This window comes from Streptomyces sp. NPDC101191 (assembly GCF_044767915.1).
Lineage (GTDB): Bacteria > Actinomycetota > Actinomycetes > Streptomycetales > Streptomycetaceae > Streptomyces.
In genome coordinates this window covers 1512647-1568804 of sequence record NZ_JBIWOU010000001.1, presented here as the reverse complement: position 1 = coordinate 1568804, position 56158 = coordinate 1512647, and the positions used below count along the sequence as shown (strand labels likewise).

Annotated in this window: 50 protein-coding genes and 2 pseudogenes (1 of these 52 only partly in view); 25 read left to right on the top strand and 27 right to left on the bottom strand. The window is 73.4% G+C overall.

All coding sequences use genetic code 11. The annotated features are described in order from the left end of the window. Together ACIRQF_RS06905 and ACIRQF_RS06900 are read left to right on the top strand one after the other, a co-directional pair. On the top strand, positions 1–767 hold the 3' portion of the coding sequence (locus ACIRQF_RS06905) for a phytoene desaturase family protein (RefSeq protein WP_389756994.1). The gene continues 658 nt to the left of window position 1, outside the view; only the last 767 of its 1425 coding nucleotides appear in the window; its start codon lies off the left edge, out of view; it ends in the stop codon at positions 765–767. 52 nt (positions 768–819) lie between these two features. After that, on the top strand, positions 820–1347 hold the full coding sequence (locus tag ACIRQF_RS06900; RefSeq protein ID WP_382483225.1) for an O-acetyl-ADP-ribose deacetylase: 528 nt from the start codon (positions 820–822) through the stop codon (positions 1345–1347). A 179-nt stretch (positions 1348–1526) separates the two neighbouring features. Here the strand turns inward: ACIRQF_RS06900 and ACIRQF_RS06895 are convergent, their stop codons facing one another. Then, complete coding sequence (locus ACIRQF_RS06895; protein ID WP_404089445.1) at positions 1527–2231, bottom strand: IclR family transcriptional regulator; 705 nt, start codon at positions 2229–2231, stop codon at positions 1527–1529. A gap of 142 nt (positions 2232–2373) precedes the next feature. On the opposite strand from ACIRQF_RS06895, the gene ACIRQF_RS06890 reads away from it, so the two are divergent. The 3 genes from ACIRQF_RS06890 (at position 2374) to ACIRQF_RS06880 (ending at position 5730) form a co-directional block, all read left to right on the top strand. Further along, entirely contained in the window at positions 2374–3459 is a 1086-nt protein-coding gene (locus ACIRQF_RS06890) for a response regulator transcription factor (protein ID WP_404089443.1), read from the top strand. 286 nt (positions 3460–3745) lie between these two features. After that, complete coding sequence (locus ACIRQF_RS06885) at positions 3746–5221, top strand: AlkA N-terminal domain-containing protein (protein ID WP_404089441.1); 1476 nt, start codon at positions 3746–3748, stop codon at positions 5219–5221. An 11-nt stretch (positions 5222–5232) separates the two neighbouring features. Then, positions 5233–5730 (top strand): methylated-DNA--[protein]-cysteine S-methyltransferase, encoded by a 498-nt coding sequence (locus ACIRQF_RS06880; protein WP_376633392.1) that lies wholly within the window; start codon positions 5233–5235, stop codon positions 5728–5730. A 34-nt stretch (positions 5731–5764) separates the two neighbouring features. On the opposite strand, the gene ACIRQF_RS06875 is transcribed toward ACIRQF_RS06880, so the two are convergent. After that, a complete protein-coding gene (locus ACIRQF_RS06875) occupies positions 5765–6481 on the bottom strand; it encodes an SIR2 family NAD-dependent protein deacylase (protein ID WP_404089439.1) in 717 nt (238 codons plus the stop codon). A 64-nt stretch (positions 6482–6545) separates the two neighbouring features. Here ACIRQF_RS06875 and ACIRQF_RS06870 point away from each other — a divergent pair, with 64 nt between their 5' ends. Beyond that, on the top strand, positions 6546–6749 hold the full coding sequence (locus ACIRQF_RS06870) for a DUF2191 domain-containing protein (RefSeq protein WP_389756974.1): 204 nt from the start codon (positions 6546–6548) through the stop codon (positions 6747–6749). 54 nt (positions 6750–6803) lie between these two features. Here ACIRQF_RS06870 and ACIRQF_RS06865 read toward each other — a convergent pair whose 3' ends face one another. Both ACIRQF_RS06865 and ACIRQF_RS06860 read right to left on the bottom strand, forming a co-directional pair. After that, positions 6804–7877, bottom strand: coding sequence for an ADP-ribosylglycohydrolase family protein (locus ACIRQF_RS06865; RefSeq protein ID WP_404089437.1), 1074 nt, complete (start codon positions 7875–7877; stop codon positions 6804–6806). 92 nt (positions 7878–7969) lie between these two features. Continuing rightward, positions 7970–9647: pseudogene (locus tag ACIRQF_RS06860) on the bottom strand (BCCT family transporter). 112 nt (positions 9648–9759) lie between these two features. On the opposite strand from ACIRQF_RS06860, the gene ACIRQF_RS06855 reads away from it, so the two are divergent. The 3 genes and pseudogenes from ACIRQF_RS06855 to ACIRQF_RS06845 all read left to right on the top strand — a co-directional run bounded on the left by ACIRQF_RS06855 (position 9760) and on the right by ACIRQF_RS06845 (position 12294). After that, positions 9760–10911, top strand: coding sequence for a glycerate kinase (locus ACIRQF_RS06855; RefSeq protein ID WP_404089435.1), 1152 nt, complete (start codon positions 9760–9762; stop codon positions 10909–10911). Between the two features lie 48 nt (positions 10912–10959). Further along, positions 10960–11385: pseudogene (locus tag ACIRQF_RS06850) on the top strand (GNAT family N-acetyltransferase); the annotation flags it as partial. Between the two features lie 405 nt (positions 11386–11790). Continuing rightward, a complete protein-coding gene (locus ACIRQF_RS06845) occupies positions 11791–12294 on the top strand; it encodes a GNAT family N-acetyltransferase (protein ID WP_404089563.1) in 504 nt (167 codons plus the stop codon). Positions 12295–12351: 57 nt separating this feature from the next. On the opposite strand, the gene pssA is transcribed toward ACIRQF_RS06845, so the two are convergent. The 9 genes from pssA to ACIRQF_RS06800 form a co-directional block, all read right to left on the bottom strand. Continuing rightward, positions 12352–13224, bottom strand: coding sequence for a CDP-diacylglycerol--serine O-phosphatidyltransferase (gene pssA / locus ACIRQF_RS06840; protein WP_376633737.1), 873 nt, complete (start codon positions 13222–13224; stop codon positions 12352–12354). Then, positions 13217–13873: a phosphatidylserine decarboxylase gene (locus ACIRQF_RS06835; RefSeq protein WP_376633383.1), complete on the bottom strand. Its 657-nt coding sequence runs from the start codon at positions 13871–13873 to the stop codon at positions 13217–13219. The genes pssA and ACIRQF_RS06835 overlap by 8 nt, the downstream gene beginning before the upstream one ends. A 170-nt stretch (positions 13874–14043) precedes the next feature. Beyond that, positions 14044–15249 carry an acyl-CoA dehydrogenase family protein gene (locus ACIRQF_RS06830; RefSeq protein WP_404089433.1) on the bottom strand — a complete coding sequence of 402 codons (1206 nt, stop codon included), beginning with the start codon at positions 15247–15249 and terminating at the stop codon, positions 14044–14046. Positions 15250–15251: 2 nt separating this feature from the next. Then, positions 15252–15764, bottom strand: coding sequence for a MaoC family dehydratase (locus tag ACIRQF_RS06825; protein WP_376633381.1), 513 nt, complete (start codon positions 15762–15764; stop codon positions 15252–15254). A gap of 5 nt (positions 15765–15769) precedes the next feature. Beyond that, positions 15770–16738 (bottom strand): CoA ester lyase, encoded by a 969-nt coding sequence (locus ACIRQF_RS06820; RefSeq protein WP_365345119.1) that lies wholly within the window; start codon positions 16736–16738, stop codon positions 15770–15772. After that, positions 16735–18762: a protein meaA gene (locus tag ACIRQF_RS06815; protein ID WP_382483235.1), complete on the bottom strand. Its 2028-nt coding sequence runs from the start codon at positions 18760–18762 to the stop codon at positions 16735–16737. Before ACIRQF_RS06815 ends, ACIRQF_RS06820 begins: the two co-directional genes overlap by 4 nt. Before the next feature lie 14 nt (positions 18763–18776). After that, entirely contained in the window at positions 18777–20114 is a 1338-nt protein-coding gene (gene ccrA / locus ACIRQF_RS06810; protein WP_376633375.1) for a crotonyl-CoA carboxylase/reductase, read from the bottom strand. An 816-nt stretch (positions 20115–20930) separates the two neighbouring features. Then, on the bottom strand, positions 20931–21767 hold the full coding sequence (locus tag ACIRQF_RS06805; RefSeq protein WP_404089429.1) for a TetR family transcriptional regulator: 837 nt from the start codon (positions 21765–21767) through the stop codon (positions 20931–20933). 124 nt (positions 21768–21891) lie between these two features. Next, a complete protein-coding gene (locus ACIRQF_RS06800; protein WP_376633372.1) occupies positions 21892–23673 on the bottom strand; it encodes a 3-hydroxyacyl-CoA dehydrogenase family protein in 1782 nt (593 codons plus the stop codon). A gap of 300 nt (positions 23674–23973) precedes the next feature. Here ACIRQF_RS06800 and ACIRQF_RS06795 point away from each other — a divergent pair, with 300 nt between their 5' ends. Further along, the gene (locus ACIRQF_RS06795) at positions 23974–24570 is read left to right on the top strand and encodes a HEAT repeat domain-containing protein (RefSeq protein WP_404089426.1); all 597 of its coding nucleotides are present in this window, start codon (positions 23974–23976) and stop codon (positions 24568–24570) included. Between the two features lie 320 nt (positions 24571–24890). On the opposite strand, the gene ACIRQF_RS06790 is transcribed toward ACIRQF_RS06795, so the two are convergent. From ACIRQF_RS06790 to ACIRQF_RS06780, 3 genes are all read right to left on the bottom strand, one after another. Further along, on the bottom strand, positions 24891–25307 hold the full coding sequence (locus ACIRQF_RS06790) for a RidA family protein (protein ID WP_404089424.1): 417 nt from the start codon (positions 25305–25307) through the stop codon (positions 24891–24893). A gap of 88 nt (positions 25308–25395) precedes the next feature. Further along, complete coding sequence (locus ACIRQF_RS06785) at positions 25396–26991, bottom strand: alpha/beta hydrolase (protein WP_404089422.1); 1596 nt, start codon at positions 26989–26991, stop codon at positions 25396–25398. Positions 26992–27106: 115 nt separating this feature from the next. Next, positions 27107–28159 carry an Rv2578c family radical SAM protein gene (locus ACIRQF_RS06780; RefSeq protein WP_404089420.1) on the bottom strand — a complete coding sequence of 351 codons (1053 nt, stop codon included), beginning with the start codon at positions 28157–28159 and terminating at the stop codon, positions 27107–27109. 149 nt (positions 28160–28308) lie between these two features. Here ACIRQF_RS06780 and ACIRQF_RS06775 point away from each other — a divergent pair, with 149 nt between their 5' ends. Next, positions 28309–28752, top strand: a complete 444-nt coding sequence (locus tag ACIRQF_RS06775) for an SRPBCC family protein (RefSeq protein WP_389756951.1) — start codon at positions 28309–28311, stop codon at positions 28750–28752. A gap of 300 nt (positions 28753–29052) precedes the next feature. Further along, a complete protein-coding gene (locus ACIRQF_RS06770) occupies positions 29053–31521 on the top strand; it encodes an MFS transporter (protein ID WP_404089417.1) in 2469 nt (822 codons plus the stop codon). 436 nt (positions 31522–31957) lie between these two features. Here ACIRQF_RS06770 and ACIRQF_RS06765 read toward each other — a convergent pair whose 3' ends face one another. Further along, positions 31958–33022, bottom strand: a complete 1065-nt coding sequence (locus ACIRQF_RS06765) for a hypothetical protein (RefSeq protein ID WP_404089415.1) — start codon at positions 33020–33022, stop codon at positions 31958–31960. Positions 33023–33181: 159 nt separating this feature from the next. Here ACIRQF_RS06765 and ACIRQF_RS06760 point away from each other — a divergent pair, with 159 nt between their 5' ends. Beyond that, positions 33182–34015, top strand: a complete 834-nt coding sequence (locus ACIRQF_RS06760; RefSeq protein WP_382483245.1) for a M55 family metallopeptidase — start codon at positions 33182–33184, stop codon at positions 34013–34015. Further along, positions 34008–35342: a M20/M25/M40 family metallo-hydrolase gene (locus ACIRQF_RS06755; RefSeq protein WP_382483246.1), complete on the top strand. Its 1335-nt coding sequence runs from the start codon at positions 34008–34010 to the stop codon at positions 35340–35342. Before ACIRQF_RS06760 ends, ACIRQF_RS06755 begins: the two co-directional genes overlap by 8 nt. A gap of 6 nt (positions 35343–35348) precedes the next feature. Here the strand turns inward: ACIRQF_RS06755 and ACIRQF_RS06750 are convergent, their stop codons facing one another. Continuing rightward, entirely contained in the window at positions 35349–35582 is a 234-nt protein-coding gene (locus ACIRQF_RS06750; protein ID WP_404089412.1) for a hypothetical protein, read from the bottom strand. Between ACIRQF_RS06750 and ACIRQF_RS06745 the strand changes: the two genes are divergently transcribed. Together ACIRQF_RS06745 and ACIRQF_RS06740 are read left to right on the top strand one after the other, a co-directional pair. Beyond that, entirely contained in the window at positions 35572–37557 is a 1986-nt protein-coding gene (locus ACIRQF_RS06745) for a prolyl oligopeptidase family serine peptidase (protein WP_404089410.1), read from the top strand. The two genes, ACIRQF_RS06750 and ACIRQF_RS06745, sit on opposite strands and share 11 nt — an antisense overlap. Continuing rightward, positions 37554–38483, top strand: a complete 930-nt coding sequence (locus ACIRQF_RS06740) for an LD-carboxypeptidase (protein ID WP_404089408.1) — start codon at positions 37554–37556, stop codon at positions 38481–38483. The genes ACIRQF_RS06745 and ACIRQF_RS06740 overlap by 4 nt, the downstream gene beginning before the upstream one ends. A 115-nt stretch (positions 38484–38598) precedes the next feature. Here the strand turns inward: ACIRQF_RS06740 and ACIRQF_RS06735 are convergent, their stop codons facing one another. Then, positions 38599–39705 (bottom strand): adenosine deaminase, encoded by a 1107-nt coding sequence (locus tag ACIRQF_RS06735; RefSeq protein WP_404089406.1) that lies wholly within the window; start codon positions 39703–39705, stop codon positions 38599–38601. Between the two features lie 149 nt (positions 39706–39854). Then, positions 39855–40604: a GntR family transcriptional regulator gene (locus tag ACIRQF_RS06730; protein WP_404089404.1), complete on the bottom strand. Its 750-nt coding sequence runs from the start codon at positions 40602–40604 to the stop codon at positions 39855–39857. 174 nt (positions 40605–40778) lie between these two features. Here ACIRQF_RS06730 and ACIRQF_RS06725 point away from each other — a divergent pair, with 174 nt between their 5' ends. The 3 genes from ACIRQF_RS06725 (at position 40779) to ACIRQF_RS06715 (ending at position 42096) form a co-directional block, all read left to right on the top strand. After that, positions 40779–41027: a DUF1049 domain-containing protein gene (locus tag ACIRQF_RS06725; protein ID WP_382483249.1), complete on the top strand. Its 249-nt coding sequence runs from the start codon at positions 40779–40781 to the stop codon at positions 41025–41027. After that, a complete protein-coding gene (locus tag ACIRQF_RS06720) occupies positions 41024–41374 on the top strand; it encodes a hypothetical protein (RefSeq protein ID WP_404089402.1) in 351 nt (116 codons plus the stop codon). The genes ACIRQF_RS06725 and ACIRQF_RS06720 overlap by 4 nt, the downstream gene beginning before the upstream one ends. Positions 41375–41523: 149 nt before the next feature. Next, positions 41524–42096: a GNAT family N-acetyltransferase gene (locus tag ACIRQF_RS06715; protein WP_404089400.1), complete on the top strand. Its 573-nt coding sequence runs from the start codon at positions 41524–41526 to the stop codon at positions 42094–42096. 126 nt (positions 42097–42222) lie between these two features. Here the strand turns inward: ACIRQF_RS06715 and ACIRQF_RS06710 are convergent, their stop codons facing one another. Further along, the gene (locus ACIRQF_RS06710; protein WP_382483254.1) at positions 42223–42555 is read right to left on the bottom strand and encodes a DUF6204 family protein; all 333 of its coding nucleotides are present in this window, start codon (positions 42553–42555) and stop codon (positions 42223–42225) included. Between the two features lie 139 nt (positions 42556–42694). On the opposite strand from ACIRQF_RS06710, the gene ACIRQF_RS06705 reads away from it, so the two are divergent. Next, positions 42695–44779 carry a DUF5107 domain-containing protein gene (locus tag ACIRQF_RS06705; RefSeq protein WP_404089397.1) on the top strand — a complete coding sequence of 695 codons (2085 nt, stop codon included), beginning with the start codon at positions 42695–42697 and terminating at the stop codon, positions 44777–44779. A gap of 713 nt (positions 44780–45492) precedes the next feature. Here ACIRQF_RS06705 and ACIRQF_RS06700 read toward each other — a convergent pair. The 3 genes from ACIRQF_RS06700 to ACIRQF_RS06690 all read right to left on the bottom strand — a co-directional run bounded on the left by ACIRQF_RS06700 (position 45493) and on the right by ACIRQF_RS06690 (position 47620). Then, entirely contained in the window at positions 45493–46305 is an 813-nt protein-coding gene (locus ACIRQF_RS06700) for a class I SAM-dependent methyltransferase (protein WP_404089395.1), read from the bottom strand. 70 nt (positions 46306–46375) lie between these two features. Next, positions 46376–46951 (bottom strand): GNAT family N-acetyltransferase, encoded by a 576-nt coding sequence (locus ACIRQF_RS06695; protein WP_404089392.1) that lies wholly within the window; start codon positions 46949–46951, stop codon positions 46376–46378. A gap of 111 nt (positions 46952–47062) precedes the next feature. Continuing rightward, the gene (locus ACIRQF_RS06690) at positions 47063–47620 is read right to left on the bottom strand and encodes a GNAT family N-acetyltransferase (protein ID WP_404089390.1); all 558 of its coding nucleotides are present in this window, start codon (positions 47618–47620) and stop codon (positions 47063–47065) included. Positions 47621–47774: 154 nt separating this feature from the next. Here ACIRQF_RS06690 and ACIRQF_RS06685 point away from each other — a divergent pair, with 154 nt between their 5' ends. The 3 genes from ACIRQF_RS06685 (at position 47775) to ACIRQF_RS06675 (ending at position 51631) form a co-directional block, all read left to right on the top strand. After that, on the top strand, positions 47775–49049 hold the full coding sequence (locus tag ACIRQF_RS06685; protein WP_404089560.1) for a sulfite oxidase: 1275 nt from the start codon (positions 47775–47777) through the stop codon (positions 49047–49049). 186 nt (positions 49050–49235) lie between these two features. Continuing rightward, positions 49236–50543, top strand: a complete 1308-nt coding sequence (locus ACIRQF_RS06680) for an aminotransferase class I/II-fold pyridoxal phosphate-dependent enzyme (RefSeq protein WP_382483260.1) — start codon at positions 49236–49238, stop codon at positions 50541–50543. A 23-nt stretch (positions 50544–50566) separates the two neighbouring features. Next, positions 50567–51631 (top strand): MBL fold metallo-hydrolase, encoded by a 1065-nt coding sequence (locus ACIRQF_RS06675; RefSeq protein ID WP_404089387.1) that lies wholly within the window; start codon positions 50567–50569, stop codon positions 51629–51631. 113 nt (positions 51632–51744) lie between these two features. Here the strand turns inward: ACIRQF_RS06675 and ACIRQF_RS06670 are convergent, their stop codons facing one another. After that, on the bottom strand, positions 51745–52098 hold the full coding sequence (locus ACIRQF_RS06670; protein ID WP_404089385.1) for a hypothetical protein: 354 nt from the start codon (positions 52096–52098) through the stop codon (positions 51745–51747). Positions 52099–52527: 429 nt separating this feature from the next. On the opposite strand from ACIRQF_RS06670, the gene ACIRQF_RS06665 reads away from it, so the two are divergent. Together ACIRQF_RS06665 and ACIRQF_RS06660 are read left to right on the top strand one after the other, a co-directional pair. Next, the gene (locus ACIRQF_RS06665; protein WP_404089383.1) at positions 52528–53394 is read left to right on the top strand and encodes a GNAT family N-acetyltransferase; all 867 of its coding nucleotides are present in this window, start codon (positions 52528–52530) and stop codon (positions 53392–53394) included. An 86-nt stretch (positions 53395–53480) separates the two neighbouring features. Then, positions 53481–54278: a HEAT repeat domain-containing protein gene (locus ACIRQF_RS06660; protein ID WP_404089381.1), complete on the top strand. Its 798-nt coding sequence runs from the start codon at positions 53481–53483 to the stop codon at positions 54276–54278. A 47-nt stretch (positions 54279–54325) separates the two neighbouring features. On the opposite strand, the gene ACIRQF_RS06655 is transcribed toward ACIRQF_RS06660, so the two are convergent. Both ACIRQF_RS06655 and ACIRQF_RS06650 read right to left on the bottom strand, forming a co-directional pair. Further along, positions 54326–54961 carry a DedA family protein gene (locus ACIRQF_RS06655; protein ID WP_404089379.1) on the bottom strand — a complete coding sequence of 212 codons (636 nt, stop codon included), beginning with the start codon at positions 54959–54961 and terminating at the stop codon, positions 54326–54328. A 274-nt stretch (positions 54962–55235) separates the two neighbouring features. Then, entirely contained in the window at positions 55236–56015 is a 780-nt protein-coding gene (locus ACIRQF_RS06650) for an MBL fold metallo-hydrolase (RefSeq protein ID WP_404089377.1), read from the bottom strand. Between the last annotated feature and the right edge of the window lie 143 nt (positions 56016–56158).

The window sequence follows — 56158 nt, the reverse complement described above, 5'->3', positions numbered from 1 at the left end:
CCCAGTCGATCTCCGACGCCCTCGCCGGGTATCTGAAGGAACTCGGCGGCGCCGTCCACACGGACTTCGAGGTCAAGCGCCTGGACGACCTGCCGCCCGCCCGCGCCTACGTCTTCGACACCTCGCCCACGGCCCTCGCCCGGATCGCCGGCCTCGGCTCCGCCTACGACTCGTACCGCTACGGCGCCGGCGTCTTCAAGATCGACTACGCCCTGTCCGGCCCCGTGCCGTGGACCGCGGAGGCCGCCCGCCGGGCCGGCACCGTGCAGATCGGTCCCACCGCGGGCGACATCGGCACCGCCCTGCGCCAGGCCTCGTCCGGCACCGCCCCCGACCAGCCGTTCCTCATCACGGCCCAGCCCAGCCTGGTCGATCCCGGCCGAGCCCCCGAGGGCAAGCACGTCTTCTGGGCGTACGGCCACGTCCCCAACGGCTGGCGCGGGGACCTCACCGATGCCATGGAGCGCCAGATCGAGCGCTTCGCACCCGGATTCCGTGACCTGATCCTCGCCCGCGCCACCGCGGGCCCGCCCGAACTCGCCGCCCGCAACGCCAACTACGTCGGCGGTGACATCGCCTGCGGCGCCGCCCGCGGGCTCCAGCTGATCCTCCGTCCCAAGCTCTCCCTCTTCCCGTACCGGACGGCGCATCCCGCGGTCTTCCTGTGCTCCTCCGCCACTCCGCCGGGCCCCGGCGTGCACGGCATGTCCGGGCACAACGCCGCGAAGGCCGTCTGGCGCCGGCTGCGCACCCCCGCCGCGGCCTGAGCCCGCGGGGAACCCGGATGTCCGACGCGGTCGACGGCGGGAGGATGGAGACATGAGTACCCGACCCGAGATCGTCCTGGTCCGCGGCGACATCACCGAACAGGACACCGACGTCATCGTCAACGCCGCCAACTCCTCGCTCCTCGGCGGCGGCGGAGTCGACGGCGCCATCCACCGCAAGGGCGGGCCCGCGATCCTCGCCGCCTGCCGCGAGCTGCGCGCCGGCCACTACGGCCGTGGCCTGCCGACCGGCCGGGCCGTCGCCACCACCGCCGGGAACCTCGCCGCGCGCTGGGTCGTCCACACCGTCGGCCCGGTCCACAGCCGCGAGGAGGACCGCTCGGCGCTCCTCGCCTCCTGCTACCGGGAGTCCCTGCGGGTGGCCGACGAACTGGGGGCCCGTACCGTGGCGTTCCCGGCCGTCTCCACAGGCGTCTACGGCTGGCCGATGGACGACGGCGCCCGAATCGCCGTCGAGACGGTCCGCGCGGCCCGCCCCGCCTCGGTGACGGAGGTCCGCTTCGTCCTCTTCGACGAGCAGGCGTACGACACCTTCGCCGAACAGCTCCGCCCCGCCTAGGCCCTGACGTCGAACTCCCGTCTGCCCCGCGACGCCGGGAGTTTGACGACAGGACCTGGCCCGACCGCCCCCCGACGGCCGGACCACGGCGAGCCCTGGGGCGGTCCCGGCGACCGAGACCGGCCCACGGGCCCGCGACCGGGCGCAGGCGACCCGCGACCGGACCGCCGACGGCCACCCTAGTTCGCGAACACCCCCGCGGCCGGGGCCCGTTCGCCTGCGATCGCGCGCGCGAGACCGGCCGCGACGGACGCCGCCGCCGAGGCCGCCGCGCCGACGAGCGGCGCGGCGCTCCCCTCGGCGGGCGTCATCGCGGCGAGCGCGGCCACCACCCGGCGGTCCGGCCCCCGTACCGGCAGCGCCACGCAGACCAGGCCGGCCGCCGGCTCGTCCCGGTCCACGAAGGGCCCCGGGTCCCGGCCCACGAGAGGCCGCCCGGGCGCCGAGGCCGCCGGGAACGCCATGCCGTCGCGTACCGGCAGGAGCGGCTCCGCGCGCCCCGGCACCGAGGCGACGGTCAGCGCGTGATCATCGCGCAGCACCGTGAGCACCACACTGGCCCCCGTCGTCGCCCGCAGCCGGTGCAGGGCCGGCCGGGCCGCCGCGGTCAGGCCCGGATACGGCTGCCACGACTGCCCGAGCCGGAACAGCTGCGGCCCCAACACATACCTCCGGCCGCGCCGTTCGACGGCGCCGACCGGGCCGAGCTGGTCGAGCAGCCGGTGTGCGGTGCCCTTCGGCACCCCGCACGCCGAGGCGAGCTCGCTCAGGCCCGCCTCCCCGCCGCGTCGCCGCAGGGCGTCGAGGAGCGCGAACGCTCCCTCGACCACTCCTCTGCCGGCGGCCGGCCCTTCCTCCGTGGAGTCCGTTGTTCTGTGCGACATGGAGCGAAGTCTGCGCATCCACCGGCCGCGGTGGTATCCCAGGAATCTGGGGGCTGCGGTGCCCCTGCGCACGGGGCTGCCGGTGGACGCGGGCGACCTGCGCGTTTATCAGACATTCAGCGGGTGGGGAGAGCATGTTCACATGGTCCGCACCACCAACTGGCAGAGTATTCACGGCCGCACCGTCCGGGCCGCCCGGCAGGCGCGGGGTTCCGTCGCGGTCCTGGAGGCCGCGGCCACGACGATCGCCCAGGCAGTGCCCTTCGAACTGTGGGCCGGGGTGCTGCTCGACCCCGTGACCCTCCTCAACGTCGGCGGCTGCTACCGCCACGGTGTCAGCGCCGCGTGGCTGCCCCGCATGCTGGACATCGAGTACCGCGAGGGCGACGCCCTCTCGATGCCGGGCCTCGCCCGCCAGGCGCAGCCCGTCGGCACGCTCTCCGCAGCCCTCGGCGGCGAGCTGGAGCGCAGCCTCCGCTACCAGGACATCTACCGCCCGCTCGGCATGGCCGACGAGATGCGGCTGCTGTTGCGCGACGCCGGCCGGGTGTGGGGCGCGCTGGTGCTCACCCGGTCCGCCGACCGCCCGCCGTTCTCGGCCGCCGAGACGGAGTTCGCCGCCCGGTTGTCCGCCCCGCTGGGCCGCGTGCTGCGGGACACCCTGACCGAACGGCCCGCGACGCCCGGCATCGAGACCCGGTCGCTCGTGGTGCTCACCGCGGAGTACGAGATCGTCACCCGGTCCGGGACGGCGGCCGCCTGGTGTGCGGAGCTCGCCGAGACCCCCGACTGCGGCACGGGACTCCCTCCCGCCGCGTACGGGGTCGCCGCGGCGGCGCTGAACAGCGGCTCGGGCGGCAGCCGGGTGTGCGTGCCGACCCGCTCGGGTGGCTGGGCCGCCATCGAGGGCTGGCGCCTGGAGACGGGGGAGCGGCCCCAGGTCGCCCTCTCCATGGGCCCCGCGTCACCGCCGGACCGCATCGCCGCCCTGATGGAGGCCTACGCGCTCACACCCCGCGAGTGCCAGGTCCTGACCGAGGTGGTCAGCGGGGCGCCGACGGCGGAGATCGCCGGCCGGCTCACCCTGTCCCCGTTCACCGTGCAGGACCACCTCAAGTCGGTCTTCGCCAAGACCGGAGTGCGCTCGCGCCGCGAGCTGGTGGGCCAGATCTTCTTCCCCCACTACCTGCCGGCCCTGGCGCAGCAGGAGGCGGGGGCGGGGGCGTGAAGCCGCCGCGTGCAAGATGGGGGCCGGGGCCCGAAGCCCGCCCCACCCGCAAGGTGGGGGCCGGGCCCCTGAAGCCGCCCCCACCGGCAAGATGGGGGCCGTGCCCTGAAGCCGCCCCCACCCGCAAGATGGGGGCCGGGGCACCGGGCGGGGCACCGGCAAGATCGGGGCCCGCCGCCCCGGAGGCGTCACCCCGGAGCCGCCCCCCCCCGCGAGGCCGGCCCCACCCCACGTTGATGTCGTTTTCTCGCCAGCCCGGCCCCTTCCGAGCGGCGATCCTGGAGACATGCACACCGACACCGAGCGCTGCGTGCGGGCCGTCCAGTCGAAGGACGCCCGCTTCGACGGCGTGTTCTTCACCGCCGTACGCACCACCCGGATCTACTGCCGGCCGAGCTGCCCGGCCCGGCCGCCCAAGCCCGAGAACATGGAGTTCCACCCCACGGCCGCGTCCTGCCAGCGGGCCGGTTTCCGGGCCTGCAAACGCTGCCGGCCCGACACCAGCCCCGGCGCCCCCCAGTGGAACGCGCGGGCCGACGCCGTCGCCCGGGCCGTCCGGCTCATCCAGGATGGCGTCGTCGACCGCGAGGGCGTCCCGGGCCTGGCCGTTCGGCTCGGCTACTCCACGCGGCAGATCGAGCGCCAGCTCCTCGCCGAACTGGGTGCCGGACCGCTGGCGCTCGCCCGGGCCCAGCGGGCCCAGACCGCGCGGGTGCTCATCGAGACCACCCCGCTGCCCATGGCCGAGATCGCCTTCGCGTCCGGCTTCGCCTCGATCCGCACCTTCAACGACACCGTCCGCGAGGTCTTCGCCCTCGCTCCGGGCGAACTGCGGGCCCGTGTCAACGGCTCGCGCACCGCCGCCCCCGCGGCGCCCGGGACGATCACCGTGCGGCTGCCGTTCCGCGCCCCCCTCAACCCCTCCAACCTCTTCGGCCATCTCGCCGCCACCGCCGTCCCCGGCGTGGAGGAGTGGCGGGACGGCGCCTACCGGCGCACGCTGAGCCTCCCGTACGGGCACGGCATCGTCGCCCTCGCCCCGCGTCCCGACCACGTGCTGTGCCGGATCTCGCTGACCGACCCGCGCGACCTCACCCACGCCATCAGCCGCTGCCGCCGACTGCTCGACCTGGACGCCGATCCCGTCGCCGTCGACGACCAGCTGCGCACCGATCCGCTGCTCGCGCCGCTCGTCGACGCGGCGCCCGGGCGGCGGGTGCCGCGCACCGTGGACGCCGCCGAGTTCGCCGTACGCGCGGTGCTCGGCCAGCAGGTGTCCACCGCCGCCGCCCGCACCCACGCGGCCCGGCTGGTCACCGCACACGGCGTCCCCGTCGAGGATCCGGAGGGCGGCCTCACCCATCTCTTCCCGACCCCCGACGCGCTCGCCGGACTCGACCCGGAGAGCCTCGCCCTGCCCCGCAGCCGGCGCACCACCCTGCTCACCCTCGTGACCGCGCTCGCCGACGGCGGCCTCGCCCTCGGTCCCGAGAGCGACTGGACCGAGGCCCGGGCGCGGCTGCTCGCCCTGCCCGGCTTCGGCCCCTGGACCACCGAGGTGATCGCCATGCGGGCGCTCGGCGACCCCGACGCCTTCCTCCCCGGCGACCTCGGCGTCCGCCGCGCCGCCCAGGGCCTCGGCCTGCCCGCGACCCCCGCCGCGCTCACCGCCCGCGCCGCGCACTGGCGCCCCTGGCGTGCCTACGCCGTCCAGTACCTGTGGGCCACCGACTCCCACCCGATCAACCACCTCCCCGCGTAAGGAACCCGCTCATGCCCACCGTGCAGCACACGGTCGTGGACAGCCCGTACGACCTGCTGACCCTGGTCGCCGTCGACGGTGTCCTCAGCAGGATGTACATGACCGACCAGCGGCACCGTCCGCCGGAGGAGACCTTCGGCACGCCCGACCCGCGCCCCTTCACGGAGGCCGTGCGCCAGCTCGACGCGTACTTCGCGGGCGAACTCACCGAGTTCGACCTGCCGTTGCACCTCGTCGGCACCGAGTTCCAGCTGCGCGTCTGGGAGCAGCTGCGGCTCATCCCGTACGGCGAGACCCGCACCTACGGCGAACTCGCCGAGGCCCTGGGCAGCCCCGGGGCCTCCCGCGCGGTCGGTCTCGCCAACGGCAAGAACCCGGTCACGATCATCGTCCCCTGCCACCGGGTGATCGGCTCCGGCGGCAGCCTCACCGGCTACGGCGGCGGCCTGGACCGCAAGAAGCGTCTGCTCGCCTTCGAGTCGGGCGCCACCCCCGACGCCCTCTTCTGAAGGCCGGGCCTTCGGACCGGCCCGGGGTCACGGGTCAGCGGAGGCGTTCGAGCAGCGCGGGCAGCGCCGTGCCGATCGGCTCGCGGACGATCTCGTCGGCGATCGGGTCGTACGGGGTGGGCTCGGCGTTGACGATGATCAGCCGGGCCCCGTGCTCCGCCGCGATGCCCGCGAGGGAGGCGGCGGGCTGCACCTGCAGGCTCGTCCCGACCGCGATGAACACCTCGGTGGCCTTCGCGATCGACATGGCCTGCCCCAGCACCTGCGGGTCCAGGTTCTGCCCGAACATCACCGTGGCCGTCTTCAGGATCCCGCCGCACTGCAGACAGGGCGGATCGGCCTCGCCGGCCGCCACCCGTTCCAGGGCCTCGGCCGCCGAGGACCGGGCGTGACAGGCCGTGCACACCACCGCCCGCGCGGAGCCGTGCAGTTCGAGCACCTTGCGCTCCGGCACCCCGGCCGCCTGGTGCAGCCCGTCCACGTTCTGCGTGATCACCCGCAGCGCGTGGCCGCTCTTCTCGAACGCGGCGACGGCGTGGTGCGCCGCGTTCGGCCGGGCGTGCAGCACCGGCCCGTCCAGCCGCATCCGCCACGAGCGGCGGCGGATCTCCGGGTCGGCCATGTACGGCCCGTAGGTGACGAGCCGCTCGGCCTCCGGGTCACGCGTCCACATCCCGTCGGGCCCGCGGTAGTCGGGTATGCCCGAGTCCGTGGAGATGCCGGCACCGCTGAAGATCGCCACCATGGTCATACGGCGAGCGTAGGCGGGCCGGAAGCCCTCCCGCGAGCCGATTAACCGGTGCTAGCTTCCCCCCATGGCCAAGGTCAACGTCTCCCTCGACGCCGAACTCGTCGTCGAAGTCATGGTCCTCGCAGGCATCGGCAGCCCCCAGGACGCCGTCGAGGCCGTCGTGCGCGACTACATCGCCCGCGGACACCGCACCGAGGCCCGCACCGCCGCCCGCGACGAACCCCTGCGCACCGGCGGCCTGGTCCCCCCGGAGCCCGAGCAGGGCTGACCCGAAGCCGCAGCGCCACCGGATCCCGGCGCTGCGCGTACCGCTGACGGCCCGTCAGCCCGCCAGCTCCGCCAACCGCACGGTCCGGTCCGCCAGTTCGCTGATCCGCACCCCGTCGAAGCCGGCCACCGCGCTGCGGACCCGGTCCTCCAGCGGCTCCGACCACTGGGCCGGGATCGCCGCGGCACCGCACAGCACCCCGGCTACCGAACCGGCCGTCGCCCCGTTGGAGTCCGTGTCCAGGCCGCCCCGCACCGTGAGCGCGAGGGTGCGGGTGAAGTCCCCCTCCCCGTACAGGAGTCCGGCGGTCAGCACCGCCGCGTTCGGCACGGTGTGGATCCAGCCGAGCGCACTGGTCTCCTTCGCCAGCTCGGCCAGGGTCTCCGACCACTCCACGCCGGCCTCGTGCAGCGCCATCGTGTGCCGTACGGTCCGGGCGAGCCGGCTGCTCGCCGGGATCCGGTCCAGCGCCGTCGACAGCGCCGATCGCGCGTCGGGGGCGGTGAACGCCGCCGCCACCAGCGCCGCCGCCCACATCGCCCCGTACACCCCGTTCCCCGTGTGCGACAGCGCCGCGTCCCGCCGGGCCAGCGAGGCGGCCCGGCGCGGGTCTCCCGGCGACGTCCAGCCGTAGACGTCCGCCCTGATCAGGGCACCGATCCACTCCTGGTACGGGTTGTCGTAGGTGGCGGTCAGCGGGGGCTTCAGACCGTTCGCCAGATTGCGGTACGCGACCCGCTCGGCCGTGAAGGTCTGGAGGTAGGGGAGGCGCAGCAGCCACTGGTCCCCGACCTGTTCGGTGGTGAACGCGAAGCCGCGGGTCTCCAGCAGGTGCAGCCCGAGGATCGAGTAGTCGATGTCGTCGTCCCGGCAGCTCCCGTGGATCCGGCCGCGCACGCACTGCGGCCACTCCGGCCGCAGCTCGAAGCCGTCCGCGCCGGCCGCGGGCGGCGGGGGCAGATAGTCCGTCAGCGGCAGGGCACCGGTCAGCTCCAGATAGGCGTCGATCCGCTCGGGCGTCCAGTGCTCCCCGCGCTCGACGGGTTTGCCGAGCATGTTCCCGGCGATCCGCCCCGTCCAGCCGCCCAGGATCCGGTCGGCGAGTTCACTGTGCTTGAGCAGGCCCATGCCACCGGTCTACCCAATGCGGTGCCCTGCCGCGCGGCGACGCACCCGCCCGGCTCCGCCGGATCGCTTCCGCGGGCGAACGGAGGCGTCCGCTACCGCTCCTGCTCGTCCTCACCGACGGTCCGCGACCTCGCCGCCCGCCGCAGCCGGTGGTGACGAGGGGCCCGGCCCGGCGGGCGCGTCGCCGACCATCGTCCGTACGACGTCGCCCACCCCGTGCGGCGCGTGGTGCCGCGCCGGCCCGGCCCCCGGGTCGGTCCGCAGCTCCTTGAGCAGTGCCCAGCACAGCGCCAGCATCACCAGCACGAAGGGCAGCGCGACCAGGATCGTGCCCGTCTGGAGCGATGTGAGACCGCCCGCGACCAGCAGCACGGCCGCGACCGCCGCCATGAGCACGCCCCAGGCCACCACCAACCAGGTCCGCGGGTGGAGAGCGCCCCGGCTGGTCAGCGAGCCCATCACCAGCGAGGCCGAGTCCGCGCTGGTCACGAAGTACGTCATCACGAGGAGCATCGCCAGGTACGAGGTCACGGTGCCGATGGGCAGCGCGTCCAGCATCGCGAACAGCGAGGCCTCGGGTCCGCCCTTGACCGCGCCCGCCAGGTCGGCCGCGCCCGTCGAGTCGAGCCGGATCGCGGTGCCGCCCATGACGCAGAACCAGATCACCGTCGCGCCGGAAGGGACGAGCAGCACCCCGATCAGGAACTCGCGGACGGTCCGGCCGTGCGAGATCCGGGCGATGAAGGTGCCGACGAACGGCGCCCAGGACAGCCACCACGCCCAGTAGAAGATCGTCCAGGTGCCCAGCCACGTCCGGTCCGTGAACGCGCCCGTACGGCTCGCCATCGGCAGCAGTTGGTGCAGATAGCCGCCGACCGAGGCCGGGATCGTGTCGAGGACGTACACGGTCGGGCCGAGCAGGAACACGAACAGCATCAGGGCCGCGGCGAGCACGATGTTCAGCGTCGACAGCCACTTCACGCCCTTGTTCAGGCCGGAGAACGCCGACAGCACGAAGGCCGCCGACAGCGACACGATGATGATCAGCTCGGTGGTCGTGGAGTCCTTGACGCCGAGGGTGATGTTCAGGCCCTCCGCCACCTGCAGGGCGCCCAGGCCCAGACTGGTCGCCGTGCCGAAGACCGTGGCGAACACCGCGAGCAGGTCGACCGCCTTGCCCGGCCAGGACCGTGCCCGGCGCTCGCCCATCAGTGGCACGAAGGCGGCGCTGAGGGTGTTGCCGCGCCCCTTGCGGAATCCCGCGTAGGCCAGGGCGAGACCGGCGATCCCGTAGATCGCCCACGGGGTGAGGGTCCAGTGGAAGAACGAGTACTCCATGGCGGTCCGGGCCGCGGCGCCGGACTGCGGCGGGACCCCGGTCGCCGGCGGCGGGGCCAGGTAGTGCTGGAGGGGTTCCCCCACCCCGTAGAACATCAGGCCGATGCCCATTCCGGCGCTGAACATCATCGCGATCCACGCCAGGTTCGTGAACTCGGGTTCCGAGTCGTCGGAACCCAGACGGATGCGCCCGAAGCGGCTCGCCGCGATCACCACGCAGAGCACGAGGAACACATCCGCGGCGGTCACGAAGAGCCAGGCGAAAGTGGACAGCACCCAGCCGAGCGCCGACGAGGTGGCGTCGTCGAACGAGTCCTTCCCGAGGGCCGCCCACCCCACCACCGCGACCACCGCCGCCATTCCGATCCCGATGACCTTTGCGTCGGGGCGGGGGCTTTGTCCGGGGATTTGATCGATCGGTTCCGTGCTCATGTCGCCCCACTATGGAGCGGAATATCGCCTTATCAGGGGGTGGCACGCCGTCTGGCCGTACGGATAGGGTCGGCCCTGGCGCGACTGCCTGTTCGAAAGCAAGGGATGCAAGGTGACGGACGGAGCAGTAACTGAGGTCGCACGCGTGCTCGTCGCGGCCGACAAGTTCAAGGGCTCGCTCACGGCCGTACAGGTCGCGGAGCGGGTCACAGCAGGTCTGCGACGGGTCGTCCCGGAGCTCGACGTGGAGACCCTTCCCGTCGCCGACGGCGGCGACGGCACGGTGGCCGCGGCCGTCGCGGCCGGGTTCGAGCGGCGCGAGGTCACGGTGACCGGCCCGCTAGGCGAGCCCGTCAAGGCGGCGTTCGCGCTGCGCGGGACCACCGCGGTGGTGGAGATGGCGGAGGCCTCCGGCCTCCAGCTCCTGCCGGCCGGGGTCTTCGCCGCCCTCACGGCCACGACGTACGGCTCCGGCGAGCTGCTGCGCGCGGCTCTCGACGCGGGCGCCACCTCGATCGTCTTCGGCGTCGGCGGCAGCGCCACCACCGACGGCGGTGCCGGCATGCTCGCCGCGCTCGGTGCCCGTTTCCTCGACGCCGACGGTGAGCCCGTCGGTCCCGGCGGCGCGGCCCTCGCGGGGCTCGCCTCCGCCGACCTCTCGGGTGTCGACCCCCGCTTCTTCGATGTCGACCTCGTCCTCGCCAGCGACGTGGACAACCCGCTGACCGGTCCCAAGGGCTGCGCGGCGGTGTACGGCCCGCAGAAGGGCGCGAGCCCCGAGGACGTCGAGACCCTCGACTCGGCCCTCGCGCACTACGCGCGGGTCCTGGAGAAGGCGATCGGCTCCCGGGCCGCCGAGCTCGCCGCCTCGCCCGGCGCGGGCGGCGCGGGCGGCATCGGCTACGGCGCCCTGCTGATCGGCGCGAGCTTCCGGCCCGGCATCGAGCTCATGCTGGAGGTCCTGGGCTTCGCCCCGGCCCTGGAGCGCGCCACCCTCGTCATCACCGGCGAGGGCTCCCTCGACGAGCAGACCCTGCACGGCAAGGCCCCGGCGGGCGTCGCCGCGGCGGCCCGCGCGGCCGGCAAGGAGGTCGTCGCGGTCTGCGGCCGGCTCGCCCTCGCCCCCGAGGCCCTCGGCGCTGCCGGGATCCGCCGCGCCTACCCGCTCACCGAGCTGGAGCCCGAGCCGGCGAAGTCCATGGCGAACGCGGGCCCGCTCCTGGAGCAGGTCGCGGCGAACATCGCACGGGACTTCCTGGCGTAGGCGGACGTGGACACACCGCCGTAACGCGACGGTGTGAGGCTCGGGCGCATGAACGTACGCATCGAAGCGTCCCGCACGCACCCGGGCCTCGCCGGACTCCTCACCGCCTACCACCTCGCCACCGAGGCCGAGAAGGGCCGGCCCGTCGCCGCCCCCGACGCGCTGCCCGCCCGTTACCGGGCCGAGACGCGGGACCCGGCCGCCGCCTTCGCCGCCGACACGGTGCTGCTGGCCCTCGGGCCGGAGGCGCCGGTGGGCTGCGTCGTGCTCACCGCGGGCGGCGAGCTCAAGCGCCTGTGGGTGACGCCCGGGGACCGGGGACGCGGGACCGCCGCCGCCCTGGTGCACGAGGCCCTGCGCCGGGCGGATCAGGCGGGGCTGCTCTCCGTGCACCTCACGGTGTGGGAGTGGCGGAAGCGGGCCGTGATGCTCTACCGGCGGCTCGGCTTCGTGCCCTGCCCGCCCCGGGACGGAAGGGCCGGCCTGCTCTCCCTGGAGAAGCGGCTGAGCGCGGGGGAGATCCGTACGGGGGAGACGCGCCGGGAGGGGACCGGCGTCGGCGGGATCCGCGCGGACGGGATCCGCCCGGTCGGGATTCGCGCAGAGGAGATCCACCCGGACGGGATCGGCGCGGAGGAGATCTGCCCGTACGGGATCGGCGCGGAGGAGATTGGCGCGGACGGGCTCCGCGCGGACGGGCTCCGCGCGGACGGGCTCCGCGCGGACGGGCTCCGCGCGGACGGGCTCCGCGCGGACGGGCCCCGCGCGGACGGGCCCCGCGGGGACGGGCTCCGCGCGGATGAGATCCGGACAGGTGGCCTCCAGACGCAGGAGATCCGGACGGGTGGCCTCCGGACGCAGGAGGCCCGCACGGAGGAGATCCGGCACCTGACGCCCCAGGAGGTCCGTGAGCAAGCCTCCGGCGGTCTTGCCGGCCTCCTCGTGGACGCGGTCGACGGCGGTGCCTCCGTCGGCTTCCTGGCGCCTCTGGACCCGGCGGAGGCCGCCGAGTGGTGGACCCGGGCCGCGGGGGACCGGGAGGTCTGGGCGGCGTACGGCTCCGGGGGTGAGATCGTCGGGGCGGTCACGCTCGTCCGCGACACGAAGGCGAACGGACGCCACCGCGGCGAGATCGCCAGGCTGGTGGTCCACCGCGAGGCCCGTGGGCGCGGCCTCGGCGCCCGCCTGCTGGCGACGGCCGAGGCCCACGCCGCGGCCGTCGGCCTCGGCCTGCTGGTCCTGGACACGGAGACCGACAGTCCCGCCGAACGCCTCTACCGCGCGGCGGGCTGGACCGCCGCGGGGGTGATCCCGGACTTCGCCGCCGACCCGTGGGGCACCCTGCGGCCCACCACGCTGTACTACAAGCGCCCGGGCCGCTGACGGCACGCGAAAGGGCCCCGGACGCGATCCGCGTCCGGGGCCCTTCCATCCGTCTGACTACGGCAGCTGTGCTGCCTCCGCCTGCCGCGCCTCCCGGCTCTCACGCCGGTTGTCGCGGAAGGTGTTCACTCGCCGGGCCGTCGCGAAGAGGGGGATCACGGCGCCCAGCACCACCTGGAGCGCGCAGCCGGTCTGGAGCAGGAACGCCCCGCCCGGTGCGTCGAACGCCCACGCCGCCAGCATCGCCATGGCGCCGACGATCCAGCTGAGCATCGCCACCGCGAGGACACCGCGGGGCTTCGGGTACTCGACCCGGCTCACCATCAGCCAGGCGACACCGATGATCGCGAGGAGCGTCGGGATGAACGGCAGCTCCAGCAGGATGATCGACACGACGGTCAGCGCGCCGAAGGGGCTCGGCATGCCCTGGAACATGCCGTCCTTCATCGTCACGCAGGAGAACCGCGCGAGTCTCAGCACCACCGCGAGCAGCACCACGATCGCGGCCACGGCCGAGACCTTCTGCTGCGCGTCGTCCGCGACCATTCCGTACACGAGTACGAAGTAGGCGGGGGCGAGACCGAAGCTGATCAGGTCCGACAGGTTGTCGAGCTCGGCACCCATCGGCGAGCTGCGGAGCTTGCGCGCCACGATGCCGTCGAAGAGGTCGAAGATCGCCGCGGCCAGCATGAGGATCACGGCGGTGGCGGCGCTGTTGCGCGCCATGCCGGTCTCGCTGCTGCCGGTGAGGTGCGGGATGAGGATGCCCGTGGTGGTGAAGTACACCGCCATGAAACCGCACGTGGCGTTACCGAGCGTGAGGGCGTCCGCTATGGACAGCCTCAGCGACAGCGGCATCTCCTCGGCCTCGTCGGCGTCCGCCTCGGCCTCGGCGACCCAGTCGGCCGCACGGGTGTCGGGATCAATCACGGTCAATGCGAGTCACCCCCGCGGTCGTGGGCTGGCCCACCTCGACGGCGACCTCGACACCCTCCGGGAGGTAGATGTCGACCCGCGAACCGAAGCGGATCAGGCCGATCCGGTCACCCTGCTCGACCTTCGTCCCCTGGGGGATGTACGGCACGATCCGCCGGGCGACGGCACCCGCGATCTGGACCATCTCGATGTCGCCGAGCTCGGTGTCGAAGTGCCAGACAACGCGCTCGTTGTTCTCGCTCTCCTTGTTGAACGCCGGCACGAAGCCACCGGGGACGTGCTCCACGGACGTCACCGTGCCGGCCAGCGGCGCGCGGTTGACGTGGACGTTCAGGGGGCTCATGAAGATGGCGACGCGGGTGCGTCCGTCCTTCCACGGCATGATGCTCTGCACCACGCCGTCGGCGGGCGAGATGACCCGCCCCTGCGCGATCTCGCGCTCGGGGTCGCGGAAGAACCACAGCATGCCGGCCGCGAGAGCGGTGACCGGCACGGCGACGGCCGCGGCGCGCTTCGACTTACGGGAGCGCGCGAGGCTGAGCGCCGCGGTGGCGACGGTCGGCAGAAGCCACGGCGATGCTCCGCGTGCGATGCGTGCGCCCTTGAGGCTGTCGCGGTGTGCAGAGGTTTGGCTGTGGGGCATGGATGACCTTCGTAGCGGATGATGCCGCACTGGCAACGGGGGACGGCGGCTTTCCGGCCGATGCTATCGGTTGCGAGCCGCAACTGGGCAAGGCAGAAGCCGAGTCGACGGCCGGAAGACGAACACAGGGTGTGATCTTCTTCGCGGCCGAACCGACCCAAACGCGACAATCAACCCTGGAATCGGTACTCCTCGAGCAGCCGACGACCAATGATCATTTTCTGGATCTCGGCGGTACCTTCGCCGATGAGCAGCATCGGAGCCTCACGGTAGAGACGCTCGATCTCGTACTCCTTGGAGAAGCCGTACCCACCGTGGATGCGGAAGGCATCCTCGACGACCTCCTTGCAGTATTCGGACGCGAGGTACTTCGCCATCCCCGCTTCGAGGTCGTTTCGTTCCCCAGAGTCCTTTTTGCGTGCTGCGTTCACCATCATCGCATGCGCGGCCTCGACCTTGGTAGCCATCTCGGCCAGCTTGAACTGAATCGCCTGGTGCTGGGCGATCGGCTTTCCGAAAGTGTGACGCTGCTGGGCATACTGGACACCCAGTTCGAAAGCACGCTGCGCGACACCGCAACCACGGGCCGCCACGTTCACGCGGCCGACCTCGACGCCGTCCATCATTTGGTAAAACCCTCGGCCGGTGACCCCGCCCAGGACCCGATTGGCCGGAATGCGCAGTCCGTCCATGATGAGCTCGGTGGTGTCGACACCCTTGTAGCCCATCTTGTCGATCTTGCCGGGAATGGTGAGGCCGGGGCGGACCTCGCCGAAGCCGGGCTCCTTCTCGACGAGGAAGGTCGTCATCGACTTGTGGGGGGCCGTGCCCTCGGGGTGTCCTTCGTCACTTCGGACGAGCACCGCGACCAGCGTCGACGTGCCGCCGTTGGTCAGCCACATCTTCTGGCCGTTCAGGACGTACTCGTCGCCGTCCTTGACCGCCTTCGACGTGATGGCCGACACGTCCGAGCCGAGAGCCGGCTCCGACATCGAGAACGCGCCGCGCGTCTCGCCGGCCGCCATCCGCGGAAGGAAGTAGTCCTTCTGCTCCTGCGTGCCGTGCTGCTTCAGCATGTACGCCACGATGAAGTGGGTGTTGATGATGCCGGAGACCGACATCCAGCCGCGCGCGATCTCCTCCACGCACAGCGCGTAGGTGAGCAGCGACTCACCCAGGCCCCCGTACTCCTCGGGGATCATCAGACCGAAGACGCCAAGCTCCTTGAGCCCGTCCACGATCTGCTGCGGGTACTCGTCCCGGTGCTCCAGCTCCGTCGCGACCGGGATGATCTCCTTGTCGACGAAGTCCCGGACCGTGGCGAGGATCTCCTGCTGGACGTCGGTCAGACCGTGGGTCTGGGCGAGTCGCGCCATGACTACTTCCCCTGTTCCTTCAGCTCCGGGCGGCCGGGCTGCTCGCCGCCGCGCGCTTCGATGTACTCGGCGGTCGGGACCATCACCTTGCGGCGGAAGACGCACACCAGGGTGCCGTCCTGCTTGTAGCCCTTGGTCTCGACGTAGACGATGCCGCGGTCGCTCTTGGACTTCGACGGCGTCTTGTCGAGGACGGTGGTCTCGCCGTAGATGGTGTCGCCGTGGAAGGTCGGCGCCACGTGCCGCAGCGACTCGATCTCCAGGTTGGCGATGGCCTTGCCGGAGACGTCCGGCACGGACATGCCGAGCAGCAGCGAGTAGATGTAGTTGCCGACGACGACGTTCCTCTTGAAGTCCGTCGTGTTCTCGGCGTAATTCACATCCATGTGCAGCGGGTGGTGGTTCATCGTCAGCAGACAGAAGAGGTGGTCGTCGTACTCGGTGACCGTCTTCCCGGGCCAGTGCTTGTAGACGGCGCCGATCTCGAACTCTTCGTAGGTGCGGCCGAACTGCATGGAACTCAGGCCTCCGGGATCTCGAACTTGGTGGTGCGCTGCATGCCGGCGGCACGGCCCTTGCCGGAGATGACCAGGGCCATCTTGCGGGAGGCCTCGTCGATCATCTCGTCGCCGAGCATCGCGGAGCCCTTCTTCCCGCCGGCCTCGGAGGTGTAGTAGTCGTACGCGTCGAGGATCAGCTCGGCGTGGTCGAAGTCCTCCTGCGAGGGCGAGAAGATCTCGTTCGCGGCGGCGACCTGGTCCGGGTGCAGCACCCACTTGCCGTCGAAGCCGAGGGCCGCGGCGCGCTGCGCGACCGCCCTGTAGCCCTCCTGGTTGCGGATCTGCAGGTAGGGGCCGTCGATCGCCTGGAGGTTGTTGGCGCGGGCGGCCATCAGGATGCTCATCAGGATGTGGTGGTAGGCGTCCGCCGGGTAGCCGGGCGGCTGCTCGCCGACGACCAGGGACTTCATGTTGATGGAGGCCATGAAGTCGGCCGGGCCGAAGATGATGGTCTCCACGCGCTGCGAGGCCTGGGCGATCGCGTTCACGTTGGTGAGGCCCTGGGCGTTCTCGATCTGCGCCTCGATGCCGATCTTGCCGACCTCGAAGCCCATGGTCTTCTCGATCTGGGTCAGCAGCAGGTCGAGCGCGACGATCTGCTCGGCGTTCTGCACCTTCGGCAGCATGATGCAGTCGAGGTTCTGGCCGGCGCCCTCGACGACGGTGACGACGTCACGGTACGTCCAGTGGGTCGTCCAGTCGTTGACGCGGACCACCCGGGTCTTGCCGGTCCAGTCGCCCTCGTTCAGGAACTTCACGATGGTGTGCCGGGCCTCCGGCTTGGCCAGCGGCGCGCAGGCGTCCTCCAGGTCCAGGAAGACCTGGTCGGCGGCCAGGCCCTGGGCCTTCTCCAGGAAGCGCGGGTTCGAGCCGGGCACCGCGAGGCAGGAGCGGCGGGGGCGCAGCCGGTTCACGGGCGTGCTGGTCATGCGGGAACCTCCAGGGGGTCGAGCTTGTTCGCTTTCCGGATCTCGTCGACGATACGGCCGATGATCCCGGTGATACCGAAGTCCTTCGGGGTGAAGACGGCCGCCACGCCAGCGGCCTTGAGCTCCTCGGCGTCGGCGTTCGGGATGATCCCGCCGACGACCACCGGGATGTCGGCCGCGCCGGCCACCTTCAGACGGTCGAGGACGTCCGGCACGAGCTGGGCGTGCGAGCCGGAGAGGATCGACAGGCCGACGGCGTGCACGTCCTCCTCCAGGGCCGCGTCCACGATCTGCTCCGGCGTCAGCCGGATGCCCTGGTAGACCACCTCGAAGCCGGCGTCGCGGGCCCGTACGGCGATCTGCTCGGCGCCGTTGGAGTGCCCGTCGAGGCCCGGCTTGCCGACCAGGAAGCGCAGCTTGCCGACACCCATGTCCTGGGCCGTGCGGTCCACCTTGCGGCGCACCTCGGCGAGCGGGGAGCCCGCCTCGGCCGGGACGGCCACGGGGGCGGAGGAGACCCCGGTCGGAGCGCGGAACTCGCCGAAGACCTCGCGCAGCGCCCCGGACCACTCGCCCGTCGTGACGCCCGCGCGGGCGCACTCCAGGGTGGCCTCCATGAGGTTGCCGGTGCCCTTGGCGGCCTCCTTCAGCCGCTCCAGGGCCTTGCAGGGCCGGGGGTGGTTGAAGGGCGGCTGGTAGCGGGTCTCGCGCCAGGTGCCCAGGGCCGACACCACCCGGGCCTCGACGGCCGGGTCGACCGTCTGGATAGCGGTGTCCAGGTCCGCGGTGAGCGGGTTCGGCTCGGTCGTCTCGAAGATGTTGACGCCGACGATCTTCTCCTCGCCGGACTCGATCCGGGCGCGCCGCTCGGCGTGCGAGGAGACCAGCTGGGCCTTCAGGTAGCCGGACTCGACGGCCGCCATCGCGCCGCCCATCTCCTGGATCCGCTCGATCTCGGCCAGGCACTCGGCGACCAGCGCCTCCACCTTGGCCTCGATGACGTGCGAGCCGGCGAAGATGTCCTCGTACTCCAGGAGGTCCGACTCGTGCGCGAGGACCTGCTGGATGCGCAGCGACCACTGCTGGTCCCAGGGGCGCGGCAGGCCGAGCGCCTCGTTCCAGGCCGGCAGCTGGACGGCACGCGCGCGGGCGTCCTTGGACAGCGTCACGGCCAGCATCTCCAGGACGATCCGCTGGACGTTGTTCTCCGGCTGGGCCTCGGTCAGACCGAGCGAGTTGACCTGCACGCCGTACCGGAAACGGCGCTGCTTGGCGTCCTCGATGCCGTAGCGCTCGCGGGTGATGGTGTCCCAGATGCGGCCGAAGGCGCGCATCTTGCACATCTCCTCGACGAAGCGGACGCCGGCGTTCACGAAGAACGAGATCCGGGCGACGACCTCGCCGAACCGCTCCTCGGGGACCTGGCCCGAGTCGCGGACGGCGTCGAGGACCGCGATCGCGGTGGACATCGCGTACGCGATCTCCTGGACCGGAGTGGCCCCCGCCTCCTGCAGGTGGTAGCTGCAGATGTTGATCGGGTTCCACTTCGGGATGTGGTTGACCGTGTACGCGATCATGTCCGTCGTGAGGCGGAGCGAGGGGCCGGGCGGGAAGACGTGCGTCCCGCGCGACAGGTACTCCTTCACGATGTCGTTCTGGGTGGTGCCCTGGAGCTTGGTGATGTCCGCGCCCTGCTCCTCGGCGACCACCTGGTAGAGCGCCAGGAGCCACATGGCGGTGGCGTTGATGGTCATGGAGGTGTTCATCTGCTCCAGGGGGATGTCCTGGAACAGCCGCCGCATGTCACCGAGGTGCGAGACGGGGACCCCGACCCGGCCGACCTCGCCGCGGGCGAGGATGTGGTCGGGGTCGTAGCCGGTCTGCGTGGGCAGGTCGAACGCGACCGAGAGGCCGGTCTGGCCCTTGGCGAGGTTCCGCCGGTAGAGCTCGTTCGACGCCTCGGCGGTCGAGTGACCGGCGTACGTCCGCATGAGCCACGGCCGGTCCTTCTGACGCTCTGTCATCTGTGGTCCCGGGGTCAGATGTTACGGAAGCGGTTGATGGCGTCGATGTGCTCGGCGCGCATCTCCGGGTTGCGGACGCCGAGGCCCTCCTCCGGGGCGAGGGCGAGGACGCCGACCTTGCCCTGGTGCAGGTTGCGGTGCACGTCGTACGCGGCCTGGCCGGTCTCCTCCAGGGAGTAGACCTTGGAGAGCGTCGGGTGGATCTTGCCCTTGGCGATCAGGCGGTTGGCCTCCCACGCCTCGCGGTAGTTGGCGAAGTGCGAGCCGATGATGCGCTTCAGGGACATCCACAGGTAGCGGTTGTCGTACTGGTGCATGTAGCCCGAGGTCGAGGCGCAGGTGGTGATGGTGCCGCCCTTGCGGGTGACGTACACGGAGGCGCCGAAGGTCTCACGGCCCGGGTGCTCGAAGACGATGTCGATGTCCTCGCCGCCGGTCAGCTCGCGGATCTTGGAGCCGAAGCGCTTCCACTCGCGCGGGTCCTGGGTGTTCTCGTCCTTCCAGAACCTGTAGCCCTCGGCGTTGCGGTCGATGACCGCGTCGGCGCCCATGGACCGGCAGATGTCCGCCTTCTCGGGCGAGGAGACCACGCAGATCGGGTTGGCGCCGCCGGCCAGCGCGAACTGGGTGGCGTAGGAGCCGAGGCCGCCGCTGGCGCCCCAGATCAGGACGTTGTCGCCCTGCTTCATGCCGGCGCCGTTGCGGGAGACCAGCTGGCGGTAGGCGGTGGAGTTGACCAGACCGGGGGCGGCGGCCTCCTCCCAGCTCAGGTGGTCGGGCTTCGGCATCAGCTGGTTGGACTTGACCAGGGCGATCTCGGCGAGGCCGCCGAAGTTGGTCTCGAAGCCCCAGATGCGCTGCTCGGGGTCGAGCATCGTGTCGTTGTGGCCGTCCGAGGACTCCAGCTCGACGCTCAGGCAGTGCGCGACGACCTCGTCGCCGGGGTTCCAGGCGTTGACGCCCGGGCCGGTGCGCAGGACGACGCCCGCGAGGTCGGAGCCGATGACGTGGTACGGCAGGTCGTGGCGCTTGGTGAGCTCGGACAGGCGGCCGTAGCGCTCGAGGAAGCCGAAGGTCGACACGGGCTCGAAGATCGAGGTCCAGACCGAGTTGTAGTTCACGGAGGAGGCCATGACGGCGACCAGGGCCTCGCCCGGGCCGAGCTCGGGGAGCGCGACGTCGTCCAGGTGGAGCGACTTGCGCGGGTCCTTGTCGCGGCTCTCGACCCCGGCGAACATCTCGGCCTCGTCCTTGTGGACGGTGACGGCGCGGTACGACTCGGGGAGCTTGATGTTGGCGAAGTCGGCCGACGTGGAGTCGGGCGACTGGATCGCGTCCAGGATGTCCTTCACGGGATGCCTCCGGCGGTGCGGCGTCCACGGGGGACGCGCTGAGGGTTACGTCTGGGTTGCTGCTGTGGAGGTGTGCCGTCGGTTCGGCGCGGTGGTGCTGTGGCGGCGCCGGGTAGGGCGCGGGAGGTGCCTGTGACGCAGGCGTCCGGGCGCACCCGCGGGATCGCTGGTGGGGACAGCCGACGCACGAGGTGATCTCTGCGCGCCGGCCGCCCGGACAACATCAACGTATGGCACGCCGTGTCACGTGGCAAGGCACTGCGTGCCAACAATTTCACTCAGATGCAATCTGGCGGTCACGGATGAGCGATGATCGATCGAAAATGCCCCTGAACTGCGCGGATGTGGCATCGGCGGGGCCGAGGAGAGACCGTGACGGCCCCCGAAATCGACGAGGCGCGTCCCGGAGAACGGCGAAGCCGGCCCCCGAGGTCGACGAATGCGGCGCCCGGGGAACGGCGAGCGCGCCCCCGGGGATCGCGAGCGCGGCCCCCCCGGGGGATCGCGAGCGCGGCCGCGGGAATCGCGACCGCAGCCGCCGGGAGAGACGACTGCGGCCCCGGAACGGCGAGCGCGGCCCCGGGAGCGACGACTGCGGCCCCGGAACGGCGAGTGCGGCCCCGGTAGCGACGACTGCGGCCCCGGGAGAGACGACTGCGGCCCCGGGAGCGGCGAGCGCGGCCGCCGGGGGCGAGGGCGCCCCGGGAACGACGAGAGGGCCGCCCCGGAATCCGGGAACGCCAAAAGGGCCGCCCCGGAAACCGGGGGCGGCCCTCTCCCTGTGGAGTGCTCCTCGTTAGTGCCCGTGCGGGCGTCTCAGCCCTTCTGCAGCGCCTGCTGGATCGTTCGCATGACCTCGTCCAGCGGAGCGTCCGTCCGGGCGACGGCGACCACCACGTCGCCCGTCGTGGAGGCGGTGGCGGCGGCGGCCGGGGTCTCCGGTTCCGTGGCGGCCACCGGGGACCCGGGCGCGGCCGGCCTGGCGCCTATGCCCGTGCCGAAGGTCTCCCGCACGATCGCGAAGGCGTGGTCCAGCTGGCTCTCCACGTCGCCCTGGCCGCCCGCGCGCAGCCAGCGGCGCAGGACGTGGTTGTGGGCGGTGACGACCGCGGAGGCGGCCACCTCGGCCAGCAGCGGGTCGTCGTTGCCGTCGTGGTGGTCGCGCTCGTCGAAGTGGCCGAGGAGATAGCGGGTGAAGAGGCGCTCGTAGCGGGCCACCGAGGCGATCTCGCGCTCCCGCAGCGTCGGCACCTCGCGGGTCAGCCGGTAGCGCTCGACGGAGACCGCGGGCGAGCCCGCGTACATCTTCATGACCTCCTTGATGCCCCGGCACACCGTGTCGAGCGGGTGCTCGTGCGGCGGGGCGGCGTTCAGCACCGCCTCCGCGCGCACCAGGGTGTCGTCGTGGTCGGGGAAGATGGCCTCTTCCTTGGAGCGGAAGTGCCGGAAGAACGTCCGCCGGGCCACCCCGGCCGCCGCCGCGATCTCGTCGACCGTCGTGGCCTCGTACCCCTTGGTGGCGAAGAGCTCCATGGCCGCGGTGGCCAGCTCCCGGCGCATTTTCAGCCGCTGGGCGGCGGCGCGGGTCCCCGCCGCGCTCTCCGGGGAGTCGGGCGTGGACGTGGCACGGGGTGTCTTCGCGGCCTTGGACATAGCCCGAACGTACTGCATCGGAGCGGGAGTGTGCCCAGGTGGGGGAGGGGAGCCCGGCCCGGCACCGACGGTGCCCGGCGGCCTGAGCAGCCCTCCCCATCCCCCGTACGGCGCGCCGTGGCCGTCAGCGACGGGCATATTCGCGGAAGCCGCGACCCGTCTTGCGGCCCAGGCAGCCCGCGGCCACCAAGTGCTCCAGCAGCGGCGCCGGGGCGAGGCCCGGGTCGCGGAACTCGCGGTGCAGCACCTTCTCGATGGCCAGCGAGACGTCCAGGCCGACCACGTCCAGGAGCTCGAACGGCCCCATCGGGTAGCCGCCGCCCAGCTTCATCGCGGCGTCGATGTCGTCCAGGGTCGCGTAGTGCTCCTGGACCATCTTGATCGCGTTGTTCAGGTACGGGAAGAGCAGCGCGTTGACGATGAAACCGGCCCGGTCTCCGCAGTCCACGCCGTGCTTCTTGATCTTCGCCGTGACCTCGCGGACGGTCGCGTGGACGTCGTCGCCGGTCAGGACCGTCCGCACGATCTCCACCAGCTTCATCGCGGGCGCCGGGTTGAAGAAGTGCATCCCGATGACGTCCTGCGGGCGCGAGGTGGCCCTGGCACAGGCGACGACGGGCAGCGAGGAGGTCGTGGTGGCGAGCACCGCGCCGGGCTTGCAGATCTTGTCCAGGCGGGCGAACAGGTCCTGCTTGATCTCCAGGTCCTCGGCGACCGCTTCGACCGCCAGGTCGACCTCGGCGAAGGCGTCCAGCGCGCCGGCCGGCACGATCCGGGCCAGCGTCTCGTCGCGCGCCTCGGCGGTCATCCGGCCCTTGTCCACGGAACGGCCCAGGGACTTGGCGATGCGGGCCTTGGCCGTGTCGGCCTTCTCCTGCGAGCGGGCGGCGAGGACGACCTCGTAACCGGCCTTGGCGAAGACCTCGGCGATGCCGGACGCCATGGTGCCCGAGCCGGCGACACCGACCGAGCGGACCTCGCGGCCCGTGCCGCCCGCGGCCGCCTCCAGCGGGGTGAGCGCGTCGCGGACGACCGTGCCGGAGCCCGGGGTCTCGTACGTGTAGAAGCCGCGGCCCGACTTGCGGCCGGTCAGGCCCGCCTCGCTGAGCTGCTTGAGGATCGGGGCCGGGGCGTGCAGCCGGTCCTGCGACGAGGCGTACATCGCCTCCAGGACGGTACGGGCGGTGTCGATGCCGATCAGGTCGAGCAGCGCCAGCGGGCCCATCGGCAGGCCGCAGCCCAGCCGCATCGCGGCGTCGATGTCCTCCCGGGAGGCGTACTTGGCCTCGTACATGGCGGCGGCCTGGTTGAGGTAGCCGAAGAGCAGTCCGTCGGCGACGAAGCCGGGACGGTCGCCGACCGCGACGGGCTCCTTGCCGAGCTCCTGCGCGAGCCGGGTGACCGCGTCCACGGCCTGCGGGGCCGTCAGCACCGAGGAGACGACCTCGACCAGCTTCATGGCCTGGACCGGCGTGAAGAAGTGCAGGCCGAGCACGCGCTCCGGGTGGGCGGAGTCGGCGGCGAGCCGGGTGACCGACAGGGCGTTGGTGCCGGTGGCGAGGACGGTGTCGGGCCGGACGATGCCGTCCAGGGCCCGGAAGACCTCCTGCTTGGTCTCGTACGACTCGGGCACGACCTCGATGACGAGGTCCGCGTCGGCGGCCGCCTGCAGGTCGGAGAAGGTGCGGAAGCGGGCGAGGACGTCCTGCCGCTCCTCCTCGGTGATGCGCTCACGGGCCACCGCGCGGGCGGTGGAGGCCTCCAGTGCGGCGACGGCCTGGGCGGCCGCGCTCTCGCTGATGTCGATGCCGATGACCTCGCGGCCGGCCCGGACGAGCACGTCGGCGATGCCGCTGCCCATGGTGCCGAGACCGACGACGGCGATGGTGGAGAGAGGGGTGTCCATCAGGGGACTCCTGGGAGAAGAGTGACGACTGAAGGCAGTGCGCGAAAAGAAGAGCGCGAGGGCCCAGAGGGCGGGTGAAAGAGCGACGGACCCTGTCCCGGAGTCACGTCGAAAACTGCCGAACCGAACGAACTCCCCATACCTTCGGTACGGGGTGATCCCCTGACGGCTGCGTCACCAGGCCGTCGAGGGAAGTGCGGGGGGTGGCCCGCTCACCTGAGATTAACTGCCCGGTAACGAGCGCGCCAGTCCCGGGAAGTTGAGAACAATGTGATCTGGGTCGCGGATAGGCTGCGGAATATGAATTTCGCCGCGGACCTCGAATTCTGCTCGATGATCGATCGTTTACGAGAAGAGATCGAGAATGACCGCGGAGAGGTCCCGGTGGCATTCGAGGAACTCGCGGGACCGCTCGCCACGGAGGAACTCCACCGGGCACTGACCGCCCCCGGACAACCCCTCTGGGCCCGCGAGATCGCCGCCTTCCGGCTCGGCCTCGCCGGCGACCCGCGCGCCTTCGAGGCCCTCGTCCTCCTCCTCAACCACCGCGACCCCGAGCGCTGCGTCTCCGCCGCCCACGCCCTCACCCGGCTCGGCGACCCCCGGACCGCCCGCGCCGCCGCCGCGCTCGCCACCAACGAACTCCGGGTCGCCTACGCCCTGTTGCCGGTCCGTCTCCTCGCCGCCCTGGGCGCCCCGGAGAGCGTCCCCGCCCTCGTCACGGTCCTCGGGCGCCGGCTCGCCCCCGCCGACCCGCACTGGCGCGTCGGCCTCGCCTGCGTCGAAGGGCTCGGCGCGCTCGGCGACCCCGGCGCCCGGGAAGTCCTGGAGGCGGCCCTGCCGCACCCGCGGTTCGGGGGAGCGGCGCGCGAGGCGCTGGCCCGGCTCCGGCCGTGAGTCTGCGTGGGGGGCGGCGAGGCGGGCGGGCCGCTGCGGCGGGCGGCGCGCCTCGCCGCGCCCGGCAAGTCGCCGCACGCCTTCACGGAGCGGCCGGCGGGCCGGGGGTGTGAGCACCGGCTTCGGCGCGCCGGCGCGCGACAGCCCGCCCCACCGCCTCGGCATCGAGGCGAGCTGCGCCACGTTCGACGCGGTCACCGGCACCGCCCAGGACATGCGGATCCCCGGCCTCCTGACCAGCCGGAGGCTGAGCGTCGCCGTGAAGAGTGGCGCGGTCGCCGCCCGAGGCCCCCGGTTCCCACCGGAACGCCGGGCACGTCCTAGACGGCCGGCCGGTCCTCGGGTATCAGCGCGAAGGCCTCTATCTCGATGACGAGTTCGGGACGGACGAGCGCGGTCACCTGGACCGCCGAGCTGGCCGGCAGCGGAAGCGGGCCGAAGGCGGCGTCGCGGGCTTCGCGGATCGCGGGCAGATGCGCCATGTCCGTCACGAAGTACGTCAGCTTCACGACGTCCGCGAAGTCCGCTCCCGCCGCGGCCAGGCAGCGGCCAACGTTGGCGAAGACCTGGCGGGCCTGGGCGGCGGCGTCGCCGGCCCCGACGACCGCGCCCCCGGCGTCGAGGGCGATCTGGCCGGACACGGCCACGAACCTGCCGGTGCCCCACACGACATGGCTGTACTGCGGGCTGGGGGCGAGGCCCTCGGGGGCGGACACATGGGTCAGGTGCGTGGTCATGGCTCACATCCTGGCGCACACCACTGACACTCCGGCCCGCCCCGGCCGACTTGTGGACGACTCCCGTTCCCCGTGTGACCGGGGGGTCTCAGCGCACGTGGCCGAGCATCCCGTGCAGGGTGGCACCGGCGTCCAGGGCCGCGCCACGGGTCGCCGTGGCCTTGGCGGGCTTCGGATCGGGGAGCGTCTCGCAGACCGCGTCCGCCTCGGCGCCCTCCGCCCCGCGCGGGACGGCGCCGGTGGAGAGGTAGGCGGCGAGGTGCTCGTCCATGCAGTCGTTGCCGGCCAGCGTCACCCCGTGGTTGCCGCCTCCGTCCTCGACGACCAGGCTGGAGCCGGTCATCTTCCGGTGCAGGGTGACCCCGCCCTCGAACGGCGTGGCCGCGTCCTCGGTCGCCTGCAGGATGAGCACCGGCGGCAGCTCGTCGTTGCCGACGTCCGGCGGGGTCGCCGCGTCGACCGGCCAGAACGCGCACGGTGCGTTGTACCAGGCGTTGTTCCAGGTGGAGAACGGCGCCTTGGCGTGCACGTTCCAGTTGTCCCTGCGCCAGACGTTCCAGTCCCGCGGCCAGGCCGCGTCCCGGCACTGGACGCTCGTGTAGACCGAGTAGCCGTTGTCGGCCGCGGCGTCCGCGGCGGCGTAGTCCTCGTAGGCGGCCACCAGCGGGGCCGTGTCGCCGTCGTTCACGTACGCGGCGAACGCGGCCGCGAGCCGCGGCCAGTAGCCGTTGTAGTAGCCGCCCGGCAGGAACGTGTCCTCCAGCTCGCCCGGGCCGACCTTGCCGCCGGCGGGTGCGGTCCGCAGCGCCTCGCGCATCCGGTACCAGGCCGCCTCCACGGCCGCCGGGTCGGTGCCGAGGCGGTAGGTCGCGTCGTTGCCGGCCACCCAGGCCGTGAAGTCCTTGTGGCGGGCGTCGAAGGCGTAGTCCTGCCCGATGTTGTCCTCGTACCAGACGCCGTGCGGGTTCACGACGGAGTCGAGCGCCATGCGCCGCACCCGCTCGGGGAAGAGCCGTGCGTACACCGCGCCGAGGTAGGTGCCGTACGAGTAGCCGAGGTAATTGAGCTTCGGTGCGCCCAGCGCCGTCCGGATGGAGTCCAGGTCACGGGCGGTGGAGACGGTGTCGATGTACGGAAGGACGTCGGCGTACCTGTCGCCGCAGGCCTTGGCGAAGGCCTGGGCGCGCTCGACGCCGGCCCGCTCGTCCTCGGGGTCGATCGGCACGGAGTCGGGGCGCACGGGGTCGAAGTGGCCGGGGCGGCAGTTCAGGGCGGGCTCGCTCTTGCCGACGCCCCGCGGGTCGAAGCCGATCACGTCGTACTGCGCGGCCACCTTCGAAGGCAGGGCGGTCGCCACGTATCCGGCCATCCCGCGTCCGCTGCCGCCGGGGCCGCCGGGGTTGACGAGGAGCGGGCCCTGGTAGGTCTTCGCCGTGTGCGGGACCCGGGTCAGGGCCAGAGTGATCGTCCGGCCGGCGGGGGCGTCGTGGTCGAGCGGCACCCTCAGGGTGCCGCACTGGAGCTTCGGGTACGCCTTGGTGCCGCAGTCGGTCCAGGCGAGCGGGGCGACGGGACGGGGCGTGGGCCCGTTCGCCGCGGAGGCGGACGGGGACGCGGGCAGGACGGTGACCGTCCCGGCGGCCAGCGCCCCAGCGGCGATCAGCATTCCTGCGCGTGTTCTCATACGGCGTCCGTGCCCCGGACGGCGCCCGTCGGGACCTATCCGGCCGAGAGTTGACCCGTTCGGCGGAGGTGACTGGCCGTCAAAGTGGTCTCGGACGGGGGTTTCGGGCCCGGGGTCACAGGAGGGTGAGCTGCTCGGACTCCGGCCCGCGCGCGTGGTGCTCGGGAACGGGTGTCCGGCGCGGAGAGCTCCGGCGGTCGTTCGGCCCGATGCCGAACTCGGCCGCCAGCTCGTGCACCTGACGGGTGATCCGGCGCTGGTACCAGGTGGGGGCGTAGGCGCCGGCCGCGTACATCCGCTCGTAGCGGCCGACCAGTTCGGGGTGGTGGTGGCGCAACCAGGTGAGGAACCACTCGCGCGCCCCGGGCCGCAGGTGCAGCACGAGCGGGGTCACGGAGGTGGCGCCGGCCTCGGCGATGGCGCGGACGGTGGCGCGCAGCTGCTCGGGCCGGTCGCCGAGGAAGGGCACGACGGGCGCCATCAGGACCCCGCAGCCGATGCCGTGCCCGGCGAGGGTCCGTACGACGTCCAGGCGCCGCTCCGGGGCGGGTGTGCCGGGCTCGACGGTCCGCCACAGCTCGGTGTCGGTGAAGCCGACGGAGACGGAGACCCCCACCTCGGTGACCTCGGCGGCCTGCCGGAGCAGATCCAGGTCGCGCAGGATCAGCGTCCCCTTGGTGAGGATCGAGAACGGGTTGGCATAGTCCCGCAGGGCCTCCAGGATGCCCGGCATCAGCCGGTAGCGGCCCTCCGCCCGCTGGTAGCAGTCGACGTTGGTGCCCATGGCGATGTGCGCGCCCTGCCAGCGCCGGGAAGCGAGCTGTCCGCGCAGCAGCTCCGGTGCGTTCACCTTGACCACGATCTGCGAGTCGAAGCCGATTCCGGTGTCGAGGTCCAGATAGCTGTGGGTCTTGCGGGCGAAGCAGTACACGCAGGCATGGGTGCACCCGCGGTACGGGTTGACCGTCCACTCGAACGGCATGCGTGAGGCGCCGGGCACCCGGTTGACGATCGAGCGGGCCCGCACCTCGTGGAAGGTGATGCCGCGGAACTCGGGCGTGTCGAAGGTGCGGGTGGTGACCGCGTCCGCTCCGAACAGGGTGCTTTCGGCCAGGGCGGCGGGGCTGTCGGCGGCAGCGGAGCCGTCGACCAGACGATCCCATCTCATGGACGCCTCCTCGGGGGGACGGGGTGGTCCCAGATTAGAACACATGTTCCCTTGATCGCGGCAACCCGGATTTTGGGCCCCGGCGCCCAGGTGGTTGGCTTGGTCCGTATCCCCCGAAAGCACCACGAGAACAAGCTGGAGGAAGCGCCATGGCGCAGGTCGAGGCCACGACGGAGCGGATCATCGCCGCCGACGCGGAGACGGTGTTCGACGCCCTCGCCGACTACACCGGGACGCGCGAGAAGCTGCTCCCCGAGCACTTCAGCGAGTACGAGGTGCGCGAGGGCGGCGACGGCGAGGGCACCCTCGTCCACTGGAAGCTCCAGGCCACCAGCAAGCGCGTGCGCGACTGCCTCCTGGAGGTCACCGAGCCCACCGACGGGCAGCTCGTGGAGAAGGACCGCAACTCCTCCATGGTCACCACCTGGACCGTCACCCCGGCCGGCGAGGGCAAGTCCAAGGCCCTCGTCAGCACCGTCTGGAACGGGGCCGGCGGCATCGGCGGCTTCTTCGAGAAGACCTTCGCCCCCAAGGGGCTCGGCCGCATCTACGACGCCCTGCTCGCCAAGCTCGCCGCCGAGGTCGAGAAGTAGCACCGAGCAGGACCGAGAGGCCGCAACGAGAAGTAGCCTCGGGAAACCGGAACCCGGAAGTAACGCCCGGTTCAGTCACCGATTCGAGTGGTTTCCCCGCGACCCCCGCAAGAGCGCCCGGCGCACTCGGGGGTCGCGCGCTTGGCGGCAAAGCCCCTGATGAGCGCCCCAAGTGCGCCCGGCCGCAGGGGCGTTAGACCTCCGCCGTTCCACCCTCCTCCCGTACCGCCCGACTTGCTCCCGCTTCGCGCCCAATGCGAAGAATGACGCGCGCAGACGCCGTGACGAGGGGAGCAGCACGTGGGTGCGATCACACTGGCCGAGGACGCCAGGGACGCCGAGGGCGCGGAGCCGCACCTCGCCGAGGGCCCCGCCGGCCGGGCGGACCGTACCGACGCGGGCCACCCGCCCGCCGTCCCGGCGCCGGCACCCGAAGCGGAGGGGGTGCTCGACCCACGCCGCGTCCGGCTCGTCTTCTGCGGACTCATGCTCGCGCTGCTCCTCGCCGCGCTCGAGCAGATGATCGTCGCCACCGCCCTGCCGAGGATCGTCGGCGAACTCCAGGGCCTGGACCGGATGTCGTGGGCGATCACCGCCTACCTGCTCACCGCCACCATCGGCCTCCCCGTCTACGGAAAGCTCGGCGACCTCCTCGGCCGCAAGGGCGTCTTCGTCTTCGCGATCGTCGTCTTCGTCATCGGCTCGGGACTGGCCGGCTGGTCCCGTTCCATGGACCAGCTCATCGCCTTCCGCGCCCTCCAGGGCGCCGGCGCCGGCGGACTGATGATCGGCGTCCAGGCGATCATCGCCGACATCGTCCCCTCCCGGGAGCGCGGCCGCTACATGGGCCTCATCGGCGCCGCCTTCGGGCTCGCCTCCGTCGCCGGCCCGCTGCTCGGCGGCTTCTTCACCGACCACGTCTCCTGGCGCTGGTGCTTCTACTTCAACGTGCCCTTCGGCCTCGTCACCCTCCTCGTGGTCTCGCTCGTCCTGAAGCTTCCCAAGCCCACCGCCCGGGCCCGGTTCGACGTCCTCGGCGCCCTCCTGCTCGCCGCCGCCTCCACCTGCCTGGTGCTGCTCACCAGCTGGGGCGGCACCACGTACGCCTGGGACTCGCGCGCCGTCCTCGGACTCGGCTGCGGCGCGGTCGCGGCCACCGCCCTCTTCCTCCTCGTCGAACGCTTCGCGCCCGAACCGCTCATCCCCCTGCGCCTGTTCCGCGACTCCGTCTTCACCGTCACCAGCCTCGTCGGAGCGGTCGTCGGCATCGCCCTCTTCGGCGCGGCCAGCTATCTGCCGACCTTCCTGCAGATGGTCGAGGGCGCCAGCGCCACCGAGTCCGGCCTCCTGATGCTCCCGCTGATGGGCGGCATCGTCGCCGCCTCCGTCGTCTCCGGCCAGCTCATCAGCCGCACCGGCCACTACAAGGTCTTCCCGCTGGTCGGCGGCGCCGTCTCGACCCTCGGCATGTGGCTGCTCTCGCACATGGACGCCGACACCCCGCGCCTGACCCACAGCCTCTGGCAGGCCGTGCTCGGCGTCGGCATCGGCCTGGTCATGCCCGTCCTCGTACTCGCCGTCCAGAACTCCGTGCGCCCCGCCGATCTCGGCACCGCCACCAGTGCCCACAACTACTTCCGGCAGATCGGCGGCAGCGTCGGCGCCGCGATCTTCGGCACGCTCTTCGCCGCCCGGCTCGACGACGCCCTCGCCGACCGGCTGCCCAGGGACGGCGCCGCCGCCCTGCCGCCCGCCGACTCGATCACCCCGCAGGCCGTCCACGCGCTGCCGCCCGCGCTGCGCGACGCCTTCGTCGAGGCGTACGCCGACGCGATGCCCCGGATCTTCCTCTACCTCGTGCCGGTCCTCGCGCTCGGCCTCGTCCTCGCCTTCTTCCTCAAGGAGAAACCGCTGGTGTCCGTTCACACCCCCGCCACCGAGGCCCCCGCAACCCCCCTCCCGCACGCCCGGGCCGCCGCCACCGACACCCGGACCGCCGCCCCGCTGCTCGCCGGCGTGCCCGTCTGCGGCACCGTCCGGCACCACGACGGCAGCTGCGTGCCCCGGGCCGCGCTCACTCTCATCGACGTGCAGGGCCGCCAGATCGGCCGCGGCGCGAGCGGCGACGACGGCCGCTACGCGCTGAGCGTGCCCGGATCCGGCTCGTACGTCCTCATCGCGGCCGCCGGGGGGCACCAGCCGCAGGCCGTCTCCGTCACCGTGGGGGAGCGCCCGGTCGAGCTGGACGTCGTCCTCGGCGGCGCGGGCCGGCTCGCCGGGGCCGTCGTCACCGCCGACGGCACTCCCGTACGGGACGCGGCCGTCACCCTCACCGACGTACGCGGCGAGGTCGTCGCCTCCACCCGCAGCGGGCGCGACGGCGGCTACGTGATCGGCGAGCTGGTCGCCGGCGAGTACACCCTGGCCGCCAGCGCCCCCGCGTTCCGCCCGGCCGCCCTTCCGGTCAGCGTGCAGGCCTCCCGCGAGACGCGCCAGGACATCGAGCTGGCGGGCGGCGCGGTGCTGCGGGGGACGGTACGGGCGGGCGGCGGGCGGCCCGTCGAGGACGCCCGCGTGACCCTGCTCGACGCCGCCGGGAACGTGGTCGACACGCTGACGACGGGCCCGGACGGCACCTTCCGTTTCGTGGACCTGTCCTCGGGCGAGTACACGGTGATCGCCGCCGGTTACCCTCCGGTGGCGACCGTCCTCCAGGTCGCGGGCGGCGGCCGGACGGAACGCGACCTGCAGCTCGGCCACGAGGACTGAACTGCCGGTTCCCGCGGGCCCGCGGGCCCGCGGAGCACGGGAGCCGGAGGGTGCGGGGTGAGGCCCTCGGGAGATGCACGGCCCGCGGGCCGGAGCGCCGGGAGGTGCAGCTGCGGCCGCGGGCCGGAGCACTGGGGGTGCAGCGCTCGCGGGCCGGAGGGCCTGGGGTGCAGCGCTCGCGGGCTGGAGGGCGGGGGTGCAGTGCTCGCGGGCCGGAGGGCCTGGGGTGCAGCGCTCGCGGGCTGGAGGGCGGGGGTGCAGTGCTCGCGGGCCGGAGGGCCTGGGGGTGCAGCGCTCGCGGGCCGGGGCACCGGAGAGGTGCAGCGGCCGCGGGTCGGAGGACCGGGCAGGTGCAGCGGCCGAGGGACGACGCCCGCGCGAGCCCAGGGTCTCGCGCGGCGGGAGCGCCGCTCCCCGGGCGGGGCGCCCGGTGGTGTCAGGAGGTGGTGGTCGCCTTGCGCAGCGCGCTGATGCAGGTGCTGATCGCCTCCTGCAGGGCCTCGAGGCGCTGCAGCATGTCGTCCTCGACGACGTCCTCCTCCAGGACCTCGTCGAGGGTCAGCTCCTCGAAGACCTTCGTCGCCTTCTGCAGGCTGCTGTAGAACTTCGCCCGGCGCTCCTTGACCCGCAGCGCCGGGTCCGCCTCGACCGCCCGGGCGACCATCGACTTCACCGTGTCGTAGGCCTCGCCGGCCCACTCGCCGGCCTCCTCCGAGTCGTCGAGCTCGTCGATCAGCGTGAGGTGCCGCTCGGCCTCCGCGCGCAGCTCGGCCGGCGCCGCGACGGTCTGGCCGGCCGGCGTCCTGATCTGGCCGCCCTCCGCGATCTGCCGGACGTACTCGATCCGGTCCGCCGCCTTCGCCTCCTGCGCCACCGCCTTCTTCAGGTCGCCGGTGCGGGCGATGGCCCGGGCCATCTCGGTCTGCAGCGCCGGGTCCTCCTTCATCCGGTCGAGCAGCGCGCCCCGAGCGGCCTCGGCGGTGCCCGGGTCGGCGAGGATCGCGGCGCGGAGCGCCGTCGGGTTCTCCGCCACCTCCAGCGCCTTCGTCGCCTTGATGCCCTCCGCCTCGGCCGCCGCCGTGATCGCGTGGCCGCGCACGGAGGTCGCGCTGTTGCGCGAGGAGTAGTACGACAGCCAGACGTCCGCCTCGGGCAGCTCGACGTCCTCGCCCGGGACCAGTGCCTCGAACTGCGGCACCAGGGCGTCGTCGGCGGCCATGTCCCACGCCTTGTAGTAGCGCATGACCCGCTCGGCGGAGCAGCCGGCGAGCTCCGCGAAGGCCTTCGCCGACACCTTCTCCGAGCCCTCGGCCGCCTGCCCGCCCGGCCGCACGCTGCGCGCCACCTTCAGCGCGAACGCCCAGCCGCCCGTCCGCGCGTACACCCCGAAATCGCGGGCGTCGCGGACCACGGCCTCGGCGACGGCCTGCGCGGCGGGCTCGACCCACTCGCCGGTGTCGACGGGGAGAGGGGCTTCGGACGGGGCGAGCGAGGTGGTCACCGAGGGGTCTCCTGGGGTTCGCGGGACGACGAAAACTGCGCCCGTCAGCCTATACGCACCCGATGAAAGGGTTCGCCCGAATCACCGCCACCGGTCCATGCCTTCGACACTTTTCCACAGGGGTGGTCGGGCCCGCGGGGGGCGCGTACGGTGCCTGGCATGAAGATCCTGATCAGCGCCGACATGGAAGGCGCGACCGGCGTGACGTGGCCCGCCGACGTGCTGCCCGGCACGCCCCAGTGGGAGCGCTGCCGGTCCATGTTCACCTCGGACGTCAACGCGGCGGTGCTCGGATTCTTCGACGGCGGCGCAGACGAGGTCCTCGTCAACGAGGCGCACTGGAGCATGCGCAATCTCCTCCTGGAGCGCCTCGACGAGCGGGCCGAGATGATCACCGGCCGGCACAAGGCGCTCTCCATGGTCGAGGGCGTCCAGCACGGCGACGTCGACGGCATCGCCTTCGTCGGCTACCACACCGGCGCGGGCACCGAAGGAGTCCTCGCCCACACCTATCTGGCCAACTCGATCACGGGCGTCTGGCTCGACGACGTCCGCGCCAGCGAAGGCCTGCTCAACGCACACGTGGTGGCCGAGTACGGGGTCCCCGTCGTCCTCGTCACCGGCGACGACCTGGCCTGCGAGGACGCCCTCGGCTACGCCCCGGAGGCACGGAAGGTCGCCGTCAAGGACTACGTGTCGCGGTACGCGGCGGTGTGCCGCACCCCGGCCCGCACGGCCTCCGACATCCGCGCCGCGGCGAAGGAGGCGGTCTCCCTCGCCGTCCGGCACGAGCCGGTCAGAGGGGGGCCCTTCACCGTGGAGCTGGAGTTCGACGCGGAGCACCTCGCCGGAGCCGCGACGGTGGTCCCGGGCACCGAGCGGAGTGGCGAGCGGCGGGTCGCCTACACCAGCGAGACCATGTACGAGGCAATTCGCACGTTCAAGGCGGTCACCACGATCGTGTCGGCCGCCGTGGAGGAGCAGTATGGCTGAGGAGGACCCGGGCCCGGACACGACGGCACTCGACGAGGTCGTCACCTTCACGTCCGAGCTCATCAGGATCGACACCACCAACCGGGGCGGCGGCGACTGCCGCGAGCGCCCCGCCGCCGAGTACGTGGCGGAGCGGCTCGCCGGCGCGGGCCTGGAGCCCACGCTCCTCGAACGCACTCCGGGCCGCACCAATGTCGTCGCCCGCATCCCGGGCACCGACCCCACGGCCGACGCCCTGCTCGTCCACGGTCACCTCGACGTCGTCCCGGCCGAGGCCGCCGACTGGGCCGTGCACCCCTTCTCGGGCGAGGTCCGCGACGGGGTCGTCTGGGGTCGGGGCGCCGTCGACATGAAGAACATGGACGCGATGGTGCTCGCCGTCGTCCGCTCCTGGGCCCGGCAGGGCGTCCGGCCGCGCCGGGACATCGTCGTCGCCTACACCGCCGACGAGGAGGCGAGCGCCGAGGACGGCTCCGGCTTCCTCGCCGACACCCACCCCGGTCTCTTCGAGGGCTGCACCGAAGGCATCAGCGAGTCCGGCGCCTTCAGCTTCCACCCCGATCCCGGCATGACGCTCTACCCGATCGCGGCGGGCGAGCGCGGCACCGCCTGGCTCAAGCTCACCGCTCACGGCACCGCCGGCCACGGCTCCAAGGTCAACCACGCCAACGCCGTCACCCGCCTCGCCGCGGCCGTCGCCCGCATCGGTGCCCACGAGTGGCCCGTCCGGCTCACCCCCACCGTGCGGGCCGCCCTCACCGAACTGGCCGCGCTGTACGGCATCGACACCGACGTCGACGCCCCCGGCTTCGACACCGACGTCCTCCTGGAGAAGCTGGGCCCGGCCGCCGCACTGGTCCGGCCCACGGTCCGCAACAGCGCCAACCCGACGATGCTGGAAGCCGGTTACAAGGTCAACGTGATCCCGGGCCACGCCGTGGCCTACGTCGACGGGCGGATGCTGCCCGGTGGCGAGGACGAGTTCACCGAGACCATGGACATGCTGACCGGCCCCGATGTGGAGTGGGAGTTCCACCACCGCGAAGTGCCCCTGGAGGCACCGGTCGCCTCGCCGACCTTCGCCAAACTGCGCGCCGCCGTCGAGCGCTTCGACCCGGCCGGGCACGTCGTCCCGTTCGCCATGTCCGGCGGCACCGACGCCAAGCAGTTCTCCCGCCTCGGCATCACCGGATACGGCTTCTCCCCGCTGCGACTGCCCCCCGAGCTCGACTACGCAGCACTGTTCCACGGCGTCGACGAGCGTGTCCCGGTCGACGCCCTCCACTTCGGCGTCCGCGTCCTCGACCACTACCTGAGATCCGCCTAGGAACCGTCAGGCCCGCCCAGGGCCGGACCCGATCCTGAGCGGCCGGCCCGGCCCAGCCCGGCCCAGCCAGGCCCGGCCCAGCCAGGACCAGCCCAGCCAGGCCCAGCCCAGCCAGGCCCAGCCCAGCCAGGCCCAGCCCAGCCAGGCCCGGTCCAGCCAGGCCCGGCCCGGGCCCGCCCCGCGGCACCACCGCACGTCACGCCCGCACGACCCGTACAGGGGGAACCTGATGGCACCCACGGCCGCCTACGGCAGCTGGCCGTCACCCATCGGCGCCGAGCTCGCCGCCGCCCACGACGGACGGCCCGACCACGTCGGGTTCGTCGGGGACGAGGTGTGGTGGACCGCCCCGCGCCCCGCGGAAGGCGGCCGGCGTGCCCTGGTGCGCCGCCGCGACGACGGCACCGAGGAGTCGGTCCTGCCGGCGCCCTGGAACGTACGCAGCCGCGTCATCGAGTACGGCGGCCAGCCCTGGGCCGGCACCGTGCGCGCGGACGGCACGGCGCTCGTCGTCTTCTGCCACCTTCCCGACCAGCGGCTCTACGCGTACGAGCCCGACGCGGCCGACGGTGCCGCCCCGCGCCCCCTCACCCCCGTCTCCGGCATCGGCGGCGGCCTGCGCTGGGTCGACCCCGTCCTCCGGCCCGAACAGGGCGAGGTCTGGTGCGTCCTCGAAGAGTTCACCGGCCCCGGACCCACCGACGTGCGCCGCGTCATCGCCGCCGTCCCCCTGGACGGCTCCGCGGCCGAGGACCGCTCCCGCGTCCGTGAACTCACCGACGGGCGCCACCGCTTCGTCACCGGCCCCCGGCTCTCGCCCGACGGACGGCAGGCCGCCTGGATCGCCTGGGACCACCCCCGCATGCCCTGGGACGGCACCGAGGTCCTCCTCGCCGAGGTCACCGAGGACGGTACCTTCGACAGGCCGCGCACGGTCGCCGGCGGACCCGAGGAGTCCGTGCCCCAAGTGGGCTGGACCCACGACGGGCAGCTCCTCCACCTCAGCGACCGCAGCGGCTGGTGGAACCTCTACCGCAGCGCCGAGAACGGCGCACCGGTGGCGATCTGCCCACGCCCCGAGGAGTTCGGCGGCGCGCTGTGGAAGATCGGCCTCAGCTGGTTCCAGCCGCTGGACGGCGGACTGATCGCCGTCGTCCACGGCAAGGGCGCCACCGCGCTCGGGATACTCGACCCCGACACCGGCGAACTGGTCGACGCCGCCGGCCCCTGGACCGAGTGGGCCGCCACCCTGGCCGTGCACGGCCCCCGCGTCGTCGGCGTCGCCGCCAGCCCCCGCAGCGCCTACGAAGTGGTGGAACTCGACATCCGCACCGGGCACGCCCGGGTCGTCGGCTGCCCGCACGAGGACCCGGTGGACCCCTCCTACTACCCCGAACCACAGATCCGCAGCTTCACCGGCCCCGACGACCGCGAGATCCACGCCCACGTCTACCCGCCCCATAACCCGGACCGCACCGCCCCCGGCGACGGCCTCCCGCCCTACGTGATCTGGGCGCACGGCGGCCCCACCGGACACGCCCCGCTCGTCCTCGACCTGGAGATCGCCTACTTCACCTCCCGCGGCATCGGCGTCGCCGAGGTCAACTACGGCGGCTCCACCGGCTACGGACGGGAGTACCGCGAGCGGCTGCGCGAGCAGTGGGGCGTCGTCGACGTCGAGGACTGCGCCGCCGTGGCCCGTGCCCTCGCCGACGAGGGCACGGCCGACCCCGCCCGCCTCGCCATCCGCGGCGGCAGCGCCGGCGGCTGGACCACCGCCGCCTCGCTCGTCCACAGCGACGTCTACGCCTGCGGCACGATCGTCTACCCCATCCTCGACCCCGCCGCCTGGGCCGACGGCGAGACCCACGACTTCGAGTCGGAGTACCCGCAGTCGCTCATCGGCCCCCTCGACGAGGTCCCCGCCCGCTACCGGGACCGCTCCCCGCTGGAACACGTCGACCGGATCACCGCCCCCTTCGTGCTGCTGCAGGGCCTGGACGACGTCATCTGCCCGCCCGCCCAGGCCGAGCGCTTCCTCGCCCGGATGGCCGGCCGGGGCGTGCCCCACGCCTACCTCTCCTTCGAGGGCGAGGCGCACGGCTTCCGACGGGCCGACACGATGGTCCGCTGCCTGGAGGCCGAACTCTCCCTGTACGCCCAGACCTTCGGCATCGAACGGTCCGACGTCCCCCGGCTGGAGCTGAGGAAATGACACCGGAGCTGCTCCGCCCCCGCCGACTCGGCCCCGGCGCCCGCGTGGCCGTCGTCGCCCCCAGCGGCCCCATCCCGGAGGACCGCCTCCGGGCAGGCCTCGACATCCTGCGCGGCTGGGACCTCGACCCCGTCGTCGCCCCGCACGTCCTCGACGCCCACCCCACCCTCGGCCACCTCGCCGGAACGGACGCCGACCGTGCCCGCGACCTCACCGAGGCCTGGTGCGACCCGTCCGTCTCCGCGGTCCTGTGCGCCCGCGGCGGCTACGGCGCCCAGCGGATGGTGGACCTCGTCGACTGGACCGCGATACGGGCCGCGGGCCCCAAGGTGTTCGTCGGCTACAGCGACGTCACCGCCCTCCACGAGGCCTTCGCCGTCCGCCTCGGCCTGACCACCCTGCACGGTCCGATGGTCGCCGCCGCGGCCTTCCTCAAGGACGCCCGCACCCAGGAGTCCCTGCGCGCCACGCTCTTTGAACCCGAGTCCGTGCGCACCCTGGGCCTGGAGACCGCCCGCGCCCTGGTCCCGGGCCGCGCCCACGGCGTCACCCTCGGCGGCTGCCTCTCCCTGCTCGCCGCCGAGCTCGGCACCCCACTCGCCCGACGCTCCGCCCGAGGCGGCCTGCTCCTCCTGGAGGACACGGGAGAGGAGCCGTACCGCCTCGACCGCATGCTCACCCAACTCCTGCGCTCCGGCTGGCTGGACGGTGTCGCCGGCGTCGGCCTCGGCTCCTGGGAGGAGTGCGGCCCGTACGAGGGCGTGCGCGCCGTGCTGCTCGACCGCCTCGGCACCCTGGGCATCCCGGTGCTGGAACAGCTGGGCTTCGGCCACCACGAGAGCGCTCCGACGATCCCCCTGGGTCTGCCGGCAGTCCTGGACACGGAGTCGGCGACGCTCACGCTGGACGTACCGGCGCTGATCTGAGGGGCCGGGAACGGCGGGAGGCGGGGCGGTCGGGGGACGGGGCGCCCGGGCGGTGCGGGGCGTACGAGGGAGGTCCCCGTAGACGCCGCGGCCCGACGCCCCGGCCCGACAGGGACTAACGGGTGGCGAGGGTCGCGTAGCCCGGGCGGATCAGTTCGTCGATGAGGCGGCGGCGCTCCGGGAGCGGGAGGAAGGCGGCCTCGACGGCGGCGACGGTGAACTCCTCGAAGACCTCCGGGCCGTAGCCGAAGGCGTCCGCCATGTGCTGGAACTCCTCGCTCATGGTGGTGCCGGAGACCAGCCGGTTGTCCGTGTTGAGCGTGATCCGGAAGCCGAGGCGGCGCAGCTCGTCGATCGGGTGCGAGGCGTAGTCCTTGGCCGCGCCCGTCTGGAGGTTGGAGGTCGGGCAGACCTCCAGGGCGATGCGGTTGTCGCGGACGTACGAGGCCAGCCGGCCCAGCGTGCCGTCCTCGGCGATGTCGTCGGTGATCCGCACGCCGTGACCGATCCGCTCGCTGCCGCAGACCTGGACGGCCTCGTGGATGGACTCCGCGCCCACGGCCTCGCCGGCGTGGATCGTGAAGTGACAGTTCTCCCGCTTCAGGTGCTGGAAGGCGGGCAGGTGACGGGCCGGCGGGTTGCCGATCTCGCCGCCGGCGATGTCGAAGCCCGCCACGCCGTTGTCCCGGTGGGCGACCGTGAGCTGCGCGATCTCCAGGGAGCGGTCGGTGTGCCGCATGCCGGTGAGGAGGGTGCGGACGGTGATCCGGCCGCCGGTCCGGCGCTCGCCCTCGCGGAAGCCGGTGTTCACGGCCTCGACGACCTCGTCGAGGGTGAGGCCGCCCTCGAGGTGCTGCTCGGGGGCGTAACGGATCTCGGCGTAGACGACCCCGTCGGCGGCCAGGTCCTCGGCGCACTCGGCCGCGATCCGCTCCAGGGCCCCGCGGGTCTGCATCACCGCGCAGGTGTGGGCGAACGTCTCCAGGTACCGCTCCAGCGAACCGGAGTCGGCGGCGTCCCGGAACCAGACCGCCAGCTCGGCCGGGTCCTCGGTGGGCAGCCCGGTGTACCCACAGGCCCGCGCCAGCTCGACGATCGTGGCGGGCCGCAGCCCACCGTCGAGGTGGTCGTGCAGGACGGCCTTGGGCGCCCGCCGGATCCAGTCGGCGACGGCGGCGGAGGTGGGGGCAGGGGCGGCGGCAGGGTTGTCAGACAAGTGCATGGCCGGGAAGTGTACGCCACATGGGGAGGGTGGCGGTGTGACGGTGATGACAGGGGCGGGACGGGGGAGGGGGAGGGGGTGGGGTAGAGGCGCCAAGGGGCGGGGGCGCACCGCGTGGGGAGTGCGCCGGAGGGGTGTGCGCGGTGCCGTCAGTTCGACTGGAGCACCGGGAGGGCCGGGGCGCCCGTCGGGAGCATGTGCTTGGCCGCCAGAACCGGGGTCCCGTCGACCCGTACGACCTGGGTGACCAGGACCGCGGGGGTGTCCGCGGAACGGCCCAGCTGTTCACCCCGGCGCCGTCCGAGCAGGGTGGCGGTGACCGCACTGTGCGCGGCCAGCGGCACGCCTCGCGAGGCTCCGGCGAGCACCGCCAGCATCGACGTGCGTTCCGGCGCCGAGGGCGCCCGCAGAGCCTCGGCGAACGCCGGATGGGCGCGGTTCAGCACCTCGTCGGCGGCCGCCCACTCGTGGCTGAGCGCCGCCGGTCCGGCCTCTCCGGCCAGTACGGACTCCCAGAAGCGGAGCTCGGCCCCGGCCGGGGCCAGAAGGTGCTGGGTGGTGAAGTCGGTGGGTTCCTCCACGGAGCGGAGCAGGCCCCGCACCCGCAGCGGCGCGCCCGCTCCGAGCAGTTCTTCCAGGGCCTGGACGTGCTCGAAACCGCGCCTCGGCGGGTGCGCGTTGACGGTACGGCCGACCCCGCGCCGTACCGTGAGGAGCCCGTCCTCCTGGAGCAGCAGCAGGGCCTCGCGGAGGGCCGGCCGACTCACGCCGAGCTCGCCCGCGAGCTTGGGTTCGGAGGGCAGCGTGGAGCCCGGGGGGTAGGTGCCGTCGTGGATGGCGTCCGCGATCCGTTCGTAGAGCGCGACGACGGGTCGCCGCTGCTGTCCGCCGGCTGCCACGGATCCTCCTGGTGCTCGTGCTCGTGCTGCTCGCGCGTTGCCTTGCCCCTGCTCACGTCTACCGTAGTCGCCCCGCCTTGTCTGACAAGTCACTCGTACGGCCGCTTCCACCGCCGCCGAGTTGCCGGAATCGGCCCATCCTGGGGGGACGGACGACGGAGGAGAGGGCCGGCCATGAGTCCCAAGGAGACAGCGACCGCGACCACGGGCGAGGCCCGGGCGGGCGGGGTCGTCACCCCTGGCCGGATCACGCTCGCCGCGGTCGCCGTCCTGACGCTCGTCCTCGTCTTCGAGAACACCCGCGAGGTACGGATCAGGCTGCTGACCGCGGAGGTCTCGACGCCGCTCTGCCTCGCCCTGCTCGCGACCACGCTGCTCGGTGCGGTCTGCGGCTTCTACGCCGCCCACCGGAGGACCAGGTGAAGCGCGCGACCGTCCTCGGCGCGGCTGTGGCCCTCGCGCTCGCGGCGGTGGCCGTCAGCTCGGCGGAATCGGTGGCCGGGGCGGAGGAGGAGGGCGGGGAGCAGGCCATGCCGGATCTCCTCGGCAAGGGCCTGTGGCGGGTCTTCACCGCGCTCGACCCACGGACACGGCTCGACGTCCACGACGTGGGCGGCGGCGACCGGCGGGTCCTGTGGCCACCTCACTGGCGCGTCTGCACCCAGCATCCCGAGCCGGGGGCGGCGCGGGGGGTTCGGGGGCGGGTGGTGGTGGGGGTCGCGAAGAAGGGCGAGGCGTGCCCGGCCCGAGTGACAGCAGCCCGCCGCTGACCCCCACCGGAGGCGGGTGAGCGCCGCGCGGGGCTCGCGCGGTGAACGCCTTCGCGCGCCATGATCACCGCAAGGTATCGGCTTCACGGCAGACCCTGGTGGGCGCAGTCTCGCGCCGGTCGGGGCCGGCGGGTCGTTAGCCTGGGGGGATGCGTGACGATCTCGGGGCGTATCTCTCTGTCGGGCCCCGCGTCGGCCTGCGGCCGTTCTCGCTCGACGACGCGGAGGAGTTCACCGCCCGCGCCCGCGAGAGCCGCGAGCTGCACGCGCCGTGGTTGTTTCCCCCGCAGACGGTGGAGGCGTACCAGGCCTACGCGCGGCTGTTGATCGCGGAACCGACGCGGACCGGGTTCCTCGTCTGCGAGCGGGCGGACGGGCGGATCGCCGGGTTCGTCAACATCAACAACATCGTGCGGGGCGCCTTCCTCTCCGGTGCCCTCGGCTACGGCGCCTTCGCGCACGCCGCCGGACGCGGGCTGCTGTCCGAGGGCCTCGGCCTCGTTCTCGCGTACGCCTTCGGGCCACTCGGCCTGCACCGGCTGGAAGCGAACATCCAGCCCCGCAACACCGCCTCCCGCGCACTGGTCCGCCGCGCCGGTTTCCGGCTGGAGGGCTTCTCGCCCGCGATGCTGTTCATCGACGGCGCCTGGCGGGACCACGAGCGCTGGGCGATCACGGCAGACGGGGCCGGGCGCGGGGCCGGAAGCGCGGCGGTCGCGTAGGCCGGGCGGCGTCGCACCGTCCCGCCCGACCGGACGCCCGCCCGTCCGGGCCCGCCCGGGCACACCCGTCCGGGCGCCCGGACGCCCGCACGTACGCCCGCCCGGACGTGCCTCCGCCCCGGACGATCAGCGCTTGTAGTTGATCTTCATCGTGTCCATGTCCGTGACCTTCGACTTCAGGCCCGCATGGCCGTGCCCCAGCTGCTTCAGGGCCTGCTCCACGCGGTCCTCCGCGATCGCGCCCGCCATCTCCTCGCCGTCCGTCGCGTCGGAGACGACGATCAGGCGGTACGAGAAGTGCTTCAGGCTCCGGTCGTAGGCGAGGGAGCCCTCCTCCGTGAACTGCATCGCCGAGAGCCCGTGCTCGTCGACCTCGGCGAGCAGCCGGGTCCGGCTCTCCTCCGACAGTCCGTCGAACGTCCCTCGGACGATCACCCGGTAGGTGTGCTGCTCGCTCATTCCCTGTGCCCCTCCGCGCCGTGCATCCGTAACGGATCCACCCTAGGGCGGCCCCTTCGCACCGCAACGGAATTTCCGGGTCAAGCCTCCCCAGAGCCGTTGTTCCAGCCCCTGGCCAGCGGTGGTTCCGCCGTGTTCCATGGTCGACATGACGACCGTACGACGTGCCGTACTCACCCTGCCCGCGGCGCAGTTGGGCCCGGACAACCCCCTGCCCGCCCTCCGTCTGCTCGGCGGCGGTGCGACCGGCGCCGCAAACGGAGCCCCCACGGTCCCCGCAGCCCCTGCGCTGCCCCCGACGCACCCGACGCACCCGATCCCCGGGGTCGACGGGCGCGACCGCGACCGGATCCCGCGCGACATGGCCCGGCAGCTCGGCCGTGCGCCGCTGCGCACGCTGCTGCCCGCCCGGGTACGCGACGGCTACGGGCGTGAGCGCGTTCCCACCGTCCTCGACACGATCGAGATCGAGAACGAGCTGCTGCGCGTCACGGTCCTTCCCGGGCTCGGTGGACGCGTCCACTCGCTCCTCCACAAGCCGACCGGCCGCGAACTCCTCTACCGCAACCCGGTGCTGCAGCCCGCCGCCTTCGCCCTCAACGGCGCCTGGTTCTCCGGCGGCATCGAGTGGAACATCGGCGCCCGCGGCCACTCCACCCTCTCCTGCGCCCCCCTGCACGCGGCGGTCGTCCCCGCGCCCGACGGAGGCCGGATGCTGCGCCTGTGGGAATGGGAACGGCTTCGCGACCTGCCGTTCCAGGTCGACCTGTGGCTTCCGGACGGCGCCGAGCACCTCCGCGTCGGCATCCGCATCCGCAACCCGCACGAGAGGGCCGTGCCCTGCTACTGGTGGTCCAACACCGCCGTCCCCGAGGACCGCCGTGTCCTCGCTCCCGCGGACGAGGCCTGGCACTTCGGGTACGAGCACGCCCTGCGCCGCGTCCCGGTGCCGCGTACCGCGGACGGCACCGACCGCACGTACCCGCTGCGGAGCACCCACGCCGCCGACTACTTCTACGCCCTGCCGGACGGGCAGCGGCGCTGGATCGCCGCCCTCGACGAGCGCGGCGACGGCCTCGTGCAGACCTCCACGGACGGGCTGCTCGGGCGGAAGCTGTTCCTGTGGGGGACCGGGCGGGGCGGGCGGCGCTGGCAGGAGTGGCTCACGGAGCCCGGCACCCCCGGCTACGCCGAGATCCAGGGCGGACTCGCCCGCACCCAGCTGGAGCATCCGCCCCTCGAGGCGGGGGAGGAGGTCTCCTGGCTGGAGGTGTACGGCCCACTGACCGCCGACCCGGCCGCGGCGCACGGCCCCGACTGGGCGGTCGCCCGCGCGAGCGTCGAGGACGCGCTGGAGGCGGTGCTGCCCCGGGCCGAGGTCGACGCCGCCTACGAGCAGTGGCGGGCCGTCGCCGCCGACGCCGAGCCGGGACCGTCGCTGGCCACGGGGTCGGGCTGGGGCGCCCTCGAAGTACTGCGCGGGGGATACGAGTTGCCCGGCACGCCGTTCCCCGAGGAGCTGCTGGGGGAGGAGCAGCGCCCCTGGCTGGCCCTCCTGCGCACGGGAGCACTTCCGGATGCCGACGCGGACGCGGACGCGGGCGCGGACGGGGGCGACGGCGTCGCGGCGAAGGTCACAGCACCCGCACGCCCCGGGGCGACGCTCGTCTCCGACGCGTGGCGGGACATGCTGGAGACCGCTCCGGCGGACGCGGTCACCGAGTACCACCTGGGCATCGCCCAGTGGGCCGCGGGCGATCTGGCCCAGGCGGTCCGCAGTTGGGAGCGTGGCCTGAAGAACGCGGCGGCCCGCTGGCCCCTGCTCTACTGCCTGGCCGTCGCCGACCGGGAGGGCGGTCACCCGAAGCGGGCGGCCGAGCGTTACGCGGAGGCCTTCGAGGAGCAGTACGGCGGCGACCCCGTCGTCACCGCGGCCCTCGGGCGCGAGGCGGTCTCCGTACTCCTGGAGACGGGGTGCGTGGCAGAGGCGCGCGGCGTGCTGTCCCGGCTCCCGGAGGACGTGCGCGCCCGCGGGGCCTTCCGCCATCTGGAGGCCCGGCTGCTGCTCGCGGAGGGACGGAAGGGCGAAGCCCGCGCCGTCTTCGACGCGGGTTTCGAGGTCCCGGACCTACGCGAGGGCGCGGAGGAACTGGGCAACCTCTGGTCCCGCATCACGGACGAACCCCTCCCGGCCGCCTACGACTTCAGGATGCGTCCGAGCTGACACACCCGCGGTCGGGGCCGAGCTGACCCGCCGGGCGCCGACTGCCGGGCCGAGCAGGCACCTGCGGCGGTCGCCAAGGGGACGACTGACGTCCTCGGTGCCGGGCGCCGGGGGAGGGTTGACCTATCCGGCCCGGGCGGCTCGGTGTGGGGCCGACCTGCCGGGCCCGGGCGGCTCGGGGTGGGCCGACCTGCCGGGCCCGGCGGCTTGGGGCGGGCCGACTGACCGACCCCGTGGCAGCTCGGGCGGGTGGGGGGCCGACCCCTGCCGGGCCCCGGCGGCCTGGGGCGGGCCGTGACCGACCCCGCGGCAGCTCGGGCGGCTCGGGCTGGGCCGACCTGCCGGGCCCCGGCGGCTCACGGCCGGCCACCCTGACCGGCCCCGGCAGATCGGGGTGGAGGCGCGCGTCCCGCGTCCTGCGTCTCGCCTCGGGCGCCGGAGGCGGGCGTCCGGCGTGGGCTGCTGGAGGGGGAGCCGCGGTTCCGCCTCGGGCGCTGGAGGGGGAGCCGCGTGTCCCGCCTCGGCCGCTAGAGGGCGGGGCGGGAGTCCCGCCCTCCAGCCGTCGGAGGGGGAGCCGAGGCCGGTCCTGTCACTGACGGACGGAGCCGAGGCCCGTCCTGTCACGGACGGATCCGAGGCCGTCCTGTCACGGACGACGGGGTCGTCGCCCCGCGGCCCTTCCCCGTGCAGCAGAGAGGGCTACGCGCCCCTCCTCACGCCCGGCACAGGATCTCGCCGTGCGGGACCATGAACCACGCGTCCGGTTCCTCGCCCCAGGTGCGCCACGCCCCGGCGATCTCGGTGAGCTCCTCGCGGGTCGCGTGGCCGCCGTCCACGGCCAGGCGGGCGTAGCCCGAGCCGGTCGTGCGGTCGGCCCACATGCCGCTCCACCAGGTCCGCTCGTCCGGTCCTGCGAAGGACCACACGCCGGCCGAGGCAGTGACGTCGGCGAAGCCCGCCTCGTGCGCCCAGGACAGCAGGCGGCGGCCGGCGTCGGGTTCGCCGCCGTTGGAGCGGGCCACCTTCCGGTACAGGTCCTGCCAGCGGTCCAGGCCGGCATGGGCCGGGAACCACGTGAACGCGCCGTAGTCGCTGTCGCGGGCGGCGACCACACCGCCCGGCCGGCACACCCGCCGCATCTCGCGCAGTGCCTGCACCGGGTCACCGACGTGCTGCAGCACCTGGTGGGCGTGCACGATGTCGAAGGAGTCGTCGGGGAAGTCCAGGGCGTGGACGTCGGCGACGGCGAACTCCACGTTCCCCAGGCCCCGTTCGGCCGCGACCGCCCGGGCCTTCACCAGGACGTCCTCGGCCGCGTCCACTGCCGTCACCCGCCCCGGAGCGACCCGTGCAGCCAGGTCGGCCGTGATCGTGCCCGGCCCGCAGCCCACGTCCAGCACGTCCAGTCCCGCGTGCAGCGAGGGGACCAGATAGGCGGCGGAGTTCTCCACCGTGCGCCACGTGTGCGACCGCAGGACCGACTCGTGGTGCCCGTGGGTGTAGACGGCGGTTTCGGCAGGCGACATGACCGGACTCCCTTGGTGTGGGTGCGTGGGATCACCGTACGCCGCCCACTCGAAATATGAGACCCCGTTCTCAGGATGCGGACAACGGTTCCGTGAACAGGGTTATTCCGTACCGGAGTTCCGTGAGGAGGCGTCCACCCGTGTCCTCCGTGACGGCGGTACCGTCGGGGCGCCAGCCGGCCCGCTCGTAGAACGCGCGGGCCCGTGGGTTCTCCTCGAACACCCACAGCCCGGCCTTCCGGAAACCCGCCTCGCGCATGCCGTCCACCGTCGCCGCGAGCAGCGCCCGCCCCACCCCTCGTCCCCACGCCTCCGGGACGGCGTACAGCGCGGAGAGCTCCGCCGTGGCCGACGGGACGAGAGGCTCGCCTCCTCGCCCTCCCGACCCGTCGGCCGTCTCCCCGTCCGCGGGCCACGCCCGGAAGCTGGAGAACGCCGCTATCGCCCCGCCCTCGTCCTCCGCGACCGTCACGACGGGAGCACCGGGCCCCGCCAGGCGCTCGCGCCACACCTCGGCACGCTCGGCGATGTCGAGACCGTCCAGGTAGGGGTCGGGGACGAGGCCCCGGTAGGCCGCCCGCCAGGAACGGACGTGCACGGCCGCGAGGGAGGCGGCGTCGGAAGGGAGCGCTCGGCGAATCGACATGGGCGGCATTCTGGGCCGCGCCCGGCCACCGGGGCCATGGCATATCCGGCGTCACGCCGACGAAGAACGGCCGCCGTCCCGCAGCGGCGCCTCCCGCCCACGGTCGGCTCGTCACCCCCGCGAGTCCGGCGTGACGGCCCTCCCCGGCTCCTCCGCGCGCCACTCCCAGCGCCGCTCCCCGTCCTCGAACTCCTCCGTCGGCGCCAGGCCCGCCGCCTCGGCGACCGCCGCCGAGGCGTGGTGCTCCGGGTGTACGTGCGCCACGAGTCTCGGCGCGCCGAGCTCCCGCAGGTGGCCGGCCAGGACCGCGGCCGCCTCCCGCGCCAGGCCGCGCCCCTGCCACGGTGCACCGACCACCCAGGCGATCTCGGCGCCGTCCGGCACCACCGTGGCCTGTACGGTGCCGACCGCCGTGCCGGGCTCCCGCAGTCGCAGCACCCAGTTGCACCAGGACGTCGTCTTCGGATCGGGCGGGCCGGCGAGAAGGCGCTCGTAGCGGGCCCGGAGCTCCGGCTCCGCGAGCGGGGCGCCGCCGATGAAGGCGTGCAGGGCGGGGTCGGCGAGGGCCTCGGCCATCTCGGCCGCGTGATCGAGCCGCAGCGGCTCCAGGTCCAGGCGGGCGCCGCGCAGGGGGACGGCGGCGACGCGGTTCGGCTCGTATGTGCGCATCGGTACAGTCTCCCGGCTCCCCGCCCGGAGCCGACGCCGACCCGGAGGCGACTCGCGCCACCCCCTGATCTGACGGGCACTCATATGACAGGACCGTGAACGCCCCGTCCCCGAGCCCTCCCCGCCCCTAAGGTGTGGCCGACCCGCTCCCGACCTGCCGAGGAGACGACCGCCCGTGCCCGCCCGCCGTACCCTCCTGAAGGCGCTTGCCGCCGCTCCCGTGCTGTCCGCCCTCGGGGTCCCGTCCGCCGCCGCGCGCGCGGTCGACACCACCGCCACCGGTGGCACGGGAAGCGTCGCCGGTCCAGGAATCGCCGAGCGAACCGTCACGCCCACCCCCACCGCGGCGCCCGGCATCGTCAAACCGCTCCCGCCCGAGTACTTCACCCTTCGCGGCACGAACGCGGAGGCGCGCTACGAGACCTTCGAGGACACCGGGCTCCTCACCCCCGTCGAACGCTTCTTCGTCCGTAACCACACCTCCACGCCCGTTCTCGACGCCGCCGACTGGCGCCTCACCGTCTGGGGCGACGGCCTGCACGGCCGTACGCCCGTCCACTTCACGTACGGGCAGCTGCGCGACCTGCCGCCCGTCACCCGCACGGCCCTGATCGAGTGCGCCGGAAACGGCCGCAGCCTGTACGCCACCCAGCAGGGCGAGGTCGTCAGCGGCACGCCCTGGACCCTCGGCGCGATCGGCGCGGCCCGCTGGCGCGGCGCGAGGCTCTCCGACGTGCTGCGGCTGGCCGGCATCGCCGCCGACGCCGTCGACGTCCAGCCACGCGGCCTCGACGACCCGTACGTCACCGGGGGCGTCGATCTCGGGCGGGTGCGGCGCCCGATGTCCGTCACCAAGGCGCTGGACGACGTGATCCTCGCGTACGAGATGAACGGCGAGCCGCTCCCGTACGACCACGGGCACCCGGTACGGCTCGTCGTGCCGCACTGGGTCGGCATCGCGTCCATCAAATGGCTCGGCGACATCGAGGTGTCCCGCACCCCGCTCGCCTCGCCCTGGTCGACCGACTACTACCGGCTCTTCGGCCCCGCCCACCCGCCCGGCGGCAGCGCCCCGCTCACCCGCCAGACCCTCAAGAGCGCGTACGAACTGCCCTTCGGCGCCCATCTGGAGACGGGCCGCCCGTACCGGCTCGCAGGCCGCGCCTGGTCCGCCCACGCCCCCGTGCGCCGGGTCGACGTCTCCACCGACGGCGGCGCCCACTGGCGGCCCGCCCGGCTCCTCCAGCCCTCCCGCCACGAGCCCTGGGTCCGCTGGCAGGCGCACTGGCGGCCGTACGGCCCCGGGCCCGCCACCCTGCTGTCCCGGGTCACCGACGCGGCCGGGAACACCCAGCCCGAGCGGGCCGTGCACAACACACAGGGGTATCTGTTCGACGCGGTCGTCCGGCATCCCGTCACCGTCGTCTGACCCGCCCCCCCCACGACCGCGTCCATCAGCGGGCACCAACGGCTCCACGCCCCCGCCCCGAGCGGCGAAACCCCCTGAACCTCCGTATAAAGGGCTCTGAAGGGTCTTGGGGCAGGCTTCGCCTGCGTCGCCCCGTCGGGCCGGACCGGCAGGTTCGCCGGCGCAAAAGGTTCTGGAGGTCGGGACATGCAGCGGGACGTGCGGCGGACGGCCCCGGAAGGCCGCGGACCGGTGCGCTACGGACCGCCCGCGCCTGAGCCCGGACTGCCCGTGCTGCCCGGCCTCGCCGCGCTCCTCGCCGCCGCTGCCGACCGAACGGCCCCCGAACCCCCCGGTGGCGGACCGGTGCTGCGCGAGGCCGCCGCCGGATACTGGTGGCGGCGCGGACTGCGTACGCACGCCGAGGACGTCGTCGCCGCACCCGGCGCCCCGCCCCTCCTGCTCGCCCTGATCGCCGCCCACGGCGGCGATCTTCTGCTGCCCCGTCCCTGCCCCGCCTGGTGGACCCCGCAGGCCCGGCTCCTCGGCCGTCCCGCGTACCACGTGCCCACCCCCGCCGAGTGCGGCGGCGTTCCCGACCCGTACGCGCTCCTGGAGACCGTCCGCCGGATCCGCGCCGAGGGCGGCGACCCCCGACTCCTGCTGATCTCCGTCGCCGACGACCCGACCGCCACCGTCGCCCCGCCCGAGCTCGTCCGCGAGGCCTGCGAGGCGGCCGTCGCCGAGGGGCTGCACATCATCAGCGACGAGACCTGGCGCGACACCCTGCACCGGCCCCACGAGACCGTGCTGCTCAGCCCCGCCGAGATGTGCCCCGACGACGTCACGGTCCTCAGCGACCTGGCCGGCGCCCTCGTGCCCGCCGCCTGGCCCCTGGCCGTAGCCCGATTCCCGCCCGCGACGGCCGCGCGCGCCGACGGCTACGGCGACCGGCGGGCCCGCACCCTCGACATCCTGACGGCGCTCGGGGCGCTCGTCCCCGGACCGTTCGCCCCGGCCGCCGCGCACGCCCTCGACGAACCCGAGGACGTCACCGCACGCGCCCGGTCGACCGCTCACGTACACGGCCGGGTGGCCGCGGCCGTCCACCACGCCGTGCTCGCGGCCGGTGGCGTCGCCCGGCCCCCACAGGCCGGCCGGCACGTGTACGCCGACCTCGGCCCCCTGCGCACCGGGCTCGCGGCCCGTGGCGTCACCGACTCGCTCGAACTGGAGAACCACCTCACCGAACGGCTCGGCACCCCGGTGCCCGGCGGTCACCGCTTCGGCGACGAACTCGGCGCGCTGCGCGTCCGGTTCGACACCGCGGCCTTCCTGGGAAGGACCGAGGAGGAACGAACGGAATCCCTCGCATCCCGGCAACCTGAGGAATTGCCCCACGTGGCGAGCGCGTTGAGCTCCTTCGGAGCAGCCCTCGACGAACTGAGCGGTCAGGCAGGCCAGTCGGCGATCCCCGCGACAACGACGGTTCGGCGACGCATCGACAACGGTTGACGGAACAGACGGAGGCCGCAGAGATGACGGAACAGACGGCCCGGCCACCCCGGGCCCCGCGCTCCGCACGCACCCCCCATGCCCCTCACCCCGGACCCGCGCTCCAGCCCCTCGGCCGGCTGCGCCACGACTGGCCGCGCAGCTTCGCCGACCGGCTCACCGCCCCGCTGCCCGGTGTCCGGGCCATGGCCCGGCTCGCCCGCGAGGGTGCCGTGCGCCCCGGACCGGAGGGGCTGCGGGACATCCCGCAGCTGCCGTTCGCCCCCGGGCCGCTGCCCGAGGCCGGGCCCGACACCCTCGCCGTCACCTGGGCCGGACACGCCAGCTGGGTACTGCGCATCGGCGGGCTCACCGTCCTCACCGACCCCGTCTGGTCCCGCCGCATCTTCGGCACCCCGGCCCGGCTCACCCCCGTCGGCGTCCGCTGGGAGGACCTGCCCCCGGTCGACGCGGTCGTCATCAGCCACAACCACTTCGACCACCTCGACGCCCCCACCCTCAAGCGACTCCCGCGCCGCACCCCGGTGTTCGTCCCCGCCGGGCTCGGCCGCTGGTTCACCCGCCGCCGGTTCAGCCGTGTCACCGAGCTCGACTGGTGGGAGGCGGCCGAACTGAGCGGCGTCCGCTTCGACTTCGTGCCCGCCCATCACTGGTCGAAGCGCACCCTGCTCGACACCTGCCGCTCCCTCTGGGGCGGCTGGGTCCTCACCGACCGCGCCGGCCGGGGGATCTACTTCGCCGGCGACACCGGCTACGGACACTGGTTCACCGAGATCGGCCACCGCCATCCCGCCATCGACCTCGCCCTGCTGCCGATCGGCGCCTACGACCCGCGCTGGTGGCTCAGGGACGTCCACACCGACCCCGAGGAAGCGGTCCGCGCCTTCCAGGACCTCGGCGCCCGCCGCATGGCCCCCATGCACTGGGCCACCTTCGTCCTCTCCTCCGAACCCGTCCTCGAACCCCTCACCCGCGTCCTCACCGCCTGGGAGAAGGCGGGCCTGCCCCGCGAGAACCTCTGGGACCTGGCGGTCGGCGCGTCCCGAGCCCTCGACACCGACCAAGAGCCACCAGGGTGCCGTCCATGACCACGGGTCCGCTGAACGGTGCGCTCCGGACGGCTCCGCCGCCGTGATCACACCGGTCACGCCCGGGATCGTTACACCGGCCCGGTGGGCCCCGTCGGCACGCCCTCCCCACCTCAGCGGAACTCGTGGACCACCTGGATCTCGCCGACGATGTGGGCGTTGAAGTCGTCCAGCTCCTCGGCCGGAACCCAGAGCTCGAGGATCGTCTGCCCGCCCGCCTGTCGGACGGGATACCGGCGCAGGAACTCCGAATCGACCTCGAACCGGGTGACGAAGCCCGCGCCGCTGTGCTTCACGTTCCAGTCCCGCGCGATCCTGATCGCGTAGTCCTCATCGAGGACCGGGTAGAAGATCGGCTGCTCAGGCAGCCGGGGCGGCCAGGCGCGCCAGTTCAGCTCCCGAACCAGACCCAGCTCCTCGGGGCCGGTGGGGCGCCACAGGGTCGTCGTCGCTTGCCGGCTGGTCATGTGATCTCTCTCTGAACGGAGGCCGCCGGTACGGCGGCAGGTCGAGAGGCCGGACGATACCGGCACCACGAACACGGTCGCCAAGCAGTTCTTGAGCCTGTCCAGCTCCGCGTCCGGCGGCTGCGGGACAGTCCTCAGGGGGAGTCTCCTCATCTGGGCCCAGGTGCAGGGGCGTCGGGCCGCACGACTCGGAGACGCGCCTCGGCGGCGCGGCGTGGCAGCATGCGGCAATGATCCGTCGCCTCGCAGGTACCGGCCCTGGCCCCACGCCCCCGGCGCAGCCCCGCCCGGTCGCCTTGTGGCGGACGGGCGCCCCTCGCTCCCCGTGGCCACCGCAACGTGCTGATGAGCAACGCTGATCCGGCCGCCCGTCGGGCCCCGGTCGAAACCCGGGTGCGGGCGGGCGGCGGCGTGATGTGTCATCGGGGCATGGCGATGGTGCTGGGCATGCCGGGGGTCGACGGGCTGCGCGAGGCGGTGGGCGTGCTGCGGGAATGGCAGTGCGAGGGGGCGCCGACGCAGCTGAATCCGGGGGATCTGGGCTGGTACTGGCGGTCCGGCGCGGAAGCGACCGCCGCGGCGGTCAGGACGTGGAGGCGGGGCGGGCGGCTGCTCGCCGTCGGGCTGCTCGACGGCCCAGGACTGCTGCGCCTGGCGATCGCGCCGGACGCTCGTCAGGACGAGCGGCTGGCCCGGCAGTTGGTCGCCGACGTGACCGAGCCGGAGCGTGGTGTGCTGCCGGCTGGGCGGGTGAACATCGAGGCGCCCATGGACGCGCTGATCCAGGATCTGCTGGCCGCGGAGGGCTGGGACACCGACGAGCCGTGGACGCCGCTGCGGCGCGACCTCACCGGGCCGGTGGAGGACCCCGGTCTGCGGATCGAGGTCGTCGGGCCGGAGCAGGCGCACGCCTTCGCCGCCGTTCACCGGTCGGCCTTCGACGGTTCGCGGTTCACCGGCGAGCGCTGGCACGCGATGGCGGCCGGCTCGCCGTACGCCGACGCCCGGTGTCTGCTCGCGTACGACGCCCGGGGCGACGCGGTGGCGTCGGTGGCGGTGTGGTCGGCCGGCCCGGGCAGACCCGGGCTGCTCGAACCGGTCGGCGTGCACCGGGACCACCGCCGCCGTGGCCACGGCACGGCGGTCTCCGTCGCCGCGGCCGCCGCACTCCGGGAACTCGGATCGTCGAGCGCGCTCGTCTGCACGCCCAGTGCCAACCGTGCCGCCGTCGCCACCTACCGAGCGGCAGGCTTCCGCCCGCGTCCCGAGGTCCGGGACCTGTCCCGGGCAACATGACCGCTCCCTGATGCGCCCGCCCGTCCGCCCACCCACCAGTCCATCCGTCCGCCCGGCGGCAGCGCCACGTCGCCTAGCATGCGGACATGGCGATCTTCGTGCACCTGACATCCGCGGCCAACGCCCCGCGGATCCGGCGGTCCGGCATCCGAGCCGACGCCCGTGGCCAGGGCGGTGCGCGAGGGGTGTACTGCTTCCCCGTGCTGCCGTCGTACACGCTGACCCACCAATGGCTGCGCGAACTCGCCCGCTTCGGCAGCCGCGGTGGCCTCGTGGCCGTCCATGTGCGGCTCGACGACGAGCAGCGGGTGATGGTCGGGCACTACGGGGACCGGGCGCGGGAGGCGCAGGCGACCGTGTCCGCGGCCGAGGCAGTGCGGCGCGTCGCCGCGCTCGACGACCCGCGGGGCTGGGAGGTGTTCGTGCCCCGGGCGATCCGCTCGCGCGAGGTGCACCGGATCCGGACCGCGCCGCAGGTGGTCGGCTGGAGGTACCGACCCGGGGCGCACGGTGTGCGGCCCTGCACCTGCTTCGGGTGCCGCGTGCGCGGCGAGTACGGCGGCCGGCGTCTGCGCGAACGGCTGCCGCACCCGCTCGACGGGCCGCCGCCGCCCGTCGGCGTACTGCTCGCCAGGATCGCCGCGGCCGGCGACCCCGGAGACCCGGCCGTGCTGTCCGAGGCACTCCACTGGTTCGGCATGCGCCGACGGGGCCCGATCGACCGCCTCGCCCCGCTCGCCGCCCACCCCGAACCCCGCGTGCGGGAGAACCTGGTCTGGGCGGTGGGCCGCTGGACCACACCGGGCGTCGCCGACCTCCTCGACGGACTCGCCGCCGATCCGCACCCCGACGTCCGGGAGGCCGTGGCGGAGGTCCGCGACTAGGGAGGCCGGGGCGCAGCGGCCCGGCGGTCCGGCGGTCGCTCGGCGGGCTACGAGGCTCGGTGGCCTGGCCCGCGCAGACGGCGCCACACGGCGGGAGCCGCGCTGATCAGGACCGTGAGGGCCACCGCGGCCACCACGCCCTGCCAGGGCTCGGGGAACAGCGAGCCACCCAGGATGCCGATGAGCTGGTACGTCGCCGCCCACGCCAGGCACGCCGGCAGATCGCCCCGCGCGAAGCGCCGCAACGGCATCCCGGCCAGCAGGCAGGCCAGCATCACCGGGATCCGGCCCGCCGGCACCAGGCGGGACAGCACCAGCACCGACACCTGGTGGGTGTCCAGGCGCTCCTGCGCCTGCGCCAGCCGCTCCGGGGTGGCCCGGCCACGCAGGGCCGCGAGCCAGCGTGAGCCGTTGCGGGACCTGACGCCCCGCTGCCCGAGCCAGTACAGGGCCAGATCGCCCAGGAACGCGGCCGAGGAGGCCGTCAGGAAGACGAAGAACAGTGCGAGCGGGGCGGAATGGTGGAACGCCACCACCGCCGCCGAGCTCACGATCGCGCCCGTCGGTACCACCGGCACCAGCGCGCCGAGCGCGACCAGCAGGAAGAGGGACGGATAGCCGACGGCCTGCTGCGTCGACTCCGGCGGCAGCTCCCGCACCGCGGCCACGAGCCGTTCGATCACTTCGCGGCCCCCGCCGTTCCCGTTCCCGTTCCCGTTCCCGCTTCCCTTCCAGACTCTCTGCACGTGCACGTGCCTGTGCCCGTGGCTGCGTCCCTGTCCGGATCCGCATCGTTGCCGGCGCCCGTCCCTGCACCCGTAGCCGTAGCCGTAGCCGTAGCCGTAGTCGAAGCCGTAGTCGAAGGCGGAGGCGAGGGCGAAGGCGTTCCCGGACCCGTGACCGCCCTTGTGTCCGTGCCCGCGTCCGGCCTCGCTCCCCGCCGCCCCTCGGCTTTCCTCACCGCGCGACCTCCGGGCGGACCCGCTCGCCGTGGCCCAGCAGGTGCACCGTCACCTTCGGGGCCAGGCGCGCCGCGTGGCGCACGAACTCGACGCCCGGGGCGTGGAATTCGTGCGGACGGATCGCGTCCATGCCGATCGGCCAGTACGTGCCGTAGTGCACCGGGACCGCGGCCGCCGGGGACAGGGCGGCCAGGGCCTGGGCGGCCCGGCCCGCGTCCAGGTGGCCGTGGCCGAGGTACGGGCCCCAGCCGCCGACAGGCAGCAACGCGACGTCCACTTGGCCGACCGCGTCCGCCATGTCGTCGAACAGGCCGGTGTCACCGGCGAAGTAGGTGCGGGCCTCGCCCTCCACCACGTACCCCAGCGCGGGGGAGCGGTGCGGGCCGAGCGGGAGACGGCGCCCGTCGTGCAGCGCCGGCACCGCCCGTACCGTCACGCCCTCGACCGACACCTCGTCGCCCGGTCCGAGCTCCGTGAGCCGCAGCCCGTCGGCGTCGAGCCGGCGCAGTGCCGGTACGGCCCGGGGCGCGCCGCTCGGCACGAGCACCCGGGTGCCCGGGGCGAGCCGCGCCAGCGAGGGGAGGTGGAGATGGTCGGCGTGCAGGTGCGAGACGAGCACGGCCTCGGCACGCGCCGCGTCGGGCGGCGGCAGTGCACCGCGGCGGCGGCGCAGATGCGCGAGTCTGCGCGCGAAGAGCGGGTCGGTCAGGAAGCGGACCCCGGAGTCCTCGACCGTGCACGTGGCATGACCCCACCAGGTGACCTCCACCGCCACGCCACCCTTCCCGTAGCCGAACCCATGGCCCTTCCGTAACGAGGGTAAATGTCCGCAGCCGCCGATGTGGCCGGTCTTCCACCCCACCCCCGCACTTGGTATACCGAAGCGGGCCGCGGGTGTCCCGCGACGCAGTAGGGTCG

Bases quoted from the DNA above. Each gene is read 5' to 3' on its own strand.
- ACIRQF_RS06835 (WP_376633383.1), bottom strand. From the start codon at position 13,873: ATGCCCCACAGCCAAACCTCTGCACACCGCGACAGCCTCAAGGGCGCA.
- ACIRQF_RS06890 (WP_404089443.1), top strand. From the start codon at position 2,374: ATGGTCCGCACCACCAACTGGCAGAGTATTCACGGCCGCACCGTCCGG.
- ACIRQF_RS06895 (WP_404089445.1), bottom strand. From the start codon at position 2,231: ATGTCGCACAGAACAACGGACTCCACGGAGGAAGGGCCGGCCGCCGGC.
- ACIRQF_RS06815 (WP_382483235.1), bottom strand. From the start codon at position 18,762: ATGACAGAGCGTCAGAAGGACCGGCCGTGGCTCATGCGGACGTACGCC.
- ACIRQF_RS06790 (WP_404089424.1), bottom strand. From the start codon at position 25,307: ATGACCACGCACCTGACCCATGTGTCCGCCCCCGAGGGCCTCGCCCCC.
- ACIRQF_RS06780 (WP_404089420.1), bottom strand. From the start codon at position 28,159: ATGAGATGGGATCGTCTGGTCGACGGCTCCGCTGCCGCCGACAGCCCC.
- ACIRQF_RS06670 (WP_404089385.1), bottom strand. From the start codon at position 52,098: ATGACCAGCCGGCAAGCGACGACGACCCTGTGGCGCCCCACCGGCCCC.
- ACIRQF_RS06740 (WP_404089408.1), top strand. From the start codon at position 37,554: ATGACACCGGAGCTGCTCCGCCCCCGCCGACTCGGCCCCGGCGCCCGC.
- ACIRQF_RS06665 (WP_404089383.1), top strand. From the start codon at position 52,528: ATGGCGATGGTGCTGGGCATGCCGGGGGTCGACGGGCTGCGCGAGGCG.
- ACIRQF_RS06755 (WP_382483246.1), top strand. From the start codon at position 34,008: ATGGCTGAGGAGGACCCGGGCCCGGACACGACGGCACTCGACGAGGTC.
- ACIRQF_RS06785 (WP_404089422.1), bottom strand. From the start codon at position 26,991: ATGAGAACACGCGCAGGAATGCTGATCGCCGCTGGGGCGCTGGCCGCC.
- ACIRQF_RS06695 (WP_404089392.1), bottom strand. From the start codon at position 46,951: ATGTCGATTCGCCGAGCGCTCCCTTCCGACGCCGCCTCCCTCGCGGCC.
- ACIRQF_RS06885 (WP_404089441.1), top strand. From the start codon at position 3,746: ATGCACACCGACACCGAGCGCTGCGTGCGGGCCGTCCAGTCGAAGGAC.
- ACIRQF_RS06700 (WP_404089395.1), bottom strand. From the start codon at position 46,305: ATGTCGCCTGCCGAAACCGCCGTCTACACCCACGGGCACCACGAGTCG.
- ACIRQF_RS06775 (WP_389756951.1), top strand. From the start codon at position 28,309: ATGGCGCAGGTCGAGGCCACGACGGAGCGGATCATCGCCGCCGACGCG.
- ACIRQF_RS06715 (WP_404089400.1), top strand. From the start codon at position 41,524: ATGCGTGACGATCTCGGGGCGTATCTCTCTGTCGGGCCCCGCGTCGGC.
- ACIRQF_RS06820 (WP_365345119.1), bottom strand. From the start codon at position 16,738: ATGACCAGCACGCCCGTGAACCGGCTGCGCCCCCGCCGCTCCTGCCTC.
- ACIRQF_RS06680 (WP_382483260.1), top strand. From the start codon at position 49,236: ATGCAGCGGGACGTGCGGCGGACGGCCCCGGAAGGCCGCGGACCGGTG.
- ACIRQF_RS06675 (WP_404089387.1), top strand. From the start codon at position 50,567: ATGACGGAACAGACGGCCCGGCCACCCCGGGCCCCGCGCTCCGCACGC.
- ACIRQF_RS06875 (WP_404089439.1), bottom strand. From the start codon at position 6,481: ATGACCATGGTGGCGATCTTCAGCGGTGCCGGCATCTCCACGGACTCG.
- ACIRQF_RS06690 (WP_404089390.1), bottom strand. From the start codon at position 47,620: ATGCGCACATACGAGCCGAACCGCGTCGCCGCCGTCCCCCTGCGCGGC.
- ACIRQF_RS06830 (WP_404089433.1), bottom strand. From the start codon at position 15,249: ATGGCGCGACTCGCCCAGACCCACGGTCTGACCGACGTCCAGCAGGAG.
- ACIRQF_RS06865 (WP_404089437.1), bottom strand. From the start codon at position 7,877: ATGGGCCTGCTCAAGCACAGTGAACTCGCCGACCGGATCCTGGGCGGC.
- ACIRQF_RS06880 (WP_376633392.1), top strand. From the start codon at position 5,233: ATGCCCACCGTGCAGCACACGGTCGTGGACAGCCCGTACGACCTGCTG.
- ACIRQF_RS06705 (WP_404089397.1), top strand. From the start codon at position 42,695: ATGGTCGACATGACGACCGTACGACGTGCCGTACTCACCCTGCCCGCG.
- ACIRQF_RS06800 (WP_376633372.1), bottom strand. From the start codon at position 23,673: ATGGACACCCCTCTCTCCACCATCGCCGTCGTCGGTCTCGGCACCATG.
- ACIRQF_RS06795 (WP_404089426.1), top strand. From the start codon at position 23,974: ATGAATTTCGCCGCGGACCTCGAATTCTGCTCGATGATCGATCGTTTA.
- ACIRQF_RS06870 (WP_389756974.1), top strand. From the start codon at position 6,546: ATGGCCAAGGTCAACGTCTCCCTCGACGCCGAACTCGTCGTCGAAGTC.
- ACIRQF_RS06710 (WP_382483254.1), bottom strand. From the start codon at position 42,555: ATGAGCGAGCAGCACACCTACCGGGTGATCGTCCGAGGGACGTTCGAC.
- ACIRQF_RS06725 (WP_382483249.1), top strand. From the start codon at position 40,779: ATGAGTCCCAAGGAGACAGCGACCGCGACCACGGGCGAGGCCCGGGCG.
- ACIRQF_RS06745 (WP_404089410.1), top strand. From the start codon at position 35,572: ATGGCACCCACGGCCGCCTACGGCAGCTGGCCGTCACCCATCGGCGCC.
- ACIRQF_RS06825 (WP_376633381.1), bottom strand. From the start codon at position 15,764: ATGCAGTTCGGCCGCACCTACGAAGAGTTCGAGATCGGCGCCGTCTAC.
- ACIRQF_RS06735 (WP_404089406.1), bottom strand. From the start codon at position 39,705: ATGCACTTGTCTGACAACCCTGCCGCCGCCCCTGCCCCCACCTCCGCC.
- ACIRQF_RS06660 (WP_404089381.1), top strand. From the start codon at position 53,481: ATGGCGATCTTCGTGCACCTGACATCCGCGGCCAACGCCCCGCGGATC.
- ACIRQF_RS06760 (WP_382483245.1), top strand. From the start codon at position 33,182: ATGAAGATCCTGATCAGCGCCGACATGGAAGGCGCGACCGGCGTGACG.
- ACIRQF_RS06805 (WP_404089429.1), bottom strand. From the start codon at position 21,767: ATGTCCAAGGCCGCGAAGACACCCCGTGCCACGTCCACGCCCGACTCC.
- ACIRQF_RS06900 (WP_382483225.1), top strand. From the start codon at position 820: ATGAGTACCCGACCCGAGATCGTCCTGGTCCGCGGCGACATCACCGAA.